Origin of the sequence: uncultured Cocleimonas sp., from assembly GCF_947495625.1 — a bacterium.
GTDB lineage: Bacteria > Pseudomonadota > Gammaproteobacteria > Thiotrichales > Thiotrichaceae > Cocleimonas.
This window is the reverse complement of the sequence record NZ_CANLZW010000022.1, coordinates 1-57,671: the sequence shown is the minus strand read 5'-3', so window position 1 is coordinate 57,671 and position 57,671 is coordinate 1. Positions and strand designations below refer to the sequence as shown.

Annotated in this window: 66 protein-coding genes (1 of these 66 running past the window's edge); 17 read left to right on the top strand and 49 right to left on the bottom strand. The window is 39.1% G+C overall.

The features are described from left to right. Positions 1-405: the 3' portion of a polysaccharide deacetylase family protein gene (locus Q1A31_RS13175; protein WP_299877337.1), read on the top strand. Its footprint begins 510 nt before the window's first position; only the last 405 of its 915 coding nucleotides appear in the window; its start codon lies beyond the left edge, outside the window; it ends in the stop codon at positions 403-405. A gap of 136 nt (positions 406-541) precedes the next feature. On the opposite strand, the gene Q1A31_RS13170 is transcribed toward Q1A31_RS13175, so the two are convergent. From Q1A31_RS13170 to epmB, 8 genes are all read right to left on the bottom strand, one after another. After that, entirely contained in the window at positions 542-1,648 is a 1,107-nt protein-coding gene (locus Q1A31_RS13170; RefSeq protein ID WP_299877334.1) for a glycosyltransferase, read from the bottom strand. A gap of 73 nt (positions 1,649-1,721) precedes the next feature. After that, positions 1,722-2,846: a GNAT family N-acetyltransferase gene (locus Q1A31_RS13165; protein ID WP_299877331.1), complete on the bottom strand. Its 1,125-nt coding sequence runs from the start codon at positions 2,844-2,846 to the stop codon at positions 1,722-1,724. Between the two features lie 155 nt (positions 2,847-3,001). After that, on the bottom strand, positions 3,002-4,690 hold the full coding sequence (locus Q1A31_RS13160) for an EAL domain-containing protein (protein ID WP_299877328.1): 1,689 nt from the start codon (positions 4,688-4,690) through the stop codon (positions 3,002-3,004). 132 nt (positions 4,691-4,822) lie between these two features. Beyond that, complete coding sequence (locus Q1A31_RS13155) at positions 4,823-6,739, bottom strand: nucleoside-diphosphate sugar epimerase/dehydratase (RefSeq protein ID WP_299877325.1); 1,917 nt, start codon at positions 6,737-6,739, stop codon at positions 4,823-4,825. 140 nt (positions 6,740-6,879) lie between these two features. After that, the gene (locus Q1A31_RS13150) at positions 6,880-7,473 is read right to left on the bottom strand and encodes a sugar transferase (protein WP_299877323.1); all 594 of its coding nucleotides are present in this window, start codon (positions 7,471-7,473) and stop codon (positions 6,880-6,882) included. Positions 7,474-7,487: 14 nt separating this feature from the next. Next, positions 7,488-8,654 carry a DegT/DnrJ/EryC1/StrS aminotransferase family protein gene (locus Q1A31_RS13145; protein ID WP_299877320.1) on the bottom strand — a complete coding sequence of 389 codons (1,167 nt, stop codon included), beginning with the start codon at positions 8,652-8,654 and terminating at the stop codon, positions 7,488-7,490. A gap of 86 nt (positions 8,655-8,740) precedes the next feature. Then, positions 8,741-10,480, bottom strand: a complete 1,740-nt coding sequence (locus tag Q1A31_RS13140) for a hypothetical protein (RefSeq protein WP_299877317.1) — start codon at positions 10,478-10,480, stop codon at positions 8,741-8,743. 86 nt (positions 10,481-10,566) lie between these two features. After that, a complete protein-coding gene (gene epmB, locus Q1A31_RS13135) occupies positions 10,567-11,610 on the bottom strand; it encodes an EF-P beta-lysylation protein EpmB (protein WP_299877315.1) in 1,044 nt (347 codons plus the stop codon). Positions 11,611-11,766: 156 nt separating this feature from the next. On the opposite strand from epmB, the gene efp reads away from it, so the two are divergent. The 10 genes from efp to Q1A31_RS13085 all read left to right on the top strand — a co-directional run bounded on the left by efp (position 11,767) and on the right by Q1A31_RS13085 (position 24,478). After that, positions 11,767-12,339, top strand: coding sequence for an elongation factor P (gene efp, locus Q1A31_RS13130; protein WP_131903891.1), 573 nt, complete (start codon positions 11,767-11,769; stop codon positions 12,337-12,339). Between the two features lie 95 nt (positions 12,340-12,434). After that, positions 12,435-13,400, top strand: a complete 966-nt coding sequence (gene epmA / locus Q1A31_RS13125; RefSeq protein ID WP_299877312.1) for an EF-P lysine aminoacylase EpmA — start codon at positions 12,435-12,437, stop codon at positions 13,398-13,400. A 78-nt stretch (positions 13,401-13,478) separates the two neighbouring features. Next, a complete protein-coding gene (yajC, locus tag Q1A31_RS13120; protein ID WP_131903895.1) occupies positions 13,479-13,805 on the top strand; it encodes a preprotein translocase subunit YajC in 327 nt (108 codons plus the stop codon). A 96-nt stretch (positions 13,806-13,901) separates the two neighbouring features. Further along, positions 13,902-15,767, top strand: coding sequence for a protein translocase subunit SecD (gene secD / locus Q1A31_RS13115; RefSeq protein WP_299877306.1), 1,866 nt, complete (start codon positions 13,902-13,904; stop codon positions 15,765-15,767). 12 nt (positions 15,768-15,779) lie between these two features. Further along, the gene (gene secF / locus Q1A31_RS13110) at positions 15,780-16,718 is read left to right on the top strand and encodes a protein translocase subunit SecF (RefSeq protein WP_299877302.1); all 939 of its coding nucleotides are present in this window, start codon (positions 15,780-15,782) and stop codon (positions 16,716-16,718) included. A 314-nt stretch (positions 16,719-17,032) separates the two neighbouring features. Continuing rightward, on the top strand, positions 17,033-18,409 hold the full coding sequence (locus tag Q1A31_RS13105; RefSeq protein WP_299877300.1) for a cache domain-containing protein: 1,377 nt from the start codon (positions 17,033-17,035) through the stop codon (positions 18,407-18,409). Further along, positions 18,406-19,068 (top strand): response regulator transcription factor, encoded by a 663-nt coding sequence (locus Q1A31_RS13100; protein ID WP_299877297.1) that lies wholly within the window; start codon positions 18,406-18,408, stop codon positions 19,066-19,068. Before Q1A31_RS13105 ends, Q1A31_RS13100 begins: the two co-directional genes overlap by 4 nt. Positions 19,069-19,471: 403 nt before the next feature. After that, the gene (locus Q1A31_RS13095) at positions 19,472-20,572 is read left to right on the top strand and encodes a TRAP transporter substrate-binding protein (RefSeq protein WP_299877294.1); all 1,101 of its coding nucleotides are present in this window, start codon (positions 19,472-19,474) and stop codon (positions 20,570-20,572) included. A gap of 196 nt (positions 20,573-20,768) precedes the next feature. Next, positions 20,769-21,806 (top strand): TRAP transporter small permease subunit, encoded by a 1,038-nt coding sequence (locus Q1A31_RS13090; protein WP_299877292.1) that lies wholly within the window; start codon positions 20,769-20,771, stop codon positions 21,804-21,806. After that, positions 21,806-24,478, top strand: a complete 2,673-nt coding sequence (locus Q1A31_RS13085) for a TRAP transporter large permease subunit (RefSeq protein ID WP_299877289.1) — start codon at positions 21,806-21,808, stop codon at positions 24,476-24,478. The genes Q1A31_RS13090 and Q1A31_RS13085 overlap by 1 nt, the downstream gene beginning before the upstream one ends. A gap of 185 nt (positions 24,479-24,663) precedes the next feature. Here the strand turns inward: Q1A31_RS13085 and Q1A31_RS13080 are convergent, their stop codons facing one another. The 5 genes from Q1A31_RS13080 to mrcB all read right to left on the bottom strand — a co-directional run bounded on the left by Q1A31_RS13080 (position 24,664) and on the right by mrcB (position 32,284). Next, the gene (locus Q1A31_RS13080; protein WP_299877286.1) at positions 24,664-25,539 is read right to left on the bottom strand and encodes an MBL fold metallo-hydrolase; all 876 of its coding nucleotides are present in this window, start codon (positions 25,537-25,539) and stop codon (positions 24,664-24,666) included. Positions 25,540-25,808: 269 nt separating this feature from the next. Beyond that, complete coding sequence (gene tsaB / locus Q1A31_RS13075) at positions 25,809-26,588, bottom strand: tRNA (adenosine(37)-N6)-threonylcarbamoyltransferase complex dimerization subunit type 1 TsaB (RefSeq protein WP_299877282.1); 780 nt, start codon at positions 26,586-26,588, stop codon at positions 25,809-25,811. Continuing rightward, entirely contained in the window at positions 26,581-28,572 is a 1,992-nt protein-coding gene (locus tag Q1A31_RS13070; protein WP_299877279.1) for an ATP-dependent DNA helicase, read from the bottom strand. The genes tsaB and Q1A31_RS13070 overlap by 8 nt, the downstream gene beginning before the upstream one ends. Position 28,573: 1 nt before the next feature. Beyond that, a complete protein-coding gene (locus Q1A31_RS13065; RefSeq protein WP_299877276.1) occupies positions 28,574-29,353 on the bottom strand; it encodes a M48 family metallopeptidase in 780 nt (259 codons plus the stop codon). Between the two features lie 216 nt (positions 29,354-29,569). Then, positions 29,570-32,284: a penicillin-binding protein 1B gene (gene mrcB, locus Q1A31_RS13060; RefSeq protein WP_299877273.1), complete on the bottom strand. Its 2,715-nt coding sequence runs from the start codon at positions 32,282-32,284 to the stop codon at positions 29,570-29,572. Between the two features lie 408 nt (positions 32,285-32,692). Here mrcB and Q1A31_RS13055 point away from each other — a divergent pair, with 408 nt between their 5' ends. The 3 genes from Q1A31_RS13055 (at position 32,693) to Q1A31_RS13045 (ending at position 34,537) form a co-directional block, all read left to right on the top strand. Continuing rightward, positions 32,693-33,346: a C40 family peptidase gene (locus tag Q1A31_RS13055; protein WP_299877270.1), complete on the top strand. Its 654-nt coding sequence runs from the start codon at positions 32,693-32,695 to the stop codon at positions 33,344-33,346. Between the two features lie 244 nt (positions 33,347-33,590). Next, positions 33,591-34,022, top strand: a complete 432-nt coding sequence (lysM, locus tag Q1A31_RS13050) for a peptidoglycan-binding protein LysM (RefSeq protein ID WP_299877267.1) — start codon at positions 33,591-33,593, stop codon at positions 34,020-34,022. Between the two features lie 71 nt (positions 34,023-34,093). Next, positions 34,094-34,537: a YidB family protein gene (locus Q1A31_RS13045; RefSeq protein ID WP_299877264.1), complete on the top strand. Its 444-nt coding sequence runs from the start codon at positions 34,094-34,096 to the stop codon at positions 34,535-34,537. 103 nt (positions 34,538-34,640) lie between these two features. Here the strand turns inward: Q1A31_RS13045 and Q1A31_RS13040 are convergent, their stop codons facing one another. After that, positions 34,641-36,320 (bottom strand): 2-isopropylmalate synthase, encoded by a 1,680-nt coding sequence (locus tag Q1A31_RS13040; protein ID WP_299877261.1) that lies wholly within the window; start codon positions 36,318-36,320, stop codon positions 34,641-34,643. Positions 36,321-36,490: 170 nt separating this feature from the next. On the opposite strand from Q1A31_RS13040, the gene Q1A31_RS13035 reads away from it, so the two are divergent. Further along, complete coding sequence (locus Q1A31_RS13035) at positions 36,491-36,976, top strand: Lrp/AsnC family transcriptional regulator (RefSeq protein WP_131903927.1); 486 nt, start codon at positions 36,491-36,493, stop codon at positions 36,974-36,976. 182 nt (positions 36,977-37,158) lie between these two features. On the opposite strand, the gene yeiP is transcribed toward Q1A31_RS13035, so the two are convergent. Next, positions 37,159-37,731, bottom strand: coding sequence for an elongation factor P-like protein YeiP (gene yeiP, locus Q1A31_RS13030; protein ID WP_299877256.1), 573 nt, complete (start codon positions 37,729-37,731; stop codon positions 37,159-37,161). 152 nt (positions 37,732-37,883) lie between these two features. Between yeiP and Q1A31_RS13025 the strand changes: the two genes are divergently transcribed. Further along, entirely contained in the window at positions 37,884-38,846 is a 963-nt protein-coding gene (locus Q1A31_RS13025) for a cadherin-like domain-containing protein (RefSeq protein WP_299877253.1), read from the top strand. Positions 38,847-39,147: 301 nt separating this feature from the next. Here the strand turns inward: Q1A31_RS13025 and Q1A31_RS13020 are convergent, their stop codons facing one another. After that, on the bottom strand, positions 39,148-39,492 hold the full coding sequence (locus Q1A31_RS13020; protein ID WP_299877250.1) for a hypothetical protein: 345 nt from the start codon (positions 39,490-39,492) through the stop codon (positions 39,148-39,150). Positions 39,493-39,636: 144 nt separating this feature from the next. Here Q1A31_RS13020 and Q1A31_RS13015 point away from each other — a divergent pair, with 144 nt between their 5' ends. Next, positions 39,637-40,434 (top strand): helix-turn-helix domain-containing protein, encoded by a 798-nt coding sequence (locus Q1A31_RS13015; protein WP_299877247.1) that lies wholly within the window; start codon positions 39,637-39,639, stop codon positions 40,432-40,434. A 27-nt stretch (positions 40,435-40,461) separates the two neighbouring features. On the opposite strand, the gene Q1A31_RS13010 is transcribed toward Q1A31_RS13015, so the two are convergent. From Q1A31_RS13010 to Q1A31_RS12850, 33 genes are all read right to left on the bottom strand, one after another. Then, the gene (locus Q1A31_RS13010) at positions 40,462-41,457 is read right to left on the bottom strand and encodes an aldo/keto reductase (RefSeq protein ID WP_299877244.1); all 996 of its coding nucleotides are present in this window, start codon (positions 41,455-41,457) and stop codon (positions 40,462-40,464) included. 182 nt (positions 41,458-41,639) lie between these two features. After that, positions 41,640-41,900, bottom strand: a complete 261-nt coding sequence (gene rpsT / locus Q1A31_RS13005; protein WP_299877242.1) for a 30S ribosomal protein S20 — start codon at positions 41,898-41,900, stop codon at positions 41,640-41,642. Between the two features lie 128 nt (positions 41,901-42,028). Next, entirely contained in the window at positions 42,029-43,021 is a 993-nt protein-coding gene (gene bioB / locus Q1A31_RS13000) for a biotin synthase BioB (protein ID WP_299877428.1), read from the bottom strand. A gap of 10 nt (positions 43,022-43,031) precedes the next feature. Next, positions 43,032-43,433 carry a hypothetical protein gene (locus Q1A31_RS12995; protein ID WP_299877239.1) on the bottom strand — a complete coding sequence of 134 codons (402 nt, stop codon included), beginning with the start codon at positions 43,431-43,433 and terminating at the stop codon, positions 43,032-43,034. A 405-nt stretch (positions 43,434-43,838) separates the two neighbouring features. Then, a complete protein-coding gene (rplQ, locus tag Q1A31_RS12990) occupies positions 43,839-44,210 on the bottom strand; it encodes a 50S ribosomal protein L17 (RefSeq protein WP_131907265.1) in 372 nt (123 codons plus the stop codon). 54 nt (positions 44,211-44,264) lie between these two features. Continuing rightward, a complete protein-coding gene (rpoA, locus tag Q1A31_RS12985) occupies positions 44,265-45,266 on the bottom strand; it encodes a DNA-directed RNA polymerase subunit alpha (RefSeq protein WP_131907266.1) in 1,002 nt (333 codons plus the stop codon). Between the two features lie 36 nt (positions 45,267-45,302). Then, positions 45,303-45,923 carry a 30S ribosomal protein S4 gene (gene rpsD, locus Q1A31_RS12980; RefSeq protein WP_299877234.1) on the bottom strand — a complete coding sequence of 207 codons (621 nt, stop codon included), beginning with the start codon at positions 45,921-45,923 and terminating at the stop codon, positions 45,303-45,305. A gap of 13 nt (positions 45,924-45,936) precedes the next feature. After that, entirely contained in the window at positions 45,937-46,323 is a 387-nt protein-coding gene (gene rpsK / locus Q1A31_RS12975; protein ID WP_131907268.1) for a 30S ribosomal protein S11, read from the bottom strand. A gap of 56 nt (positions 46,324-46,379) precedes the next feature. Next, complete coding sequence (rpsM, locus tag Q1A31_RS12970; protein ID WP_299877227.1) at positions 46,380-46,736, bottom strand: 30S ribosomal protein S13; 357 nt, start codon at positions 46,734-46,736, stop codon at positions 46,380-46,382. 75 nt (positions 46,737-46,811) lie between these two features. Continuing rightward, on the bottom strand, positions 46,812-46,925 hold the full coding sequence (gene rpmJ / locus Q1A31_RS12965; RefSeq protein ID WP_131907270.1) for a 50S ribosomal protein L36: 114 nt from the start codon (positions 46,923-46,925) through the stop codon (positions 46,812-46,814). A 38-nt stretch (positions 46,926-46,963) separates the two neighbouring features. Beyond that, positions 46,964-48,295 (bottom strand): preprotein translocase subunit SecY, encoded by a 1,332-nt coding sequence (secY, locus tag Q1A31_RS12960; RefSeq protein WP_299877423.1) that lies wholly within the window; start codon positions 48,293-48,295, stop codon positions 46,964-46,966. Between the two features lie 38 nt (positions 48,296-48,333). Next, the gene (rplO, locus tag Q1A31_RS12955) at positions 48,334-48,768 is read right to left on the bottom strand and encodes a 50S ribosomal protein L15 (RefSeq protein WP_299877223.1); all 435 of its coding nucleotides are present in this window, start codon (positions 48,766-48,768) and stop codon (positions 48,334-48,336) included. Further along, positions 48,769-48,957 (bottom strand): 50S ribosomal protein L30, encoded by a 189-nt coding sequence (gene rpmD, locus Q1A31_RS12950; RefSeq protein ID WP_299877218.1) that lies wholly within the window; start codon positions 48,955-48,957, stop codon positions 48,769-48,771. It lies immediately after the preceding gene. Between the two features lie 2 nt (positions 48,958-48,959). Then, positions 48,960-49,469 carry a 30S ribosomal protein S5 gene (gene rpsE / locus Q1A31_RS12945; protein ID WP_299877215.1) on the bottom strand — a complete coding sequence of 170 codons (510 nt, stop codon included), beginning with the start codon at positions 49,467-49,469 and terminating at the stop codon, positions 48,960-48,962. Positions 49,470-49,480: 11 nt separating this feature from the next. After that, a complete protein-coding gene (rplR, locus tag Q1A31_RS12940) occupies positions 49,481-49,831 on the bottom strand; it encodes a 50S ribosomal protein L18 (protein ID WP_299877212.1) in 351 nt (116 codons plus the stop codon). Between the two features lie 12 nt (positions 49,832-49,843). Next, positions 49,844-50,380: a 50S ribosomal protein L6 gene (gene rplF, locus Q1A31_RS12935; protein WP_299877209.1), complete on the bottom strand. Its 537-nt coding sequence runs from the start codon at positions 50,378-50,380 to the stop codon at positions 49,844-49,846. 13 nt (positions 50,381-50,393) lie between these two features. Continuing rightward, positions 50,394-50,789, bottom strand: a complete 396-nt coding sequence (gene rpsH, locus Q1A31_RS12930) for a 30S ribosomal protein S8 (RefSeq protein WP_299877206.1) — start codon at positions 50,787-50,789, stop codon at positions 50,394-50,396. 12 nt (positions 50,790-50,801) lie between these two features. Further along, the gene (gene rpsN / locus Q1A31_RS12925) at positions 50,802-51,107 is read right to left on the bottom strand and encodes a 30S ribosomal protein S14 (protein WP_299877203.1); all 306 of its coding nucleotides are present in this window, start codon (positions 51,105-51,107) and stop codon (positions 50,802-50,804) included. A 19-nt stretch (positions 51,108-51,126) separates the two neighbouring features. Further along, positions 51,127-51,669 carry a 50S ribosomal protein L5 gene (gene rplE / locus Q1A31_RS12920; RefSeq protein ID WP_299877200.1) on the bottom strand — a complete coding sequence of 181 codons (543 nt, stop codon included), beginning with the start codon at positions 51,667-51,669 and terminating at the stop codon, positions 51,127-51,129. 44 nt (positions 51,670-51,713) lie between these two features. Then, positions 51,714-52,028, bottom strand: coding sequence for a 50S ribosomal protein L24 (gene rplX / locus Q1A31_RS12915; RefSeq protein WP_299877197.1), 315 nt, complete (start codon positions 52,026-52,028; stop codon positions 51,714-51,716). 10 nt (positions 52,029-52,038) lie between these two features. After that, the gene (gene rplN / locus Q1A31_RS12910) at positions 52,039-52,407 is read right to left on the bottom strand and encodes a 50S ribosomal protein L14 (RefSeq protein ID WP_299877195.1); all 369 of its coding nucleotides are present in this window, start codon (positions 52,405-52,407) and stop codon (positions 52,039-52,041) included. A gap of 24 nt (positions 52,408-52,431) precedes the next feature. Further along, complete coding sequence (rpsQ, locus tag Q1A31_RS12905; protein WP_299877192.1) at positions 52,432-52,695, bottom strand: 30S ribosomal protein S17; 264 nt, start codon at positions 52,693-52,695, stop codon at positions 52,432-52,434. A 1-nt stretch (position 52,696) separates the two neighbouring features. Beyond that, the gene (gene rpmC, locus Q1A31_RS12900; RefSeq protein ID WP_131907282.1) at positions 52,697-52,900 is read right to left on the bottom strand and encodes a 50S ribosomal protein L29; all 204 of its coding nucleotides are present in this window, start codon (positions 52,898-52,900) and stop codon (positions 52,697-52,699) included. Continuing rightward, a complete protein-coding gene (gene rplP, locus Q1A31_RS12895; protein ID WP_131907283.1) occupies positions 52,900-53,313 on the bottom strand; it encodes a 50S ribosomal protein L16 in 414 nt (137 codons plus the stop codon). The genes rpmC and rplP overlap by 1 nt, the downstream gene beginning before the upstream one ends. A gap of 9 nt (positions 53,314-53,322) precedes the next feature. After that, positions 53,323-54,012, bottom strand: coding sequence for a 30S ribosomal protein S3 (gene rpsC, locus Q1A31_RS12890; protein ID WP_299877187.1), 690 nt, complete (start codon positions 54,010-54,012; stop codon positions 53,323-53,325). Further along, on the bottom strand, positions 54,012-54,353 hold the full coding sequence (gene rplV / locus Q1A31_RS12885) for a 50S ribosomal protein L22 (protein ID WP_299877184.1): 342 nt from the start codon (positions 54,351-54,353) through the stop codon (positions 54,012-54,014). The genes rpsC and rplV overlap by 1 nt, the downstream gene beginning before the upstream one ends. Before the next feature lie 19 nt (positions 54,354-54,372). Next, positions 54,373-54,645 (bottom strand): 30S ribosomal protein S19, encoded by a 273-nt coding sequence (gene rpsS / locus Q1A31_RS12880; protein ID WP_299877181.1) that lies wholly within the window; start codon positions 54,643-54,645, stop codon positions 54,373-54,375. Between the two features lie 5 nt (positions 54,646-54,650). Continuing rightward, positions 54,651-55,478, bottom strand: a complete 828-nt coding sequence (gene rplB, locus Q1A31_RS12875; protein WP_299877176.1) for a 50S ribosomal protein L2 — start codon at positions 55,476-55,478, stop codon at positions 54,651-54,653. Positions 55,479-55,481: 3 nt separating this feature from the next. Then, on the bottom strand, positions 55,482-55,784 hold the full coding sequence (rplW, locus tag Q1A31_RS12870; RefSeq protein WP_299877173.1) for a 50S ribosomal protein L23: 303 nt from the start codon (positions 55,782-55,784) through the stop codon (positions 55,482-55,484). Further along, the gene (gene rplD / locus Q1A31_RS12865; RefSeq protein ID WP_299877170.1) at positions 55,781-56,386 is read right to left on the bottom strand and encodes a 50S ribosomal protein L4; all 606 of its coding nucleotides are present in this window, start codon (positions 56,384-56,386) and stop codon (positions 55,781-55,783) included. The genes rplW and rplD overlap by 4 nt, the downstream gene beginning before the upstream one ends. A gap of 5 nt (positions 56,387-56,391) precedes the next feature. After that, positions 56,392-57,024, bottom strand: a complete 633-nt coding sequence (rplC, locus tag Q1A31_RS12860; protein WP_299877167.1) for a 50S ribosomal protein L3 — start codon at positions 57,022-57,024, stop codon at positions 56,392-56,394. Between the two features lie 224 nt (positions 57,025-57,248). Next, positions 57,249-57,560, bottom strand: a complete 312-nt coding sequence (gene rpsJ, locus Q1A31_RS12855) for a 30S ribosomal protein S10 (protein WP_131907291.1) — start codon at positions 57,558-57,560, stop codon at positions 57,249-57,251. Between the two features lie 21 nt (positions 57,561-57,581). Beyond that, on the bottom strand, positions 57,582-57,671 hold a 90-nt coding region (locus Q1A31_RS12850; protein ID WP_080442139.1), incomplete at its 5' end, for an elongation factor Tu.

The following is a 57,671-nucleotide window of genomic DNA, read 5'->3' as shown; positions in this document are numbered from 1 at the left end:
ATGAAAATAGGAAATTCTAAACTTCCGTTTTTTGGCGGCGGGTATTTCAGAGTAACACCCTATTTCCTTACCAAACATTTAAGCAAAAAGCTGAATCAAGATCGTGCTGTGTTCTATATGCATCCTTATGAAATTGATACAGAAGAGCTTGCTGCAATTAAAGGCGAAGGTAAACACATACCTTTAAAGTGGAGACTTTCTCAGTTTGTTGGCAGAAATACAGTTGAGAAGAAACTACACAGATTGTTCACTGATTATGAATTTACATCTTTTGAACAAGAATATTACAGCGAGTCATCATCTTCTATTCCACAGAATACCAAGAGTAACTTAGATGATATTGAGCACGATCATTCTGGAATAAGCCATGACAATATCGTTGCTAAAACCTCTTTCTCTTCATAAGACGAAAGAAGCAACTAAACAGACATAAAAAAACACCCATACGGGTGTTTTTTTATGTCTGTTTAGTATGCTAGTAAAATCTCTTTAGAATCTCTAACCGAACTAGGCTTTCTTGGTTATTAAACCAAGCTCTTATTTAACTATTAGCATCGACCATTTTTTGGTATTCCGCTTTGTATTGATCCGCCATCGCAGTTAAAGAGAAATGTTCTTCAGTATGTTCTTTTGAGTTATGTCCCATTTCTTCTCTTTTTTCTGGTGAATCAATTAATTCTTCCAGATGAGTCATTAGAGCTTCTTCGTCTTCTCCAACATAACCTGTTACACCATGTTGAACCACTTCATCATTGCCTGGGATCTTTGTCACTATTGCAGGAATACCTGAAGCCTGCGCTTCTAGTAAAGCTAGAGATAGCCCTTCATAGGCTGAAGTCTGAAAGTAAATATCCAGAGATGGAATCAACTTTAATGCGTCACTTCTATCAAGCATACCCGTGACTTCAACACCTGCTTTATTGAGCATCTCAACATCATCTTTTTCTCCACCACCAATCCAGATAAATTCGACATCGTTTCTTTTCTTATTAACTTTGTCAGCAATAGCGGCAAAAACCCATGGTGCTTTTTGTAAAGAAATTCGACCTACAACTCCAACCTTAACCTTCTCGTTTTTAACAGAATAGTCTTTAGGTGTTAACTGAACAGTATCAATACCGTTGCTTATTCGGATTAAACGCTTTCCACTACCATTGGTTATGTCTTTGCGAATAATTTCATATTCCTCTTTTCCACAGGCCACGATTGTTCCACCTAACCAATAACCAATATGCTCAAAGTATTTATACAGTTTTCGCTTAATAGGTTGTTCAATTAAGGGGTAATGAATCGCATGTGAAGTGTATAGTAATCGCTTATTTTTTCTCAGCATAAATCCTGCAGCTCTGGCTAAAAAACCACCTTTAGAGGAATGCGTATGAATAATATCCGGATTGATACGTTTGATATTTTTAGTGAGGCCTATCAGTGCTTTAACATCCATCACTGGGTCAATTGAGCGGCTCATTTGCACATGAATTAATTCCACACGCGGATCAAACATTTCTCGCCAGTTTGGAGGAGTATGCTCACGTATAGAATGTAGAACCGTTACCTTATAACCGTCTTCTACTAAACGGTTTGACATATCTACTACCCAAATGAAAACACCATGTTCCATTGGCTCTATTACATGTACGATGTGCATAATTGTCTCTTTATATTATTTTTAGTTATTTTGTGACTGTATGTGTCTTATTGTTCAATTTATTTATAGTAACTCAATCGACTTTAAGTATTTTCAACTGGATAAATTTAGCGATATTAAAAAGGGTAAATCGATATTTATGGGGTGACCACCTTAATCGATACATTGGCTCAGTTTCAGCGGCATATTGTTCTTTTTTATAAGAATCACCCGCATCAGAAAACATAAAATCAAAAACCTGATTATTTTTTATCGACTCACCGATTTCATTACATACCAGAATAAATAAAGGAGAATAACGATTTGCATTTTCAGAATAAAATCCACTTTGGTAATAATGAATCACTCCCTTATCGACAAAACAGTAATATGTTGCTAATGGCATCTCATCTAAATACAGTGTTTTGATAAATGCTTTACCTTTAGGCACTAAACATTTTAATGCTTTTAAGTGAAAGTCTCTAAAAATCTTAGAATCAAATATATTTAGTTTTGTTCTATCATTCCAGCGAGAACTATGCATTTTTGACAGAAGATCAAATAGCTCATCAATGGATTGAGAATCTTCAGTGACTTTTGTTGTGACTTCACCATCTCTAGATAAAATGCGACTTTTTTTGGCAAACATTTTTTTCCAGCGCTTACCCATTTTAGACTGATATTGCTCGAAATCTGTCATCCCAGAGACAGTAAAGCGAACACCATAATGCACTTCTTCTTTGATAATTTTTGTGTCCGCAGTTGAAAAACATTTAGCTATTAAAGAATTTTTTAGAAGAAACTCGAAGTCTGCGAAACTCCATTTATTAGAAGCATTCTCTAGGTAATAAGACATTTGATCAACCATCTGATCTTGATAACCATCTGCAACGATAAAATCGTTAAACTGGGTAACTATCATATCCTTCTTCTCTTCACCAGATCCGATAAAACAAAGTGTTTTACCCTGAATCCATGACTTTGGAAATGTAGATACGATATGAAAAGGAGCTAACCCAACCAGATTATCCTGGTCATACAAACAAACAATAAATAATTCTGATTTGAGAGTTTCTTTAAAAACTTCCCACCAGGTATGCATCCAGTCCCAACTAGAGAAGATTGAAGCGGCATTGCAATTATCGTACAAAGTATCCCAGTCTTTTTGAATATCGGAAAAACCAGAATCAGTGTCGATAACACGTATTGATAAACTCATAGACACCCCCCTACTTTAAGGAGGTTTTTTATGGATAATTTTATTTTAAATAGTTGATTCACTTGTATTATTTTAGTTATTAAACTGGAAATGCGCCAACATTCAATTAGTATTAAGTCATATGAAAATAATGTTACCTGTTAATTGTACATTTATTAGCCATGTTTAGTAGAGCTTTCATGACAGAAGGAAGCACCCGATAGGATGAATAGTTTTTTCATATCAATGCTAAACCCACAAGGTGCGATTACTTTGATATCTTTAGATTCAAGTTGTCTAATTACACTGCTCAAACCTATTTCTCTATTTTCATTTCCTTGAATCTGTCTTGTCCAAGGCAACGACAAGGACACCATTTCAGGATGCAATCTCTTTAACAACTGTACGGAATCTTTTGAGACAGCAAAGCCTTCCAAAGCTATTTGGCAATTAAACGCACGAACTTTATTAGCGAAAACTATTGTCGCTTTAGCCTGCTTTTCGCTTACTTGCGAAGGTACCAAAAAAGTAATATGAGATGATTTGATTCCTAATCTTCTTAGTCCTGGAATCAACCACTCCAAAAATTGTTTATCTGCCACTGACACGCCATTCAATCTTACAATCAAATTTGGCTCTACATTTCGTTTCTTAAGTAGAATTTGAAGAAGACGAGTAAGCTTCACTTTATCCCAAAAAATGGAACAGACCTCTTGTGAGCGTGCCCCAGAGAGATCTTGCAGAATATCATCAACACCTTTTCTCTGAGCGATTGGCACCTTCAAAGATAATAAATAATGTGAATCGAATTTATCGAATTTCAATTCATTTTTCTTTAAACGCTTTAAGCTACTAGTAGAGATTACAGCCTCTTTCCGGTTAATAATTCCTTTTAGTAAACTCGCAGGTGTATAGATCTTTTTTTGTTTGGTATTCATAGTCTCAGAATTACCTTCATTATCATTTTTCAATAAAACCTCAAAAGGGTTTGGGGGTTCTCGTTTTTCCTGTTTCTTTTTAATTGCAGTATCTTTGCTAGGTACACTTTCAGATTCTGGGAAATCACTTAAGTTTACTTGATTTGAGTCTTCTACTTCACCCATTACTCGAACCCAGAATTGTAAACATTTTTTACTTTTATAAACTGTTGGTATTAGATAAGTGTTTGCTCTGAAAGTTGCTCCATTCTTCTTTTTCATCGTTAACACTAATGAATGGTTTAGGTCTGGCTTTCTTAGTTGATCATTTTGAAATCCATCAAATAGACGATGCTCATCTTCCGAGATAAAATCTCTAACAGAGAGTGATCTCAATTCTTGAATTGAGTCCAAATGAAAAAGATTGAGGTAAGTTCTATTTGCGTAAAGATGTAGATCTCTTGAAATAAAAGCAATCGCTTCTCTGCTTGAATCTACCAGCCATTGGCAACGTTTTTCAGAAATACCCAGTAGTGTTTTACACTTCCTGAAGTCTGATTTTATAAAGGCTGTTTGAAGGAGAAACTGGAGCTGCAGAATAGTTTCTTTTTTATCTTTGTCGAAGTGAAGCTTTGATATTTGAGTATTATCATAAGGTGTCTTCAATGAAAGAGATTGTGTCTTCTTCGTCAGAATAACGATGATACTGTCAGAGGCATATTGCCAGACAAGATCAGACAAACTCTCCAACGAGAATGGTACATCATCAGATATAAACACAAGACTTGCGCTTCTCAAGCGCTTGAGACTATTGATGATAGCTCTCTTGGAGTTATCTACCTGTTTAAATCTAAAATGGGCTTCCTGCCCTCTTAGAGTACTTACTAGTTCAGAGTATAATGGTTTATTCTGACCAATCAGCACGCATTGTAAATCACCTTTTATCATAAGATGAACAATACGATAGCCCTGTTTTATATACAGCTATTACCGACTATAGTTTAAAGAATAGGGATAGATGGAACATCTTACGATAACGAGCACACAGAAAAATGTGACTCGTTTTTTCTTAACATTCAGTTATACAGGGTAACTTTTCTTAATAGGAATCACTTTACCCTTGTCATCATTGCTGATGGCTGAGTCGTTATTTGCAGTGTTTTCCCAAGGTGTGTAGCCACTTACGATCTTGGTTAGTGATTTTTTAATCTCATCAAGGTTATCGTCAGTTAAGGTATTTTGTAAGTTTTTCAGAAGAACTTCCAACTGGGATTTACTTAAAAACTCTTCATTTGCCTGCATTATGCGACTATGTTTTGTACCACTTACATTATCGCCAATTAGCAACTCTTCATATAATTTCTCACCCGGACGCAAACCAGAATATTTAACTTCGATGTCTCCATCAGGGTTATATTGATCTTTAAGTTGTAGACCAGCCAAGCTAATCATTTTGGTTGCCAGATCAGTGATTTTTACAGATTCACCCATATCCAAAACAAAAACATCACCGCCTTTAGCCATGGCTCCCGCTTGAATAACAAGCTGAACCGCTTCTGGAATTGACATGAAGTAACGCGTTATTTCTTTATGTGTAACAGTGATTGGACCACCATCCGCTATTTGCTGCCTGAATTTAGGCACGACTGACCCTGATGAACCCAGAACATTACCAAATCTGACCATAGAAAAAGTCGTTTCACAATTTTTGCTATTAGCTAATGACTGTAACACCATCTCCGCTATACGTTTGGTACACCCCATCACATTAGTCGGTCTAACAGCTTTATCGGTAGAGATCAAAATAAATGTTTCTACTTTCGATGCCAAAGACTTCTCTGCCAAAGTTTTAGTACCGAATACATTGTTTTTGATTCCAGCTACTGAGTTCTCTTCAACCAATGGCACATGTTTATAAGCAGCAGCGTGATAAACCGTCTGGATTTCATTTCTCGAAAACAACTTATCGAGTAACGTTATATCTCCACTTGAACCTAACACTCTCTCAATTTCCACACTGAAATGCACTGATGACAAAATTTCATTCAGTTCTTGTTCGATTTTATAGAGGGCAAACTCACTCAGCTCGAGCAATACAAGTTTCTTCGGTCTTAAGTTAAGCGCCTGTCGACAAAGTTCAGAACCAATCGAACCTCCCGCTCCCGAAATTAATACCGTTTTACCATGAATATTCGCAGGCAATAACTGCTTATCAGGACTTACCGGCTCCCTACCCAACAAATCATCTATATCGATATCTTTGATATCGGATACTCTAAAATTACCACTCGCGAAATCTTCAATCGCAGGAATAATTCGTACCTTTACCGGAAAGGGTTCTAATCTTTCAATGATAAATTGCCTTTCCTCTCTATCTATCGAAGGCATGGCAATAATTACTTCAGTGTTTTCTGGAGCATTCATCAATGTCGCAGCCGTTTTATCATAACTTTGCACATCAAAACCAAGCATATTCCAGCCTCTTAACGATGCATTATCATCAATGAAACCTTCTACGACATAAGCTGGATCTCCATCTAATAAAGCGGCTAATTTAGTACCTGATTCCCCGGCACCATAAATGTACACACGCTTCCTAGATGTTTTATTATCGTTATTGGTCCCATACAGCCATTGCTGAATCTGTAAACGACTTCCGGCAATGAATGTAAAGGTGCTTAGCCAATACAAAATTACACCAGACTTGGTCAAATCTGCCATACCAGTCACTTTCACCGTAATCGCCCAGATAATGGTCGTTATTAAGGTTGAGAGTAAAATTGCGGATATCGTTTGGTTACGAAAATAACGTAATACCGCTCGGTACAAGCCAAAGTTTATAAAAACAGGAAATGAAATAGCTAACGCTAATGGGAAAATCCACCATTCACCAGCATGTGGGAACATTACCTCATTTTTACCTAATGATAATGAAGCCCAAAGAAGCATGGGTAAGAATAAAGCATCGAGCAAAAGTATGAATAAACGCTTTTGCATTCGTGTTCGCTTTAAAAAGAATTGTTTTACTGCGTTTATCATTTTATGTTTTCAAAAAAACCTCTATAAGTGGGGAGGTGCCTTATAATTATTAGTATTGGATTCAAATCGTTTATTTGAAAGTTAGATTAAAAAAGTATCTAAAAAATTGCGATCACCGTTTTGATGATTAGCTTAAAATCCATCCATAAAGAACGTTCTTTTACATACTCTACGTAATATTTAAGTTTTATCGGCAATACTTTATTTTTATAATCACTTACTGGATCTTCCGATCCACTTAGTAAATCATTTTCGTTTACAAACTCAATTGATGCCTTATCGGTCATGCCAGGTGGTACAGATAACACGATACTCCGTGTTTCTTCTGGATAAAACTCAACATATTCAGGCACTTCAGGCCTGGGACCGACCAAACTCATCTCCCCTTTTAGTACATTGATTAATTGAGGAAGTTCATCCAGTTTGTATTTTCTTAGTACTCTTCCGATAGGCGTGATGCGCGGGTCATCTCCCGTAGTTACTTTGTTGCCCAGTTTTTCAGCATCCAAAACCATGGTTCTAAATTTTAAGACATCAAAATATTTACCATTCTTTCCCACTCTAACTTGCTTAAAAAGTACATTACCACCATCTTTTAACTTGATTACAAGCGCAATTATCAACAAAAAAGGAGCCAGAACTAGCAAACCAGGAATGACAAAAAACAAATCAAATAAACGTTTGCTAAGCATGTTTACACATTCCCTTATTTAGCGACTTTGGCACAAACATTTACCACGGCATCGATAACATTCTGCACATCTTCATCGGTCATTTTAGGATAAATGGGTAAACTCACGGCTCTATTAAATACATCTAAAGCAACGGGATAATCATCCTGTTTGTAGTTGTAACGATCACGCCAGTATGGCTGTAGGTGCAACGGGATGAAGTGAACGCTTGTTCCAATTTTTTCCTCTGCCATGAGTTCAATAAAACGGTTGCGATCGACAGTAATTGATTCCAAATCAAGTTGGAGCACATATAAATGCCAGGCGTGTGTATCTTCAGGTCGCGCAAGATAAGGGGTATTTAAAGGCAAAGAGGCAAAAGCTTGATTGTATTGAGTTGCCATCCATTCACGACGTTGCTGAAACTCGCAAGCTCGTTTCAATTGATGAATTCCCAAAGCCGCAGCAATATCCGTCATATTGTACTTATAACCCGGTTCTACCACTTCATAAAACCACGAAGGTTTATCAGAAGTATATCGGTCGAAGACATCACGATTAATGCCATGTAAACGCATGGTTTTCATACGAGAGAGATATTCTTCGTTTTCGGTGGCAATCATTCCACCTTCACCCGTTGCAATTGTCTTGGTGACATAAAAACTATAAACGGTAATATCTGACAACGAGCCTATAACTTTACCTTTATAAGTCGTGGGAAGCGCATGAGCAGCATCTTCAACGACTTTAACATCAAACTCTTTAGCTAAGGCTAAAATAGCATCCATATCACAGGCTTGCCCTGCAAAATGAACAGGCATGATTGCTTTAACATTATCGTGACCCTCCAAAGCTTCTCTTAAAAGCTCCGGATTCATATTAAATGTTTTGGGATCTATATCGACAAGAATGGGATCAGCACCCAAATATCTAATTACTTCTGCCGTAGCGGTAAAGGTATAAGTCGTTGTAATAACTACATCACCCGGACCTACTCCTACTGCTTCCAAAGCAAGGTGAAGGCCAGATGTTGCAGAATTTACCGCTAGTGCATGTTTTGCGTTAACAAACTCAGCAAAGTCTTTCTCAAACTGGGCCGTTTTAGGCCCCGTTGTTAACCAACCTGATCGTAAAGTATCTACAACCTCATTTATTTCGTCCTCACCAATGAGTGGCAAGGCGAAAGGTAAAAAATCACTCAAAATAATTCATCCTTGAAATTTTATTTTTAATTAAGTAACCCATAGAAGAAGAAAAGTTTATAAAAAAGAAACAAAACTGTTACCTATTATAAAAACTCCCAAACATCTTCGAAAGACTCTAAAGAACCATCCGCTGATTCTTCTTTCTCTAAGACTTCATATTTACAATAGGCAAAATTACCCACTGTATCATCTATTGCAGTAATTCTAACATGCTGTTGACGTGTGCCTAGTGTAATAACAAGCTCATCTTCAGGCTGGAAAATAAAACCAGGGAAAATCAGATTAGCCTCATCCCTTGCGCCATCAATGGTAGGAAGAAGAACGCCTTCTAACGGTAGTTTTTGTGAAATCTCACGGTTTGAGATTTCATCAACCTGAACTACCATTCCATGTAGAGAAAGAATCTCTAGCCCCATTTTAAGGCCTATGTTTTTAAAGGCATCCATCCAGCGTGTTACCGCAACCTGCCATAAACCAGCCGTATCATTCGGGTCTTTAATTGCTACAAGCTCCCCTACACGAGCAGTACTTGCTTCATTTTTCACCTGCTTTAGTCCATAACCACCAGAACTGCTATTTTCTATCTGCCAGCTGTGAATCTGTACTTCACGCTCATCCGCCAAGGCTTCAACATCAATATCAGACCATGGACTAGAGATATTGTCTTCTGCGGCCAGCGCCTCATAGATATTATCATCCTCAACATCTTCATTGATTTGATCCATGAAAGATTCAGGCTCGTTATCACGAATCATCGTAATCACATCCTGCATCTTAATGACCAAAGAAGCTTTCTCTTCGCGAAGAAAGCGTTTATAACGACGATTACGGATAGTTGTTAAAACATACACTAAGCGCTTTGCCAAGCTGTGCGTTAGCATGGGTAATTTATCGTGGACACCCAAATCTGACTCTTCACTTAAGCTCACAAACTGGTCTATGAGTTTAATAACTTTTGATAAATCAAAAATTCTGCTTGTTGGTGAATTCAGTAAATCGCTGACAGGCATTAAGTTTGCCGGCTCATCACTATTCATTAATGCGATATGTGCAAACTTACTCTTAACGTTGTCTGGGTTGGAAATAATAGATACTTCATTAAGCGTTTTAACAAAAAACTCGCGTACTTTGGTGACTTCTCCATGACGCAAAGTGTTGGGAGCAGCCAAGGCAACCAGATTAATTAATTTATATTGCTCTTCAATACTAAAGTTTTCACCGTTTACATCATCTTTATGCGGTATTTCTTTTGTTTCAATTTTGTTTTCGCAGGCAAGCAGATATAAGTGATGAATATCATGCCAGATAGTTTTCTGGTTTTTAGCATACACCCCATAATCATTGACAATGACTGAGCTCATGTACTGAATAGCTCTGCCAATTGAAACCAGTAGTTTCTTTTTAGACACAGAATTTTTAGTTAACATATCAAGCGCTGCTAATTGATACGAACCCGCCAGCTCCATTAATAATGATCTTTTCAGGTCAAATACTTTTTGACTTCTCTCAGGCAAAGGGAATGAACGCGTCTGAAAATGCCTGTCTAAATTTTCTAACGCCATTTTCACATAAGGCAACAAAATTTCTGTCACATCTATTCTAATCTGAGGTGATACAGGCTCTTGATTAAGTTTGGTGATTCCAGCAAATAAACGTCTGGTTGTCTCACCCATATCCATCATTGGTAACTCACCAACCCAGGAACGTGCCTTCGATACAGTACGAATATCGATAGTATCAATTAATTTGGGTTCAGCTTGTGGAGTAGATTTTTTAGTAGTTTCGTTACTATTATTTTTTTTCTTAAACAAAGAGATACTCATGAGACGACCTTAATTATTGTTAGTTTTATCTTTTTAAATGGTATTTAAATCGTTTTTTATTTTTATTATTCTTGATAATACTAACATTATTCAGGATTTTTTTCGATAGGTAGCTTAGACCGTTTGCCGGAAATATCTTCAACCAATCTTGGCACCAAATAACCAGGCAAGTTGTTTCTTAAGCCTTCCATAAGCTTTATCGACCGATCTCTTTCCACTTCAAAATGTGCGGCTCCCTGGATGCGATCTAACTGATGTAGGTAATAGGGCAAAACATGATTCGCCATGAGTTTATGACTCAACTCGGACAAGGTAGCGACATCATCATTCACTTCCTTCAGTAAGACGGATTGATTCAACAAGCTAAAACCATCTTTTCTTAAATCTGATAAAGCACGACTTACATGTTCATCGATTTCGTTAGCATGATTAATGTGAACGACCATAACTTTCTGAATATCTTGAACAGCAGATAGTGCTGTAAACATTTTACGCAAACTTTGATTTATTCTTTCCGGTAAGAATACAGGAACTCTGGTGTGGAACCTTAATGTTTTCACATGTGGTATGGCTGTAATTTCAACACACATTTTCTGCAAGCGATCATCAGACAACATCAAAGGATCACCACCACTAAAAATAACTTCGTGAATACTGTTGTCGCCCTGAATGTAATCTAAGGTGTTCTGCCATTGTTTTTTATCGGGCGATGAATCCGCATAAGGAAATTCTCTCCTAAAGCAATAACGGCAATGCACTGGAAATGCACCGGTTGTTACCAATAGAACTCTTCCCTGATATTTATGGAGTAACCCTGAAGATGCTTCGGCCTGCAAGTCACCAATAGGATCATTCACAAAACCCCGTGTTTCAATATTTTCCTGGTTGATCGGCAACACCTGCTGCAACAGAGGATCATTCCAGTCACCCTTTTGCATTTTTTCGGCATAAGACAATGGAACCAACATTTTAAAGCGACTGTCTGTCTTAACTTTATCTAAATATTCAGCGCGATCCAATCCTAAGAACTCTAATAATTCCAACGGATCTTTGAATGCTTTTTTTAAAACGGTACGCCAATTGGATTCATTGTTTAGCTGGATTCTTTCCAAAGGATGTGAACTTAGCATTGAATGGTTTTCATGGCTTTTCCTCTTGGAAAACTATCGATTAAAAAAATAAGTGAACAATAGCACCAACAAGTTCGATTTTCTCAAAGACTATGCCCTAATTTCACGTTATTATGATCGGCTTATTATTTTTCCAATTTGTAAGGAGTGCCATCGATGGCAACTGTTAGCACAAGTGAGTTTAAAAGTGGTCTGAAGTTCATACTAGACGGAGACCCTTATACCATCGTTGAGAATGAGTTTGTTAAGCCCGGTAAAGGTCAGGCATTTAGCCGAGTAAAGATACGTAATCTTAAAACCGGTAGAGTGGTTGATAAGACATTTAAGTCTGGTGAAAAAGTTGAAGCGGCCGATGTCATGGAAGTCGACATGGAATATTTGTATGAAGATGGAGAGTTCTGGCACTTTATGGAACCAACCAGCTTTGAACAACACGCTGCAGAAGAAACCGCAGTTATGGATGTTAAGCATTGGCTGAAACCACAGGAAAAATACATCGTTACGCTTTGGAATGGTTCACCATTAAGCGCGACACCACCAAATTTCATTGAATTACAAATTACAGAATGCGACCCTGGTGTTGCAGGGAATACCGCCCAAGGCGCAACAAAGCCGGCCACTGTTGAGACTGGCGCTCAAATCAAAGTCCCATTATTCGTAGAAGAAGGCGAAATGGTTAAAATTGATACTAGAACAGGCGAATACCTATCTAGAGCAAAAGACAGTTAAATAGAAATAAACAGTAAGTCACCCCCCTACTTATGGGCAGTTTTTTTATATAATTCTTATAAGTAAGCAGGGTGTGACAATCAGGAAGTAGAGCCTTGGATTGGTCACCTAACACCACACAGCAAACAAGAAAATCTCGCGCCCAAATGTTACATGACATTCGGGCGTTTTTTTTGCAACGAAATATTTTAGAAGTCGAAACGCCGGCATTATCTCAGTTTGGCAATACAGATCCTTTTATTGAATCAATACAATGTATTCAGCATAAATCAGAAAGCTCAGAGCTTCGGTACCTTCACACCTCCCCTGAATACCCAATGAAACGCCTTCTCGCGGCAGACAGTGGTGATATCTATCAAATTTCAAAAGTATGGCGAGCGGGAGAATCTGGCAACAAACACAACCCAGAATTCACCTTACTTGAATGGTACCGTGTAGGTTTTAGTTATCAAAAATTAATGCAAGAGGTAGAAGAACTCCTCAGTATTGTATTGCCTGATTTACCTAAAAAGCCCCAATTTAAAACTTATGAATCGTTATTCCTTGAAAAATTCAACATCAATCCCCATATCGCTACAAATGAACAATTAATTGACTGCGTCAGAGAGCATATCGACCATTTAGATACTGAAGGTATGAATAATCAGTCATTACTAGATGCAATATTGAGTTTTTGCATCGAACCTGAATTCGAAAGCAGTCATTTAACTTTTGTATATGACTACCCGGTTTCACAATCTGCGTTAGCCCAAATCAGGCAAACTGAGCATTATCCAGTTGCCGAACGTTTCGAAGTTTATTTAGGCCAATCAGAATTAGGAAATGGCTACCAGGAAGAAGTAGACAGTAAGCGCAACAAACAAATTCTAAATGATGAAAATCAGGCTCGAAAAGACTTTAATTTAGAGACTGTCAAAAAAGACCACCTATTTTTGGCAGCTGCCGAAAAGGGTATTCCTGCCTCGGCAGGTGTAGCAATAGGTTTAGATCGGGTTTTGATGTGCATTACAGGTGAAAAATCCATACAGAAAGTTATTAACTTTCCGTGGGATAAGGCATAATACACGGCTATTTATTGAACAATTGTTTCTGCTTTAAAGAAACGATTATATTAAGAATTTTAAATTTTGGAGATTACAATGGATTTTTTCATTTCAAACGCAATGGCAGCTGGCGAAGCACCAGCAGGTGGCGGTTTACAACTTGTATTCATGGTTGCCCTGTTCTTCGGCATCATGTATTTCATGATCATTCGCCCACAAGCTAAAAAAGCGAAAGAGCATACTTCTTTACTTGATTCACTCAGCAAAGGTGATGAAGTTGTAACAAGTGGCGGAATCATTGGAAAAATCTCTAAGCTAGGCGACAGTTTCGTCGAGCTAAAAGTATCTGAGACTGGCACTATCACTATTCAACGCCATGCAATCTCAGCGGTACTTCCAAAAGGTACAATGAAAGGCGCTTAAAAAAATACCATTCAACGAATAACAATCCCTCATGTCTTAGTTCTAAGCATGGGGGTTATTTACTTATAACGTTACAAACACACCGGGTTAATAATAATGAACCGCTATCCAATGTGGAAATACATCATAATTATTGTCGTAATGCTGGGAGGTCTTATCCTCGCATTGCCCAATATTTATCCCTCTCAACCTGCAGTTCAGGTTACCTCTAGTTCTCCAGACTTTCCTCTAGATGCTTCCGTTCTTCAGAAAATTAAAGATACGCTCACTGAAAAAGGTATCCCTGTTGAAGACACTCAATCAATAGATAACAGCAAAGCTTTGATCCGTTTTGATACGCCAGATACGCAGCTTGCTGCAGCAGATGCTATCAAAACCAGCCTGGGCAGCAAGTACAATACAGCTTTGAATCTTGCTCCGGCAACTCCTGGCTGGCTTAGAAGCCTCAAACCTATGAATCTTGGTCTGGATTTACGTGGCGGTGTTCACTTCCTGATGGAAGTAGACATGGAATCTGCCATCGATAAATCTCTGACTCGCCACAGTGAAGAATTCAGAACTTTTTTGCGTGAAAAGAAGATCAGCTACCTTGGTGTGAAACGCGTTACAGATCACCTAATCATTCAATTCAAAACAACAGAGCTAAGAGATCAGGCGAGACAGGAAATCAAAGGCGAATATCGTAACGAAATCGACTTTGAAGATGAAGAAACAGCCAAAGGCGCTGCGTTAAAAGCAACACTTACTCAAACTAATATCAATAACACTAAACGCTTTGCGCTACAGCAAAACATCACTACCTTACGTAAGCGTGTGAATGAATTAGGTGTTAGTGAACCAATCATTCAACAACAAGGCCTTGAAAGAATCGTCGTTCAATTACCTGGTGTTCAAGACCCCTCAGTTGCGAAGGAAATTCTTGGAACTACCGCAACACTTGAATTTCGTTTAGTAGACGAGGGTAATGATCCCTACTCTGCACAAGCTTCTGGTCGTATCCCTGTTGGCGATAAATTATTTGTAGAAAGAAACGGCAACCCTATTCTACTAAAAAGCCGGGTAATGCTTACCGGTGATTATATTACTGACGCATCTTCAGGCTTCGATCAACGTGATCAACGCCCTTCTGTTACGATCGTTCTTGATGGCAAAGGCGCTAAGTTATTCGCTAAATCGACAGGTGCTAATGTTCAGAAACTAATGGGTGTGGTTTTCATTGAACATAAAACAGTGGTCACCAAACAAGACGACGGCACTTTCACCAAAAACACCAAAGTCTCTAAAGAAGTTATTAATGTTGCTCGAATTCAAGAACAACTCAGTAAACGCTTCCAGATCACCGGATTAGATACCCCGCAAGAAGCATACAACCTTGCTCTGCTTCTAAGAGCTGGTGCACTTGCAGCACCTGTTTATATTGTAGAAGAACGCACCATTGGCCCAAGCCTTGGTGCTGATAATATCTCTGCAGGCTTTAAATCAGTGGTCATTGGTTTCGTGCTTGTATTGATCTTTATGGCATTCTATTACCGAGTATTTGGTTTGGTAGCCAATCTGGCGTTAACACTCAATCTGATTTTGATTGTTGCGGCATTATCTATGCTCCAGGCTACCCTAACCTTACCGGGTATTGCAGGTATCGTACTAACCGTTGGTATGGCGGTCGATGCGAACGTACTGATTTATGAACGGATAAAGGAAGAGCTGCGTAATGGTTTAACGCCTCAGGCTGCGATTCAATCGGGTTATGAAAAAGCATTCTCTACCATTGCTGATGCAAACATCACCACTCTGATCGCAGCAGTTGTACTCTACGGCATGGGAACAGGACCAATAAAAGGCTTCGCTATAACACTGGCAATTGGTATTGTCTCATCAATGTTTACCGCGATCATGGGCACACGTGCAGTCATTAATTTAATCTACGGCGGTAGTAAACGCCCTAAGAAACTGCACATTTAGGAGCTATCTATTATGAATACAAAAACTAGAAAGATGATCGATTTCACCGGCAAACGTAAAATTGCGATGATTTTATCTGCAATTTTAATGGTCGTTTCAATAGGCTCATTAATTGTTAATGGCTTGAATCTGGGCGTTGATTTCACGGGTGGTACAGTGATTGAAGTGGGCTATAAAGAAGCGGCTGATGTCGATAAAATTCGTCAGTCATTAACCGCCGCTAATTTTGATGCCTCAGTCCAACACTTTGGTACTGCGAAAGATATACTGATTCGAATCGCACCGCACGAAGGTGAAGACCGAGCAAAAATTGGTGATGCGGTTTTTTCAATCCTGAAAAGTACCAATGCTGATGTAGAGTTACGTCGAGTGGAGTTTGTTGGTCCCCAAATAGGTGACGAACTGCGTGATGATGGTGGTACAGCAATGCTTCTGGCTTTGGCAGGTATCTTAATTTACGTTACATTACGTTTTGAGTTCCGCTTTTCTGTTGGAGCAATTATCGCACTGATACATGATGTGGTGATTACGGTGGGCATATTTTCGATCACCCGAATTGAGTTTGACTTAACCATACTCGCCGCAATTCTGGCTATTATTGGTTACTCCCTCAACGATACTATCGTGGTGTTTGACCGAGTCCGGGAAAATTTCCTTAAACTCCGAAAAGCTACAGCAGATGAATCGATTAATATATCTATAAACCAGACACTTTCTCGCACGATAGTAACCTCTTTGACGACTTTACTTGTGCTGTCTGCATTATTCTACTTTGGCGGTAAAATAATCCATGGCTTCTCACTTGCCATGATTATTGGTGTAATTGTCGGTACTTACTCTTCTATATTTGTAGCGAGTAGTTCATTGCTGATGATGGGCATTACCCGTGAAGCCTTATTACCTCCTGAAAAAGAAGGTGATGATCAAGAAGAACTAACAGATATGCCTTAACGCTTATCCTCTAGTTAACATTTACAAAAAAGGCAGGTTAATTATTCCTGCCTTTTTTGTGTCGTTTCAATACAGAATGAAACTGAATAAATACTAATATAAGGTCACCCCCCTACTTTTGAATGATATTTATGCGGCTGCGCCTTCCCTACGGGTAAGCATTAAACAACAATGCTTTTGTCTCGATGAATCTCGGCTCGGTTTTGTTTTTTGAAAACGTAAATAGAATTTATGCTTTGCGAGGGTGTTTTTTATATTGAAGCATAATTAACTAAACTCCATCGAAAATTATTAAATACGCTATAACTATAACTATGTTTGCAGCCTTACCCTATAAATTAAAGATCGCACTACTCACGCTGATCCCCTTGATTATTGCTATTTCAGGGATTGCGGCAGCGACAGTGCATCAAACCAAGTTGCTCGCCAGCACCCAAGCCGAAACCTTTGAACAAGAATTACTAAATACCAAAAAAAGCGAACTCAAAAATTATATGGAGCTCGCTTACACCGCCATTATCAATGTTTACGATAACCCCAATGTCGCTAAAAAACATGCCCAACAGGAAGTCTATGACATTCTTAAAAGCATGGAATATGGCGAGGATGGATACTTTTTTGTTTATGACTATAACGGCATCAATATTGTTCACTCTCGAAAACCAGAATTAGAAGGCAAAAATCTTTTCGAATTTCGAGATGACAACGGCAAACTATTGATTCAAGAATTAATAGAAAAAGCAAAACAAGGTGGTGGTTTCACCCGATATCTTTGGGATAAGCCATCTGGTGGAAAATCAGTTGGAAAGTTGAGCTATTCTATCGGCCTCGAAAAATGGCAATGGATGGTAGGCACTGGTATTTACATAGATGATATCGAAAAAGGTGTGCTTGGGATTAAAGACAAAGCCAATAACACCAATAAAAAGACCCTATTACTTACCTCTATAATAGCGATTATTGCTACTTTACTGACTTCATTAATCGGTTTTTTAATCAACTTATCAGAAGGTAAGCTTGCCACCCAAAAAATGCGCGATCTGACTAATAAAACGGTTAACTTTCAGGAAGATGAGAGAAAACGTGTATCACGTGAGTTGCATGATGGCATCAACCAGTTACTGGTCTCTGTCAGATACAAACTCGATACTGCTAAAAGCAGATTACTAAAACAAAACAATGAACTTTCAAGCACCGCAGATCTTATCGATGAGGCCGATGACATACTAAACACCGGAATTCAGGAAGTACGACGCATATCACGAGACCTAAGACCCAGCCTTTTAGACGATCTCGGATTAAATGCGGCGATAAAGAGTCTAATTTCAGACTTTGAAGAGCGCACCAATATTGTTGTCGAGTTTCGCAATAACACCGCTAATGAAAGATTGCCTCAGGAAATAGAAACCGCCTTTTATAGAATCGTTCAAGAAGCACTGACCAACATAGAGAAACATGCTTTATCGGCTAAACATGTTATTCTCAATATCGACAAAAAACTGAGCTCGATCAACATGAGTATCAGTAATGATGGCATAGGTTTTGACAAACAAACACTGGAACAAACAAACCCGGAAAGAGGACTTGGTTTACGAAATATGGTAGATCGAACTGAATTACTTGAAGGCTTTTTAACCGTTAATTCGTCCATCGATAAGGGCACTACCGTTATTGTACACATACCATTATGAGCACAGCACCTACACCCACTAAAGACACCTTGGATAGTTCAATTACTTGCATCAGCGTCGTTTTAGCGGACGACCATCCGCTTGTTCAAGATGGTATTAAAACGCGTTTTGAAGACATAGATGATATTAACGTGATTGGTGTTGCAGCGACCGGACAAGAACTACTCGATATAGCGTCTGAGCTCCGGCCTGACGTCATTATCACTGATATCAGTATGCCCAATATCAATGGTCTGGAAGCCACTCGCTTATTGTCTCAATCTCACCCTGAAATCAAAATTTTGATCCTGACGATGCATGACAATAAAGAATATATGCAAAATGCTATCGATTCAGGCGCAAAGGGTTACATTTTAAAAGATCAACCGGCTGTTGATATGATTGATGCTGTGAGAAAAATACATGATGGTGGGACACATTTCTGCTCTAGTGCAGCAAATGTTTTAGATAATAATGCTAAAGACACAAGCAAGCTCACCAAACGTGAACAAGCCATTCTAATAGAACTTTTAAACGGTCTGAATAATAAACATGTCGCTGAAAAACTCTCTATCAGCCTTCGCACTGTCGAATGCCATCGTGGCAATATCTACCGAAAATTAGATACACATTCCATGGCGGGTTTAATTCGCTATGCTAAAAAGCATGGTTATATTTAATCGATTCTAGTTTGTTCCTAGTTAAAGCTGAGTAAACCTGTTAATTTTTATTAAATTTAGTCACCCCCCTACTTTTAGGCATTTTTTACTCATTTAATAAAAAACTCACCATGCAAACTTTCGTCCTTGTGCACTAAATTGTGCACAAAATTTTGCTCCAGCCTTTTGTTTCAATTATAAATTGAAGCCATGTCTGCTATGAGTTTTTTACAACGTTTCTAAGAAAAATAAGTAATTTAATTAAACTTTTACGTAATTTTACCGATGCAAAGCTTCCATTCTTAAGCTAGTCTTCTTTGTGTGATTAATCACGCTAAGATGACTCGTTCGAAAAAACTAGAATGAACATTATTCGGCAAGTCTCTATAAAAGAAGATCTAACCCATAACAGAGGATATTTTAGATGGATAGACGTAAAGTACTGAAAGGTGCAGTAGCCGGAGCAGCAACAGCTGCAGCCGCAACAATTGCAGCACCAGCAGTGGCAGCCAGCCATAGCAAAAAAATGAAAATCAACATGGTTTCAACTTGGCCACGTGACTTCCCTGGTTTAGGTACAGGTGCACAACGTTTCGCTGAAAGACTTACCAAAATCAGTGGCGGTAGCATGGAAGTTAAATACTATGCTGCTGGAGAGCGCGTTAAAGCGTTTGACTCGTTTGATGAAGTTGCATCTGGCAACTCTCAGATTTATCACGGTGCCGAGTACTACTGGAAAGGAAAACACCCAGGTTTTGCATACTTCACATCTGTTCCATTCGGATTAACATACACCGAAATGAATGCTTGGATTCGCTTTGGTGGCGGACAAGAGTTATGGGACAAACTTGCTGGAAACTACGGTCTTAAAAGCCTTATGTGTGGAAACACAGGTGTTCAGATGGGTGGTTGGTTCCGTAAGGAAATGAACTCTGCTGAAGACTTCAAAGGCCTTAAAATGCGTATGCCTGGTCTTGGTGGCGACGTACTATCTAAATTAGGCGCTTCTCCAGTAACACTACCTGGTGGTCAAATATACGAGAACTTAGTTTCTGGTGCGATTGATGCTACAGAGTGGGTTGGTCCTTGGAATGACAAGATCATGAAATTCTACGAAGCTGCTAAGTACTACTACTACCCAGGCATGCACGAGCCAGGCGCTATGCTTTGTGTCGGCATGAACAAGAAATGGTGGGATAGCTTAACTGAAGCTCAGCAAGGTATGGTTGAGGCAGCTGCATCTGAAGAAAATGACGTAATGATGGCTGAGTACAATGCTAAGAACGGTGAAGCACTAGCATCACTGATTAAAGAGCATGGCGTAAAACTTCGCGCATTTAGTGATGACATTTATGATAGCTTCGGTGAAGCTTCAGATAAAGTGTTTGAAGATGTTAAAAAACACAGTCCACTAGCTAAAGAAATTCACGAGAGTTTCGAAGCAGCACGTACCAATGTTGGTGCATGGGCCAAGATTTCTGATCAGGCTTATGTTCAGCAACGTAATAGAGTACTGGGTCTCTAGCACTTAGACACTCAAGCAGAAACGGAACCTCATGGTTCCGTTTCTTTTTAAATAATTCATAATTTAATTTCCTTAAGCTACTATCCTTAACCAAGTGAAGCACCACTTAATAAGAATGTTGTTCTTGTTAAGGCTATTCTTGTGTAAAAATGGTGGTTTAAGAAAATTAACTTCATGCGCTAAGGAAAGGACTCCAATGGATTCAGCTTCTAGTTTATCTGATCAACAGACATCTACAGCTACCCGCAAATCATCATCGCGAAATCTAATAAGAATTTTTGCGGGGATATTAGTGGCTACCGTATTACTCTATTTATTGAGCCGCTTTCTTATCTATTGGCACGATTGGCCACCCTTAATTGAAACCCTACACTCATTTATGGGCGGAGAAGCATTAGAATCAGCAAGGCTCTACAAAGGTATCGCCTTACTATTCATTTATATTGTCACATTCGTTTTAATAGCTTTTTCAATCAAACGCACACCTGAAAATAGCCTCTCTTCAGATGCTGAACGATATAAAGAGTTGTCTTATTTTATTGTTAGAGCAGCATTCTGGGCAGTATTCTTTATCGGTCTGGCAGATGCAATAATTTCATTCTTACGCGTTGAAGAAATCCTTATACCTATAGTTGGCGCAGAAATAGCACAAATACTCGATCAATCAACGCAACGCGGGCTTTATGTTCACTATCCGTTATTAGTTCTAGCTATTGTCGTTGCATGGTTCAGCAAATCATTAGGCTTTTACTGGCTAGCTTTTCTGGTAGTTTTAGCTGAGTTCACAATCGTAATTACACGTTTTGTTTTCTCTTATGAGCAAGCTTTCATGGGAGATTTAGTGAGATTCTGGTATGCCGCATTCTTCCTGTTTGCGAGTGCTTACACAATGGTTGAAGGTGGTCATGTTCGTGTCGATGTCCTTTATGCGCGTGTTACTAATAAAAAGAAGGCCTGGGTTAATGCTTTAGGGTCTCTGATCCTTGGATTACCTGTCTGCTGGACGATACTGCACTATGGCTTAGGTAGTCGTCAGAGCAGTTTAATCGCCCCTATATTAAGTTTTGAAACCTCCCCTAGTGGCTATGGTATGTATGTAAAATATTTAATGGCTGCATTTCTAGTTGTATTTGCTGTCTCGATGGCACTCATTTTTATCAGTTATTTTCTAAAGAATTGTGCTTTTCTATTCAAAGAAGCCGATGCAGAGCTACCTAGTGGAGGAGAGCACTAATGGAATTACTCTTTTTAGGTTTATTATTCTTTTTGATGATTTGGGCATTATCATCAGGTTTCCCTGTTGCATTTGCTCTTCCTGGTTCTGCCATAATTTCGGTTGGTTTGGCAGCACTTACCGGATACCTCTTTACAGGTGATCCAAGTGCGTATTTTGCTGAAGGTGGTCCATCTCAATGGCTAAGTGCCGGGGTGACCAACTTCAGAAGCCTCTACTGGATTGTTGAACGAGATACTCTGATTGCGATTCCATTATTCATATTTATGGGAATAATGTTACAACGCTCTAAAATTGCAGAAGATTTACTTGTGGCAATGGCTCAGCTTTTCGGCCCTCTTCCAGGTGGTCTTGGAATATCTGTCGTTTTTGTTGGTGCACTATTGGCAGCAACTACGGGAATTGTAGGGGCGACAGTTATCGCCATGGGTCTGATCTCATTACCCGCAATGCTGCGTAATAATTACTCCAAATCCTTAGCCACTGGAACCATATGTGCATCAGGAACGCTAGGACAAATAATTCCTCCCTCGATTGTATTAATCATACTCGCTGATCAGCTATCAAATGCAGCTGATCAAGCCAGCACCATGAGAAAGACACTGTACAAAGAGGCAACAGGTGAATTTAACATGCCTTCGCACCTAGACGTAGTCTCGGCTAGTGCGGGCGATATGTTCATGGGAGCACTAATACCGGGAATGATCCTTGTGGGCTTGTATATGCTCTACATACTTATTTATGCATGGATAAAACCAGAAGCAGCACCACCTGTTCCCTATGATGGTGAATATGACAGAACCTTTATAGTTAATACTCTACTTGCACTAGTTCCCCCACTAACTTTAATTTTTATTGTTTTGGGATCAATCATTCTTGGGGTAGCTACCGTAAATCAGGCCGGTGCCATAGGTGCGATAGGCGCCATGGTGATGGCGGGATACAGGCTACATGAAGGCAAAAAGGTCACAAGATATATACCCGCATTTATGGCTTTATTTTCACTTTTTGCAATAGGCTTCCTTACAAATATCTATGATTTAAATGTGAGAAGTATCAAAAGTCCTGAGCAGTTCTTTGGCATAAAACTCGCTATTGGGGCGGTTGCTATACTTGTTATAGCTATCGGCTGGAGCGCGTTAAGAGCATTCAAAATCAACGACACACTTAAAAGTGTCATGATTGATACCGCAAAAATGACCTCAATGGTATTTGTTATTCTCATTGGTGCAGCGATGCTTACCTCAGCTTTCCGAGGCTTTGGCGGCGAAGAAATAGTTAAGCATTTCTTAACCACTCTACCAGGCGGATTCTGGACTCAGTTTATCGTAGTAATGCTTGTAATCTTCTTACTCGGATTTTTCCTCGACTTTATCGAAATCGCTGTCGTAGTAGTCCCTATAGTTGCTCCTATTTTATTGGCTAATCCAGAAGCGAATATAACTGCAGTTTGGTTAGGCGTGATGATAGGTTTAAATATCCAAACCTCATTCTTAACCCCTCCCTTCGGCTTTGCCCTATTCTACTTGCGCGGTGTAGCCGATAAAATCGTAAAAACAACGGATATCTACAAAGGTGCTTCTGCCTTTATTCTGTTGCAATTACTCGGATTAGTTATTGTTGGCCTATACCCAAGTCTAGTGAACTACTTGCCAAACCGAACGCATTTGCTATCAGAAACTGCACCACCGCCTTTGAACCCTAAATTACAGCTTTGTCTGGAAGACTATGTTCAAGAGCAATACGCATTGAATAGCGATGAAATTGAAGCAAGCATCAAGAAAGCACAAACATTTGATTTAAGTTATCTTCCAAAGAAACTGAGCACTCAATTTACAGAAAGCACAGAAAATGCACTGAAAGGCTTGGAGCTAGCAGCTGTAATAGCTCAAGAAAAAATAGAATTAGAGAAGTTTTCGGTAACTTACAGACCATTACAACAACAGGTTAGTTATCTTAATTCTGATATGAAGAAACTTGCTAATGAAATTGAAGCCACTCAAAATGAAATTGATGATTTGGCTGAAAACAATCCTGACATTGAGAACCTTAAAGAAAAAATTAGCAGCCTTACGCAAAAGAAAGCAGAACTGGAAGCATCTATTCCAGAACAGTGGATCAAGGAAAATGCTAGTTATAAAAAGCTCGATGATGCACTGAAGAAAACACGTAGACAGTACAATACCAGTGTTGATTCTGCTTATGAACCGCTTCAAGAACTGTCTCAGATTATTCAATCAAAAGACTTGCTTGCAAGTGCTGAGGAAAGCTTTAATTCGCTTGAACAAAGTATCACTTCAAATGATGCTGAAAAAATTGTTGAAGATGTAAAGGCACTTGAAAAGCAATTTAATAAGGTTAAGGGCTCTGGGTCTATTAAAACCAAGCTCGCAAAAACCAGACGTGCCTTTAAGAAAGCTAATGATGAAACAGCGCTCAACGAAGCCCGAAATAAAGCGCTTGTTTTCTATAATGAGGCAAAAGAACTTTATGCTAGTGAAATAACATGGCGCAATAAAGCAGCCACTGAGTTACTGCCTGATTTAGAAGCGTATAAAACAGCACTTTCTAAGAACATTGGATTACGCTTACAAGCTAGGTTTACAGATCCACAGGCTAAAGAAATGGCAGCATGTCTATCGCATCACCGAAACCTATCATTAGAGTTTTGATAATCAACGACTCTCTATAAAAGAAATGGAATAGAAACCCCCCTATTAGTAGGGGGGTGTAAATTTTATATGTTTACTGATTTCGGGCTTTAGAAATGAGCCCAACTTTGAATTTAAGAGAGTTTAATCTGAATATAGCTAATCACTTGATAGCTTTGCTACAGAATAGCTAAGCAGCAGATAACTCAGGCAAAAGCTACTCTGGCTGAGTTTAAGCCTTCCATAACCACATATTCATCACCTTCTTTTGCCATATGCACTTGGCATTTTGAATTTTGTGACTTCACCCACGCTTTACTATCAATCAATATCTGATCTAACTGCTCATCAGTTCTTGAAGGATCATGATGAAATAAGATCAGATTAGAAACTTTTGCATCCACCGCAAGTTGTAAGGTCTGGGATATTAAAGAATGTCCCCAGCCATGTGTTTTTTGTAATTCATCATCCAAATACATAGCATCATGAATCAAATAATCCACACCCTGAAAGAAATCTACCCACTCTTGATAATTCGTATCTGGTTCGTTAGGTGGGAAAAGCTCATTATCCGTTGCATAAGCCATACTACCTTCAGGCATATCCAAACGATAAGCAGAACCACCACCAGGGTGATTCAAGGATTTGGTTTTAACTTGCGTTTTTCCGATCAACAACATGCTATTAATGACGGATAAAACTTTTACTTTAGCCTCTAACCTGTCGCTGGGTACAGGAAAGTGCGGATCAGTCATTTGTGTTAACACAGTATGTGTTTCCTCATCCTGCATGTGTGCCGCGAGTAAGTTAATCGTTTGGTCTGGCTGATAGGCAGGCAGGAAAAAAGGAAAGCCTTGAATATGATCCCAGTGATAATGGCTAAAAAACAAATGAATATCTTCTTTAGAAGATTGTTCCATGAGCTCATCGCCCAATATTTTTATTCCAGTCCCTGCATCTAATACGAAATGAGAACCATCATCTGACCTAACAGAGACACACGCAGTGTTCCCGCCATAGCGAATAGTACTAGGTCCAGGTGTGGCTATTGAGCCTCTCACTCCGTAAAATTTAATTTTCATATACTTTGATTGTTCTAATTAACAAGAAACAAAACTTGCTTAACTATTTATGCTTCTATTTGCGCTTAAAATTAAAAAGGTTCATGGATGTTAGATGGAAATTTGTATGCAAAGGTTCATTTTAATTATAATTATTTATAAACTAGACTATTACAAATCAGTTTACTCACATTAAAAATTAATGTCGATTATGATCTCAAACAATTGTATTTATTGATATTACCCATTCAGGTAAGAATCATAAGGTATTGTAGTACCTATAATTTTTATTATTTCTTTGACTTCTGAGCAACATTATTACGAATATACACTGGTTGCGCATCTTCAATTGCGACTGTTCTTTGTTGTAAAAACTCAATCATCGCTAAGCGAGCAATTTCCGTTGCACTAGGAAAAGCATTCTCGATGATCGTTAAGGTTTGCTCAGAATTTTTAACAGAACCATCCAATGTTTCCAAAGTATATGCATCCCAGGCTGAACCGATACCTAGAAAATGTTTGCCCTCAAAACTGTCAATATACTCCCCTATCTCAACCATTTTTGTGACTTTTTCATCATTTGTGAGAATTAATTCACTTTTTTGGAATTCAAAAGCCCCCCAATAGACTTCATCCATTCGCGCATCAAGCCCCACAATAATCGTTTCACCCGCATAACTTTGTTGGCTTGCCTGCAACGCTGATACAGTCTGAAGTGCTAAGGCAGATAAGGTAGAAACAGGAATCACAGGTTTGTCTATAGAAAGCGCTAACCCTTGAGCGATGCCTGCGGCAATACGTAATCCTGTGAAAGCTCCTGGGCCACGACCAAATGCAATCGCATCAATATCATCCATGGTACACCCCCCTACTTTCAGCACTTTTTCTATCATTGGCAGAATAAGTTTGGTGTGCTCTCGTGGGGCAAGTTTAAATTGAGAGATTATTTTAGGCTCAACATCTTTTAGCTCTGCAGTGTTAACATCTATATCAATTGAATTATCTTCAAAACTAATCAAAGCTGCAGAACAAGCTTCTGTAGCAGTTTCTATTGCAAGTATATTAGGCATCGGCAGTTTTACCTTTATCCAGATCTTCGTCCTTTGACGCTTCAGTCTGGAGTTTTTTAGTTTTTAGATGTTCGAAAAAGCGCTCAACCACTTCAAGTTTACTGGTTCTAGGGACTCTCGGCATACTTTCCAGAAAAGTATTTCCGTAAGATTTAGTACGTAGACGCGGGTCACAGATCATCAGCAAGCCTGTATCGTTATCATCGCGAATAAGACGCCCTACACCCTGTTTAAGTGCAATTACTGCTTGCGGTAGCTGATACTCAAAGAAAGGATTACCGCCGGCCTCACGAATACTCTTGATACGCGCCTCAAGAACCGGATCACCAGGAGATGCAAACGGTAGCTTATCAATGATCACGCAACTTAGCGCTTCTCCTCTGACATCAACACCTTCCCAGAAACTACTGGTTCCCAGCAAAACGGCATTACCCAGTTTACGGAAGTTTTTGATCATCTCACCTTGTGATGAATCACCTTGTACCAGTATTGGGTAATCTATTTCACCTCGCAATAACTCCGCGGCTTCATTGAGCGCTCGGTAACTAGTGAACAACATAAACGTTCTACCACCACTGGCATTAATAACAGGAATAGACGCCTCAACCAGTGCAGGTACGAACTCAACATTTTGCGGCTCAGGAATATTCGGTGGCGCATAAAGCAGCGCGTTATGCCAATAATCAAATGGACTATCGAGCAATAATTCTTTCGGTGATTCCATGCCAATACGTTGTGTAAAATGATCGAAAGATTTACCCACTGCGATGGTCGCTGACGTTAAAATCCACGCACATGGCCAACTTTCTAAATGTTTTTTAAACGTATCGGCAATATCTAACGGTGTTGAAACCAGTGAAAATGATCGTGTATAGGTTTCATACCATTGAACGGTATTGGCTTTTGGATCATTTAAGTTATGTAAACGTTCTACCTGAACTTGAATACGTTCATAGCAAGACTCTAAGCCTTTACTACGCTCAGCTGCGACTTTTAACTGGTCATACAATGAATCAAGAATTTCACCCAAATGTGCAATCTCTTTCTCTATCGCAGGCTTTGATTTTATTTTATACCATGGCTCGCGAAGGCCCGGTTTATCCATCGCTAAACGTAAATCTAATACGCACTTTTCTAACTTTCGTAAATCATCGCGCAAATCTGTCATATCTGCAGCGCCACTAAGAACTTCAGCGAGAGTATCCCGACCTAATTCAATTAATTGACGACTACTCAATGTTTCACTAAAAAACGTAGAAGCAACTTCCGGGAGTTGATGTGCCTCGTCCAGAATCACCGCATTCGCACTCGGCAATAATTCGCCAAAACCTTCTTCTTTTAAGGCTAAATCTGCAAAGAATAAATGATGATTAACGACAACAACATCCGCTTCTTGCGCTTCTCTTCGGGCTTTAACCACAAAACAGCTATCGTAATCCCCACAATCTGTGCCTAGACAATTATCTGCCGTTGAAGTGACGTGCTGCCAGACTTCAGCATCTCTGGGAACGCTATTGAGCTCACCAATATCACCAGAAAAGGTCATGACTTCCCAATCAGCAATTCGTTGCAAATGAGAAATGGTACGGCGATCATCGAATTGACCTTCCGACTGCGCACGCCCTAAGCGATAACGACACAGATAATTTGCACGCCCTTTAAGCAATGCGATTTGGGTATCTGTTTTTAAAGCATTTTTAACGACTGGCAAATCTTTGGCAAAAAGCTGGTCTTGTAAGGTTTTGGTCCCTGTTGAAACGATAATTCGACCGCCAGAAGCTATGGCTGGGACTAAATATGCAAAGGTTTTACCAACACCCGTACCCGCCTCGATAACCGCAGCAGAATGGTTTTGAATCGCTTCACCAACCGCTTCCATCATTTGCTGTTGTTGATCACGCACCTGAAACCCAGGTATGGCGGCTGCTAGCGGCCCATCATCACTAAGCAGTTTTTTCCAGTTATCATCTAAATCAATTCCCATATCAAGGATTTAACTTGATGTAATCAAGCGCTTCTTTAATAACAGTAGCGTTACCAGATTTCTCACCTGCTTTTTTAATTAACGCCCAGTTTTGCGCAATCAAACTATCATCGTTCGAATAACGATTAGATTTTTTAGCCATGGTAATAGCCTGTGTGTAATCATTATCTGAGTAATGCGCCTTAGACAGTAAATGCCATAATTCTGGGTTCTGGGATTCTATGCGCAAACCTCTTTCCAGTTTACTCACTGCTGAGCTATTTTTGCCCATTGCCAAATCTGCACGTGCTCCGATCAATAATGACTTAACTGCAGGAGAGCTATTCGAAGAAGTACCAGAAGTAACTTCTTCCTCTGGCGCAGGATTTTCCACTGTAGAAGTAATACTCAAAGAGTCACTCTCTGGTACAGCCGCATAAGGGTCGATGTCTACCGTAGCTTTCTCCTTAGCCTGTTTCTGCAACAGTTCTTTAGCTTGCATTCTTTCCTCAGCAGTAATCACTCTCGCTTGAGGTTTCAATACTTTTTTAACCGGAGCTTTTTGCACACGCGTCACTTTTTTTGGTTGTGTATAGCGGGGCTTATTGACTTGTTGGCGTTTGATTTCGGGTATTTTAGGTAAGCTTTTAGCTTGAGGTTTAGGTGACTGAAACGAATCGACCACCGAACAACCAGTCACACTCATTAGCAATAACGCCAGTCCTATATATTTTAGTCTGTAAATAAATTGAACAGTAAACTGATAGTTAGATTGATTATTGTATTGAGGATATGTGTTCATGTTGCTTATGCTTTCTCTGGTTTTCATTTTCAGTAAATACAGGTTTTATAAAGCTTGTAAGAGTTATCTTGATCACCCCCCTACTTTGAGGGCTTTTTTATTTCTAATTTTCTTGACGACAAAAAACACGCTATAAGTAGGGGGGTGTACTTAAATAGAATGAATGAGCGCGGAGTATATTACCAGAAGCTCAATAAGCAACCAATATATGACAGCTTATAACTGACCACTCCAAATTGGACCATCATCAACAGGCGCTTTCTGTTTTTGTTTATTGCTCCATTGAATGGCTTTTTTCTTAGCCATTCCATTTCCAGACAAATTCATTTGATCAGTCTGATTTCTATTTTGACGGTTTTGATTATTAGGTGCGTAATTCGCACTATTGTTATCTTGCCATACAGGTGCACCTGGTGAATTATTTGTAGACTCGCTACTAATTTCATACTGTACTTCAGGAACGCATTCACTGATTTCATTAGGCTCTGTTCCGGCAAAGAAAGGCACTGTATGAGATTTCCCACATGATGGATTAAAAATCAGACCTGTAACCGTATCAACCTTCATAAACTTAATACCTTTAGGTCTAACGGGCTTAAATGGTTTGGTCGGAATCTCTTTCATGAAATCAGCCCAAACACGTAAAGCGCCAGCAGCCCCCGTAAAACCCGTAGGCTTATTGTCATCTCGACCTACCCAGACAGACACCACATGCTGGCCCGTAAACCCAGCGTACCAACTATCTACATTTTTATTGGTGGTACCTGTTTTACCTGCAGAATTTTTCCATGCGGGTAAAGCGTGGCTTAAATAACGTGCTGTGCCTTCTTTGGTGACTTTATTCATCGCGTAAGTTAACAAATAAACCGATTCTTCTTTGGCAACCTGTCGAACTTTTAATGGATAACTCTTGAGCGTTTCACCGTATGAATTCATTACACTTCGAATCGCTTTTAGCGGCGTATAACTTCCACCAGCTGCCAATGTTTGATAAATCTGTTGCACTTCCATCGGCGTTAACTGTATAGCGCCCAACAGTAAAGAGGGGTTCTCTGTCACTTCATGATTTAAACCCAGGTTATGCAAGGTACGAATAACCTGCTCCAGACCTAAGGTGATGCCAATACGCACCGTTGGCGTATTTAGGGATTTAACCAAACCTTCTTCAAATGGAACGATGCCTAAATCTTTTCCGCTATAGTTTTTCGGTTTCCAGGTTTTTGTTTTAGACAAGCGCACTGTTACTGGCCCAGCATCAACGGGACTAGCCAAGGTATATTCGCCAGATTCAATTGCAGACAGGTAAACCACCGGCTTAATCAACGAGCCTATTTGACGTGAAGCACTTAAAGCACGGTTATAACCTGCAAAACGTGCATCACGGCCACCCACCACAGCCAATACTTCACTGCCCTGAGCGCTACTAACCACCATCGCACCATTGAGTTTATCTTTCTCCATGCGTTTGGATTTTTCGAGTTGCTCGATACGTTTCTTTAATACTTTTTCAGCGGTGATTTGAACGATAGGATCCATCGAAGTAAAGATCAGCAATCCTTCGGAATTCAAATCTTTCTCGTTGTAATCTCTCTGTAATTGCTTACGCACCAGTTCTAAATAAGAAGGAAAAGGACTTACACTCGGTGGCGCAAAGGTATTCACACCCAAAGGCTTTTTCTTAAGAACAGCGACTTTCTCTTCTTCCAGAACGCCTTCCCTCGCCATCACATCCAACACAAGGTTACGACGTTCCATTGCTCTTTTAGGATGAGATCTTGGGTTGTAAACCGAAGGGCCTTTTGCCAAACCAATTAATAGTGCGACCTGTTCTGTGCTTAATTCACTAATCGGCTTATTGAAATAAAATTGAGACGCTAAACCGAAACCATGTATCGCGCGTTTACCGTTTTGCCCCAGATAAATTTCATTTAAATAGGCTTCGAGGATTTCTTGTTTATCGTAATGCACCTCAAGCAGCATCGCCATGATGGCTTCTTGCGCTTTACGCTTATAACTTTTTTCGCTGGTTAAAAAGAAGTTTTTCACTAACTGTTGTGTCAGCGTACTTGCACCCTGAACTCTTCGACCTGCTTCAGCATTTGCCAACACTGCGCGAACAATAGATTTTGGATTAACACCAAAGTGGTCGTAGAATTTCTTATCTTCAACAGCAACCAGACCTTTTGCCAGTAGCGGTGTGACGTCATCCAGCTTTACCAAAACGCGGTCTTCATTGTGCTGTGGATAGAAATTACCAATTAAAACGGGCTCGAGGCGCATTAGGGTTAATGGCTCATTACTCTCTGTATTCAATAATTTGACGATTTTATCTTTTTTAATTTGAATACTGATTCTGCGTGAAATTTCCTGATCTTGAGCAAACTTAAAACCACGCGTTTGAATAGAAAACAATCCTTTTTTATCTTTGGTGAATTGTCCCGTTCCGACCAGATGAGTCACATAGCTGTAACCCAATAATTGAAGTTCTTTTTGTAGATTTTCCGGCTTTAAACTCTGACCCTCGTAAATTTCCAGCGGTCTTGCAAAAACACGCGCTGGCAATGCCCAACGCTTACCTTCAAACTGCGATCGAACCAGTTCATCCTGTTGTAAAACATAAGCTGCAGTCAATAATGAGCCAATCACAATACCGATCAAAATAGCGATTCTGGATACGCGCCATAAGCCTTTAAATACACCTAAGATAATGCCGAAAACCGTACGTTTTCTGGGTGGAACAGCTTGTTCTGTTAAATCAGCGTCTTCTTCTGCCAACACATCTGGCTCAACATCAACACCATCATGCTCATTGCTGTTTTCAACGTCCACAGAGTTTTCAACGTCCACAGCATCATCTGTGGAATCGGTAACAATATCTGAAACCTCGGAGAGGTTTAATGTATCAAATGGTTTGTCTTTATTGTCTGACAAAGGAAAGCCCCGGAAATATGACTAATAGCTTATGACTGTTTTAAGTAGTTTAAGTTCTAAACTAAACCCTGAAAGCAGTTTTCTAATTAGTGTTGTGGATTCTACAATAATTTACACATCACTGTTTGAGATTATGAGTAAGTTAATTCAATAACAATACTTAAGATTCTCTCAAAAACGCGCTGTTATTGATCATTTATTTATAACTAGGTTTACAAAAATCATCAAAAATTAATAATGATTAGCAAGTTTAGAATCAATTAAGTTCATTTTGATTCAGCATACAGTAACCATTGACCAAGTACTCTTAGCATCTTTAATAGTCTCTAATTCATTTACTGAGACTCATTCTTCCTTTCTTATGTGCATTTTATGTGCACAGAAAAATGATAATAAGAGTAAATAATAATGAAGAAATTAAGCGCACTTTTAAGCTTAATCGTTTTAACCCAATTAATATCAGCCTGCTCTCAGGGTCGATATACCCATTATCAACACCCCCAGCGCAATCAACAGCAGGCAGCCGTGCAACAAGAACAAAATGCACAACAGCGACAAGGGCAACGCTACTCACAACAATCTTCATCTAGAAGACAGGTGCAAAATCCAGCACCACAAGCTTCTCAACAACAAGCTTCACGCCCTCAGTTTTCACAACAAACTCAACAATCGGCCGTCTACAATATTCACCCAGCCAGAAACAGAATGGTACAAATCGCAACAAGTGCCGTAGGAACACGCTATAAGTGGGGGGGTGATTCACCACAAAAAGGATTCGACTGTAGTGGACTCATGACTTATGTACACAAAAACGCATTGGGGATGAATATCCCGAGAACCACGGCAAAGCAAAGAGATCGTAGCCGAACGATTCCCTTTCAACAGTTACAACCTGGTGATATGTTATTTTTTAAAACGGGCTCGAGAACCAACCACGTTGGCGTCTACATAGGCAACCGGAAGTTTGTACATGCACCATCAAGCGGAAAACGCGTCACCGTCGCTTCTATGGATAATGCCTACTGGCACAAACGCTTTGTTAAGTTTGGGTCATTTCTTTAAAACACCAAAAAAACGCTAAATACAGCCATAGGTGTTTAAATTAATGTCACCCCCCTACTTTCAGGCCCTTTTTCGTAACTTCATTTTTATATAGCCAATTGTCTTGCCCAACTATATTACCCAACAAGCATTTATTTCAATCTCCTTGAAATACTTAAATATAACCCTATGATAGCTGTGTAATTTTGATAAATATAAACTATCATTAAAATTTACAAACTAAATAAATCAAAGGAGATTTACAATGGGTCTATTAAGCTTTGCCAAGAATATTGGTAAGAAAATTTTTGGCAGTGAAGATGAAGCACCAGAAAAACTAAAAAAACATATCGAAGAAGATAATCCTGGAATCAGCAACCTGGAAGTAGAAGTTAAAGATGGCGTTGCTACAATCAAGGGCGAGACAGACGACCCTAGCGCTTTGGAAAAAGTAATTTTAATGGCGGGTAATGCATTAGGTATCGAAGAAGTTCGTGCTGATGATGTTGTAGCTCCTGCACAAACTGTTACTGTTGAATACTACGAAGTTAAAAAAGGCGACAGTCTTTGGAAAATTGCTCAAAACGCATACGGAGACGGCAATCGTCATCCTGAGATTTTTGAAGCGAATAAAGAAGTTATTCAAAATCCAGACCTTATATTCCCGGGTCAAATGCTACGTATCCCTCAAGACTAATTGAACCTAAATTCAACAAGTAACACTTATACTTGTTGAAACAAGTATTAATTAATCTAAAGGAAATTATTATGGATATGGGCGATCTTTTAAAAATGGGTGCTTCGGCATTTATGAATAGCCAACGTAGTGGCGATGCAGGAAGTGGTTTAGATGCAGGATCATTAATGTCTGCACTGTCTGGCCTTACAGGCGATAGTGAAGAAGGTGGATTAGACATCGGCTCTTTACTTGGAAAAATGCAAAGTGGTGGAATGGCTGGAATGGCTGCTTCATTCCTGGGTGATGGCGAAAACGAAGAAATGGGCGAAAGCCAAGTTACTGACCTTTTTGGCGCAGATAAAATTTCAGAGTTTGCTTCAAAATTAGGCATGAGCGAGTCAGAAGCTGTCGGTGGTTTGCAAGATGCTATGCCACAGATGATGGATCAGGCAAGCAGTGGCGGATCACTTCTCGATTCAATCGGTGGAATCAGCGGCGCAATTGGCCTCGCTGGTAAATTATTCGGTAAGTAAGTCGAATAACAAGAATAAAAAACCACCCTACCGGGTGGTTTTTTTCGCCTGTAATTTTTAGAACTTAATATCACTACTTAATATCGATACCTTGCCGTTATGTTTAAACAGCCTGCGCTAGTTGTTCTAATTTAACCGCAGAATCCATTGCCGACAATAAAGCCTGTAAACCTGCTTTTGTAATATCTTCATCAATCGCGCAAGCACTATAACTTTCACCTTCAACGTCAATAGCAACTGCTGCGATAGCATCTGAACGCGTTCCTTCAGTCAATGCAAACTCATCAAAGTGAAGCACACGTATATTCATACTAGAACGCCTTTTTACCGCATCTACTAGTGCTTCAAATGCTCCTTTTCCCGTACCTTTAAACGCAGGGGCTTGACCGATATTGAATTCAAGTTCCACATAATCTTCTTTGGTTTTAATCGAGTAATCTCTTAGTGTCCATAAGTCTGTCACTTGAATAAAGTTGTTTTGGAAAATATCATGAATTTTTGCTGGTGTAATTTCTTCGCCGCTTTTATCCACGTGAGCTTGTACTAATACACTCAACTCGCCATGCATCCATTTGGGCAATGTAATACCAAAGTCACGTTCTAATACTAATGCCACGCCACCTTTGCCAGACTGGCTATTGATACGCACCACTTCTTCGTATTCGCGGCCAATATCGCGAGGATCAATCGGCAAGTAGGCGACATTCCAATGTTCGCGTCCATTTTCATTATGGAAGTCGATAGACTTACGAATAGCATCTTGATGACTTCCAGAAAACGCGGTGTAAACCAACTCTCCTGCCCATGCATGACGCGGATGAACAGGCAACTGCGTACAATATTCTACGCACTCCACTATTTCAGCCATATTGCTTAAATCTAATTCGGGGTCGATGCCTTGCGAATACAAATTCATCGCCATAGTCACGATATCCATATTGCCGGTGCGCTCGCCATTACCTAGCAATGTTCCTTCGATACGATCGGCACCAGCCAAAATACCCATTTCTGCTGCAGCGATTCCACAACCACGATCATTATGCGTGTGCAAACTGATTTCAATACTGTCACGTTGTGGAATATTGTTGCAAAACCACTCGATTTGATCGGCAAACACATTCGGCATTGCAGACTCGACCGTTGCAGGTAGATTAATAATCACACGCTGGTCTTTATTATCCTTTTGCCAGACATCAATTACCTGACTACACACATCGACCGCATAATCTAATTCTGTCTGACTAAAACTTTCAGGAGAATACTGAAAGATCCATTGTGTTTCAGGGTATTTTTCAGCATACGACTTCACCAAGCTCGCGCCATTCAACGCGATATCAGTAATGCCTTGCTTGTCGCGTCTGAACACTTGCTCGCGTTGGACAAACGAAGTCGAGTTATAAACGTGCACGATTGCTTGTTTAACGCCTACCAATGCCTCGTAGCTACGCGAAATCAAATCTTCACGCGCTTGAGTTAGCACCTGAATGGTTACGTCATCCGGAATCATATTCTCTTCGATTAGAACCCGTACAAAATCAAAATCTGCCTGCGAAGCCGACGGGAAACCCACTTCAATCTCTTTGAAACCCAATCCAAGCAATAACTTGAACATGCGAGTTTTTTGTTCGACATTCATCGGATTCGGTAAAGCCTGATTGCCATCGCGCAGATCCACACTACACCAGTTTGGTGCTTGTGTTATCGAACGATTCGGCCATGCACGATTAGGCATCTCGATCGGAGCGAATGGTTTATATTTTTTATGGTCGAAGCCAGCTTTCATAACAATTTCCAGTTTAATCCTGATTAATATTGATTAGATTCTATAAGTGGAATGATAAGCAAAAAACCGCGCAATTACTTTGCTAATAATCCATTAATTTACATTAAATTAGCATTTATTATCAATTTTTGTTATTTATTAACAATATTAAACTAGATAAAAGATAAATCATGACATCCAAAATCCAATTAGATGCTTTTGACGTTAAAATCCTTCAGGAATTACAAATTGATGGAGGCTTAAGCAATCAGGAGCTTGCAGAAAAAATCGGACTATCTGCTTCACCCTGTTTACGTCGGGTAAAGATTCTTGAAGAGAATGGCATTATCGAAAAAAGAGTGACATTACTGGATCGTAAGAAGCTAGGGCTGGATATCACTGCAATCATTCAAATTGGAATGGATCGTCATACGCCTAAAAAATTCGAAGTGTTTGAAGCCCAACTCAAAACCTACGAAGAAGTGATCGAGTGTTATCTTATTACTGGTCAGGACGCGGACTACACCATCAAAGTTGTGGTGCCCGACATGGAAGCGTATCAGGAATTTTTACTCAATCACATTACCACTATTCCAGGTGTGAGCAGTGTAACGTCGAGCTTTGTAATGCGGCGCGTGGTCGATACCGGAGCATTACCACTTAAATATGTAAAGTAGAATGATAACTTAAAGTCACCCCCCTACTTTGAATGATATTACGTTTTCGTTCTTTGAAAACGTAAATAGAATTTATGCAGAGCTAGGGGCCATTTTTTATTGATACTTTATTATAGAGCCATTCTTGATGGTTCTACATTTAGGGCATTAGCTTAAATACGGGATATAAAATCAGAGACAAATCACTCATTGTCTCTAGACATGAACTTACCTGTTCCGGTATTCACTTTGATAATTTCACCGGTCTCCAGATATTCTGGCACTTGCACTTCAATTCCCGTGCTTAATGTAGCCGGCTTATTTCGGTTTGTTGCGCTTGCGCCTTTCAGCCTTGGCGCGGTGTCCGTCACTTCTAAAGATACCGTAGATGGCAGAACAACACCGATGATATTGCCTTCGAGCAATAAGGCCGTGATTTCTTCCATACCTTCGGTGATATAACCCACTTGGTCACCCAGATCATCTTTATTCAAGGAGTGTTGTGAATAATCTTCGTTATCCATAAACACATAATTATCACCATCCATATATGAAAATGAAACTTTAACGCGCTGGCAATCGGCTTCTTTGAGCATCTCTTCCGCTTTATGCGACTCATCACGCTTCATGCCCGTCTGTAGATTGTTATAACGGATTTTGTAATAGGTTGATGCACCACGAGAAGATGGGCTTTTGCAGTCTACGCTCTTTACGGCATGTGGAACGCCATCGAATTCTATAATCATTCCACGCTTTAGTTCATTTGCCTTAGGCATAGTCTTCCCCTCGTTGTATTTTTTAAAGCATGGAGTCTAGGTTTTCACCGCAGCAGATGCAAGGCTTGCATGATTATTAAGTACAGACAAATGAACCGTTTATCCCTATTTCCATACCTATTAAGACCCCCAAAAACACAATGGAAGAAATAATGAAATTACGTAAACTACTGTCATACACACTCATCCCTGTTGCTTTATTGCAACTTCAGGCTTGTGGTGGAGGCGGCAGTAGCAGCAGCTCAAACAACAGTGCTAATAACCCTGTTAATACCGCAAACCAACCAAATGACACCACTTCCCCAACGCTATACATGCGCGGTTCGACACCTTTATTGCTAGCATTAGGTGAATCGTTTAATGATCCGGGCGCATTAGCTATCGATGATGTTGACGGCGACATCAGCGATTCAGTCTCAGAATCCAATGATATAAACACCAGTATTGCTGGTTGCTACACGCAAAGCTTTTTTGTTGAAGATGCCGCAGGAAATAGCAGCAGTGATTCACGTATCGTATATGTTGGCACAGATGCACAAAGACACTCGCCAAATACAGTGCCGGATGTCACCCAAGACTCTACTACAACCAATTATTATGACGTAGTTACACTGGATGTTTTGTCAAATGATTACGATGCAGAATGTGATCGTTTGACTGTGGTATCAGTATCTCAACCGGCATTGGGTGAAGCTTATGTAAATAGTGACAACACCATAAGTTTTGATCCACAAGGCAATGTAGCCAGCCATTCGTTTATGTATACCGTTTCAGATCAACACGGCGGCCTTAGCACTGCAGGTGTAACGGTAGCGAGTGTTGATCCTGATGACGGCAATGATAGCTGGCCGGAAGTTACAGCAGATACAGCCACAACAACCCAAGGTGCAACTGTCTTTATCGATTTATTAGGTAATGATTCAGATGCCGACGGTGATGCACTTGTGCTTGATCAAGTAGACAATCCAAGGCACGGCACAATAGTAAAACAAGATGGCGGGGTATTTTATACACCTGATGCTGGCTATATCGGGACTGATTCATTCTATTACGGCGTACATGATAATCACGGGCATAACGGCTCTGCAATCGTAGAAGTTACTATTACGCAGTAAATATATCGAAACATTACAGATTTTAATAACTCTGTTAGCTTAACCTTCACGAATTGAATACCCTAGAATTTAGTATTTACGGGTTAGTCTAGGCGTAACAGTTTTTACCTTCATCTCTTGCTTAGAGATGATCAAAGTGAGAAAAGATGACCAGTAATTTGAATGAGAAATTTCTGGTCATCTTTAAATTGATGACTAAATTGACGTAATCATGAATATTTCACATCTCAATAAATCAAAATGACATTAATGCACTTTAGAGATTTTATTCTGTTTAGACTAGATACTTTTTAAGCCTTTATTATTCATCGTCATTATGGGAGCCCAACAATAAAGCTTTCACATTTCCTTTAGATTTATATGAGTGAAATAACAAATACGCAAAACCAAACATACCCCCCATGAAAATACTCAGAAAGCCGTATATTGAACCTTTCACTTTGGATTCTTCCCGCCAATAAACCCAAGCACAAAGTAACAACAAATGTATCAGGAAATCAGTATTAAACTGAGAACGCCATTCATTACCAAACAGATCACCAAAGAAAACCGCAGGCCAATTGAAGCCAAGCTGAGTTACGGCATATAGAGTGATACTCATAATTAACAGCCAGGATAGCATGAGGAAACCTCTTAAAATTGTCATTGCGTACTCCATTAATTTTTAAATTGATGAATACATTCTTTCATTGACAGGTAATCAAAACAATTACCTCAGAGGTAATTTTATAAAAGTCATTTCGTCATATAATATGAATCACTAGAAACATTCTATTTGTACAAACTAACCATGAATATCGGCGAACAATTACGTTTTTGGCGTAAACACAAAAAACTTAGTCAACTTGATTTAGCCTTAGAGTCCGGCGTAAGCAACAAACACATTAGTTTTATTGAAACGGAACGTAGTAAACCGAGTAAGCAGATGATCCTTACCCTCTGTGATGTACTCAATATACCGATAAGGAATCGCAATGAAATGCTATCTGCCGCGGGTTTTGCAGATCATTACACACGGACTCCTATTGATCATGCAGAAATGTCGAGATTACGACAAACTTTGGAAATTATTTTAGAGAAGCAAGAACCATATCCTTTGACAGTTTTGGATTGGGAGTGGAATATCATTTTAAAAAATAATGCATTCGATCTTATCACTCAAACAATAAGAGCTGAGTTCCCAGAATTTACCTCTTCAATGAATATCGCTGAATTAGTTCTCTCACCCAATGGATTTAAAACTTTCTTACAAAATTGGGAAGAAGTAGCCATCACGACATTAAGACGATTACAACAAGAACAACAAGAGTCTCCTGGACGTCATCACAAAATACTAAACAACCTTAAGAATTATCCCGGTGTTGCAGAATTAGCATTATCTGCAACACTCGAAAGAAAATCCGAGCCTTTTATTTATGTTGATTTTTGTATGGGAAAACAGACATTGAAATTTCTCACAACATTAACCTCGTTTGGCACCCCTATAGATATCACAGCCGCGGAAATTATGATCGAATCGTATTACCCTGCAGATGATTATACGCGCTCATATCTTGAACAAGCATCAGCAGAATCAATCAGTCATTAGTTAAGTGATGCTCATACTTAACAATAATCAATCTCTTTCTGAATCTATGCTTTCCATCAATGCTTTTGAATAACGTTCACCTTTGACAGTTTCATCATTAATCAATTGATCTAACTTCTCAACGATTTCTGTAGGGAGTTGCAGATCACCGGCCCCTGCATTTTCTAACATGTGATCAATGTTGCTGGTTCCTGGAATTGGAATAATGTCCTCACCTTTAGCAAGTAGCCAGGCAAGTGATAATTGCGCCATACTACAGTCGACTTGTTCTGCAATTTCAGCGAAAGGAATAAGTAACTTAGTATTTTCGGCAAAGTTTTTAGGCTCAAAACGAGGACGTGCAATAGTCGCACGAAAATTATCATCACCCAGAGTTGAGACGTCAGTACTCTTACCCGTTAAGAATTGACGCCCCAAAGGAGAAAACGCAACAAAGGTCACACCTAATTCTCGACAGGTATCCAATACTTTTCTCTCAGGGGTTCGTGACCATAATGAATATTCAGATTGCAATGCAGTGATAGGATATTCATTGTGTGCACGCTGGAGACTATCAGAACTGACTTCTGACAACCCGACACTACGAATCTTCCCTTGCTCAACTAAACGCGCTAAAGCGCCTACACTCTCTTCTACGGGGATATTAGGATCTATACGGTGCAAGTAATAAAGATCAATCACATCGGTGTTTAATCGCTTAAGACTGTCTTCACAGGTTTTATAGAGTACTTCCGGCCGACCATTTGTTTCTGTCTGACCTTCTGCATTCTTATAAATGCCACATTTACTTGCCAACGTGAATTCTGAACGACGATGTGAGAGCGCTTTACCAATTTGTTCTTCACTATGACCCATTCCATACATTGCTGCAGTATCAAGGAATGTGTAGCCACTATCTAGCGCTTCGTTGAGTAGCTGGTGAGAATATTCTTCAGTCGGCCTTGGACCGTAACCCATAGAATAATTCATGCACCCCAAACCGAGTGAAGATATTGTGAACGGACCTAATTTTCTTGAATGCATAGTTAATAGTTTCTATTATTTGAAGGAATGGGTAATTCTTATAAGCATTGATATAAGCTTAGTGACTTTAAATCAAATGATTTAAAACAAAAAGTCACCCCCCTACTTTAGAGGCATTTTCTATTAATTTCATGCAAAAAAAAGCCAGCTTGAAAGCTGGCTTTTTTTGGATCTTTCAGATCTTACATTGCTTGAACTTTTGCATTCAAACGGCTTTTAGATCTTGCAGCTTTATTCTTATGAATAATGCCTTTGTTAACGCTAGAGTCGATAGCAGGCACAGCTTCTTTGAAAGCTGCTTGAGCCTTTTCTTTATCACCAGCTTCAATAGCGTATAGAACGTTCTTAACGGTTGTGCGCATACCAGAACGAATGTGTTTATTATGCTGACGTCTGTTTTCTGATTGACGTGCGCGCTTCTTAGCTGATGTAATATTTGGCAATGTACTTCTCCCACATGGGCATTTAAAAACAAGGGACGCATTATGCCGATTTTTATTTACAACTTCAACAGTCTTTTAGGCATAATTTCATTATAAATGAAAATAAATTTACTTAGTGATTAACAACCCTAAGCTAATTGTTTTTCTGGCATGTTTTCTTGTTCACTATTAATCCCTTTTTCAGGATTAATATCTAAGCGAGTAAACAATTGTTGATCGTGGCTTTCTTCTGGATTATCAGTGGTTAACAGTCTGTCACCATAGAACATAGAGTTAGCCCCAGCAAAGAAACACCATGCTTGCATTTCGTCATTCATCTCAGTTCGACCCGCGGATAAACGAACATATGATTTTGGCATAATAATACGAGCAACAGCGATAGTACGAATAAATTCAAATGGATCTAGTTTATCAATACCATCTAAAGGAGTACCTTTAACCTGAACCAGATCATTAATAGGCACAGACTCAGGATGTTGAGGCAGATTAGCAAGTTCTTGCAAAAGTCTTGCGCGATCTCTGCGGGTCTCACCCATTCCTAAAATGCCACCAGAACATACATTGATTCCGGCATTACGAACATGTTCTAAAGTATCTAAACGATCCTGATAGGTACGCGTTGAAATCACGGTGCCGTAAAATTCAGGAGATGTATCGAGATTATGGTTATAGTAATCTAAACCAACCTCTTTTAATTTTTGAGCTTGTTGTTCTTTTAACATACCAAGCGTTACACAAGTCTCCATCCCCATGTCTTTTACTGTTTTGATCATCTCGATGACATGATCAAGACTCTTATCTGTTGGGTTACGCCATGCTGCTCCCATACAAAAACGAGTTGCGCCATTGTTTTTAGCTTCAGTAGCTGCTTCAACGACTTCAGATATAGGCAATAATCTCTCACGCTCTAAACCGGTGTCATTTTTTGAACTTTGTGAGCAATAAGAACAATCTTCAGGACAAGCCCCTGTTTTAATACTTAACAAAGTACTAATCTGAACCTCATTAGGATTGAAACATTCTCTGTGTATCGAGTGAGATTTACACATCAAATCATTAAACGGTAAGTCGAATAATGCTTCTATATCTTCAGTGTTCCAGTTATTACGTACTTCGACCATCATTTATTACCTATGTATTCCTTGTATTATCTTTGTACTCAGTATCTTTCCAATCTTCACGATTGATCTGCATTATCTCTTTAATAGACAAAGGAATCAAAACTAATGCACACAATCCCCACAATAATAGCGCATAACGAATATCTTCAAATAACACCCTTGGTGCAAATGTAAGAATAACCACTAAAAAGCCTGCTAACGCATAAAAATAATATGCACCCTTTTGCGTATAATAACCAACCCTTGGGTTAGGATGATGCCTATATAACGCATAAACAAACATAGATGCACCAAACCAAAATATAAATAATGGAAATGGAATTGCTATGGATAATATATTTCCATAATGAAATAACCGTGCGTTTTTCTTTGACTGTTCAGCGCTAACAGTTTTAGTGTTTGCTAATGGCATTATCGTATACTTGTTAAATTAGAGGCGAACAGTGTAGCTTTTAATCAATACCAGTCAATGACGAAAATCAAACAGCAAGAAGTTATATCTATGGCTAACAACTACCCCAAATAAAGAAACTATAAGACGCTTATGCTTATTACATGGTGGTAGCTATTGTTTTTTATATGTTGACACAGGTTATGAGTACGTTGATGTTCTATCTGATATACCAGAAGAAAGCGTTATAAGTTGCTTGTTAGAATTGGAGAGCTGGTGTGGCATGAAATTCAAACTATTTAACGAACAGTCGCCCAGAAAGAAACTAATACAACTAACTACATTTGGCGAAAAGATTTTACCAATTGAAATAACATAAAAAAAGCCGAGATAAACTCGGCTTTTTTTATGTTTATAAGATACTAATTACTCAGCAGCTTCAGGACGATCAACAAATTCAATGTAAGCCATTGGCGCATTATCACCTGCTCGGTATCCACACTTAATAATGCGAGTGTATCCACCAGGACGCTCTTTATAGCGAGGACCTAATTCATTGAATAAGATACCTACACACTCATCGTCTCGCAATCTTGCAAATGCAGTACGACGGTTGTGAACTGAATCTTCTTTAGCTCGTGTAACTAATGGCTCAGCTACGCGACGCAATTCTTTTGCCTTAGCAACAGTTGTTTTGATAGCTCCATGCTTAATTAGAGCAGTAGATAAGCTCTGCAATGTTGCTTTACGGTGACTACTGTTACGGCTAAGTTGTCTGCCTATTTTATGATGACGCATGTTGTAAACCTTAAATTTTTGTTTCTATTTAGTTAATTATTCGATCAAATCGAATTAACCAACTCTTACATCCTTAGTCTCAATTGAAGCAGGAGGCCAGTTTTCTAAACGAGCGCCAAGCGTCAAACCATGAGATGCAAGGATATCTTTGATTTCTGTTAAAGACTTCTTACCTAAATTAGGTGTTTTTAGAAGTTCTACTTCAGTTTTCTGTACTAGATCACCAATGTAGTAAACCTGTTCAGCTTTAAGACAATTAGCTGATCTTACAGTAAGCTCTAAATCATCAACCGGACGAAGAAGAACAGGATCTATCTCAGGCTCTGGCTCAACTTCTGGCTCTGGCTCGATAATAGTAAGATCAAAGAATACTGCTAATTGCTCATGCAATATAGTTGCTGCATCACTGATTGTTTCTTCAGCATCGATAGAACCATCAGACTGTAGCTCAATAATTAATTTATCAAGGTCAGTTCTATTTTCTACACGAGCACTGTCAACATCGTATGAAACACGCACTACAGGACTAAAAGACGCATCTAATACTAATGTTCCTAAAGGTAGCTCTGGAGAATCCGGACCACGACGAACTGGAGCAGGCTGATAACCTCTTCCTTTCTCGACTTTGATCGTCATCTCTAGTTCTCTATCCGTAGTTAGAGTTGCGATAACAGCATCCGGATCAACAATTTCAACGTCATGATCTAGTTGAATATCACCAGCTGTAATAACACCAGGACCTTGCTTTCTAAGATCAAGTGATACTTCTTCTTTAGTATTCAAACGAAATGCTAACTTCTTCATATTAAGAAGAATATCAACTACATCTTCCTGAACACCATCAAGAGCTGTGTACTCATGATCAACACCCGTGATCTTAACTTCTGTTACAGCACAACCAGGCACAGACGACAAAAGAATTCTACGAAGAGCATTACCCAACGTATGACCGAACCCTCTTTCGAGTGGCTCAAGTACAATCTTCGACGTATGATTACCCAGATCCTTGACCTGGATATTACGTGGCTTCAATAAATCTGTTGTTTTCGACAAAATATAAACCTCAATTTATCTGAGACTAACTATAGAAACTTACTTAGAGTAAAGTTCCACGATTAGCGATTCGTTAATCTCTGCAGGCAATTCTTCACGTTCTGGATTTGCCTTGTAAGTACCTTCAAGCTTTTTCACATCAACTTCAAGCCACTCTGGAATTCCAATTTGATCGGCAACAGAAACAGAATCTTGTATTCTTGTTTGCTTTTTAGATTTCTCTCTCACAGACACAACATCACCAGCTTTAACTTGGTATGAAGGTATGTTAACTGCTTGACCGTTAACTAGTATAGATTTATGACTAACTAATTGACGAGCTTCTGCGCGAGTTGATCCGTAACCCATTCTATAGGTGACGTTATCTAATCTACTTTCTAAAAGCTGTAGAAGATTTTCACCAGTTGAACCCTTTAGGCGAACAGCTTCTTTAAAATAGTTTCTGAATTGCTTTTCAAGCACACCGTATATACGACGTACTTTTTGTTTTTCACGTAACTGTAATCCGTAGTCTGATAAACGCGTACGTCTCTCACCGTGAACACCTGGAACTTTTTCCAAGTTACATTTATTCTCTAGTGCACGTCCACGTCCTTTTAAGTAAAGGTCTGTACCTTCACGACGCATTAACTTACATTTAGGTCCGATATATCTGGCCATTACTTTTCTCCGACTACACTCTACGCTTTTTAGGTGGACGACAACCATTATGAGGAATAGGTGTCACATCAATAATATTTGTAATTTTATAACCGATGTTATTAAGGGCACGAACAGCAGACTCTCGTCCTGGACCTGGTCCTTTCACATGAACATCTAAGTTTTTTAAACCAAATTGCTTAGCAGTTTCACCTGCTGTTTCAGCAGCAACCTGAGCCGCAAAAGGAGTACTTTTACGAGACCCACGGAATCCTGAGCCACCAGCAGTAGCCCAAGCCAAAGCGTTGCCTTGACGATCGGTTATAGTAATGATCGTGTTATTGAAAGAAGCATGCACATGTGCAATTCCATCGCTAACCGACTTTTTAACTTTTTTACGTGATTTGGTGGCTGTTGCCATCTTTAATTACCCACAAAAATAAATATTTTATATAGATCAAAATCTATATCGATTAATTACTTACGAATTGGTTTTCTTGGACCTTTTCGTGTTCTAGCATTAGTTTTAGTACGTTGTCCACGCAGTGGTAATCCACGACGATGACGAACACCTCTAAAACAACCTAGATCCATAAGACTCTTGATATTCATAGAAACTTCGCGTCTCAAATCACCTTCAACAGTGAATTTACCGACAGCACTTCTAATGCGTTCAATTTCGTCTTCAGAAAGTGCACTAATCTTTGTTGCTGGAGCTACTTTAGCTTCAACACATATATTAGCTGCACGTGTTCTACCTATACCGTAAATAGATGTTAATGCTATTACAGTATGCTTATTAACAGGGATATTAATACCCGCGATACGAGCCATCAAAACTCTCCTGACTGCTTGGAAAAGCGGGCAACAATACCCGAATTCACAGTGTTAATCAATAAAAAAAACATATTAACCCTGACGTTGTTTATGACGTGGATCAGTACATATAACACGTACAATACCTTTACGTTTTACAGTACGACAATTACGGCACATTTTTTTAACAGATGCACGAACCTTCATGAGTTAAACCTCTAATTAAATCTTATACCAAGGAACAATTAACTTGTTTTCTTGGGCTTTTTTCCACCAGCTTTAAAGTTTGCTTTTTTCATCAAACCTTCATACTGATGAGACATCATATGCGACTGAACCTGGGCAATGAAGTCCATAACTACAACCACAATAATTAATAGCGAAGTACCACCAAAGTAAAATGGCACATTCCAACCTAAAATCAAAAACTCTGGCAATAAACATACTAAAGTTATGTAGATTGCTCCGACAGATGTAAGACGTGTCATTACACCATCAATATATTTAGCAGTTTCTCTCCCTGGTCTTATTCCCGGAATAAAAGCACCTGCCTTCTTCAAATTATCTGCAGTTTCTCTGGAATTGAAAACCAAAGCAGTATAGAAAAAGGTAAAGAATATTATAGCTAAGGCATAAAACAGAACATACAGTGGTTGCCCTGGTTGAACCATAGTTACAAAATCCTGAAGCCACTCAGCTCCATTAGCATCTGATATCCAACGCCCTAAACTAGAAGGGAATAATATAATACTTGATGCAAATATGGGAGGAATTACACCAGCCATATTTAATTTTAAAGGTAGATGACTTGATTGACCCATAGCCATTTTTCTACCTTGCTGTCTATTTGCATAGTTAACAGTAATTCGTCTTTGCCCTCTTTCAACAAAAACAATAAATGCTGTTACTAAAACTGCTAACGCTAATAATATAATTACGAAAGCTGGAGAAAGCTCACCATTACGAGCTAACTCAAGAGTTCCACCTATTGCTGTAGGTAAACCTGCAACAATACCAGCAAATATAATAAGCGAAATACCATTACCAATACCACGTTCAGTAATTTGCTCACCCAACCACATTAAAAACAAAGTACCAGTTACAAGTGAGACAACGGTGGTAATAGTAAAACCTAAACCAGGATTTAACGCGATTGTTTGACCACCACCTAAATCCTGACCACCAAGAGCCATAGAGATACCAATACTTTGGAAAAGAGCCAAACCAACTGTTCCATATCTTGTGTATTGGGTAATCTTTCTTTTACCAGATTCACCTTCATTTTTTAATTGCTTTAATGTCGGCACAACATGTGTCATTAACTGCACGATAATAGATGCAGATATGTACGGCATGATACCTAAAGCAAAAACACTTAGTCGCTCCAAAGCACCGCCAGAAAACATATTAAAAACTCCTAATATGGTTCCTGAATTCTGGTCAAAAAATGACTGTAACGCTGCTGGATTAACTCCTGGAATCGGAATAAATGTACCAATTCTATATACAATCAAAGCGAAAAAAACAAAGGCAAGCCTTTGTTTGATTTCTGCTATATTGCCAACACCCGAAAGCATTCCTGTAGCGTTTTTTGTTGCCACTTTATTAACCCCTGTTAGTCTTCGACTTTTCCGCCTGCAGCTTCAATAGCTTTTAAAGCACCTTTACTAACTTTAATACCTTTCAACGTAACAGGTTTATTTAGCTCACCAGATAACATAACTTTTACATTAAGTATGCTCTTATTGATAAGGTTAGCTTCTTTTAGTGAATCAAGATCAATTACATCTGCTTCTACAGCAGCTAGTTCATGTAAACGAATTTCAGCAGAAACACGACCTACACGAGATGTAAAACCAACTTTTGGCAAACGTCTCTGAAGTGGCATCTGACCACCTTCAAAACCTACTTTGTGGAATCCACCAGAGCGTGATTTTTGACCTTTATGACCGCGAGCACAAGTCTTACCCCAACCACTACCGATACCACGACCGACACGTTTACGATTAGAAACGCTGCCTTCTCCTGGTTTTAATGTATTAAGTTTCATCTAAACTTCCTCTACATGTAGCATGTAAGAAATTTTATTAATCATTCCACGATTTTCAGGTGTATCAGATACAATTACACTGTTATGCATTTTTCTGATTCCTAAGCCTCGAGCACAAGATTTATGAGCTTTCAATCTACCATTCATACTACGATACATTGTAAGCTTTAGTTCTTTAGTAGCAGCCATTTTTAACCTCTAATCTCTTCTACTGTCTTGCCACGTTTAGCCGCAACTAGTTCTGGTGAATTCATATCAGCCAAACCTTTTATAGTTGCACGAACAACGTTGATAGGATTTCTAGATCCTACACATTTTGCTAAAACGTTTTTAACACCAACAACTTCAAATACAGCACGCATTGCACCACCAGCGATGATACCAGTACCATCAGATGCAGGCTTCATGAAAACATGTGCAGCACCATGTCTAGCATTAACTTCATATTGTAACGTGTCATCAACCAATGCCACATTTACGATGTTCTTGCGTGCTTTTTCCATAGCTTTTTGAATAGCTACAGGAACTTCACGAGCTTTACCGTAACCAAAGCCAATTTTTCCGTTTCCATCACCAACTACTGCCAATGCTGTGAAACCAAAAACACGGCCACCTTTTACAACTTTAGCAACACGATTAACGTGAACTAGTTTTTCCTGAAGGCCATCTGTTGCCTTTTCTGTATTATCTGATCTAGCCATTGTCTTAACCTTTAGAACTGTAATCCTGCTTCACGTGCTGCTTCTGCTAACGCTTTAACACGACCATGATATTTAAAACCTGAACGATCAAACGCTACAGACTCTACACCTTTTTCTTTAGCACGCTCAGCAACTAATTTACCTATTGCTGAAGCTGCAGCTGCGTTACCTGTATAATCAAGATCATCACGCATAACTTTTTCAACTGTCGATGCTGAAGCGATTATTTTGTTATCTTCAGAAATAACCTGTGCGTAGATATGACGAGAACTTCTATAAATAGAAAGACGTGTCGCACCTAACTCGCGCATTTTCATTCTAGAACGTTTGCCACGACGAATTCTGGCTGCTCTTTTACTCATCTTAAAATTACCTTAGGTTTTCTTAGCTTCTTTACGAATAATTCTTTCATCTGCGTACTTAACACCCTTACCTTTGTAAGGCTCTGGTGGGCGGTAAGATCTAATTTCGGCAGCTGTTTGACCAATTACCTGCTTATCAATACCACGTATGATGATTTCTGTCTGACTAGGAGTCTCAACTGTTACACCTTCTGGAATATCATGTACAACAGGGTGTGAAAAACCAAGTGTAAGATTTAACTTATTACCTTGTGCTTGAGCTCTATAACCAACACCAACTAATTCAAGCTTTTTCTCAAAACCTTCGCTAACACCTGTAACCATATTGAAAGTAATTGCTCTCATGGTTCCAGCCATTGCCCAGTGTTTTTTGATGCTTTCGTTCTTTGGCTTAACTAATAGTTGACTACCCTCTTGGATAATTTCAACGTGATTATTCAAAGTATAATCAAACGTACCTTTAGCACCTTTGATATTAATATTCTGACCATCGATTTTTGCTTCAACACCTGAAGGCAAATCAATCGGCATACTTGCTATTCTAGACATAATTTACTACCGCTTATTCAACTATACAAAGAACTTCGCCACCATGACCAACAGCTTTTGCTGCTCGACCACTCATAACACCTTTTGACGTAGAAACAATTGCAACACCTAATCCAGACATAACACTTGGCAAATCTTCTTTGCCTTTAAAAATTCTAAGCCCAGGACGACTAATTCTTTTTAAGGTATTTATTACAGGCTCACCCTGAAAATATTTTAGAACAACAGTAGTAACAGGCTTACCTTCTACTTCAGCTGTTTCATAACCAGCAATATAACCTTCATCTTTTAAAACATCTAAGATTGCTGATTTTTTATTAGAAGCTGAAAATTGAACATCTACCTTATTTGCTCTTTGTCCATTTCTAATACGTGTCAACATATCTGCGATAGGATCACTCATACTCATGATACGTACTCCTTACCAACTAGCTTTGGTCAAACCAGGAAGATCACCTTCCATAGCAGACTCTCTTAATTTATTTCTACAAAGACCAAATTTACTATAAACACCATGTGGTCTACCAGTAATTACACAACGATTACGCTGCCTAACCTTTGAACTATTTCGAGGTAATCTCTGAAGTGAATCAGTTGCTGCCATCACCTCTTCGAAACTACTCATAGGTGAACGGATAATCTCTTTTAATGCAGCTCTTTTCTTAGCATATTTAGCAACTAACTTAGTACGTTTTGCTTCACGCGCTATCATTGATTTCTTAGCCATTATTTAAACTATCCTGTATTTACTTTTTCTTAAATGGGAAGTTGAAAGCTTCTAATAAAGCTCTTCCTTCCTCATCGGTTTTTGCAGTAGTCGTGATTGCAATATCTAAACCACGAAGCTTATCGATTTTATCATAATCTATTTCAGGGAAAATGATTTGTTCATTAAATCCCATACTATAGTTACCACGCCCATCAAAAGACTTTGGATTCATTCCACGGAAATCTCTTACACGAGGAATAGAAATATTAATCAAACGATCCAAGAATTCATACATATGGCTACGACGTAAATTAACTTTACATCCAATCGGCCAATTATCACGAATCTTAAATCCGGCAATAGACTTTCTAGAAATAGTCACTACTGGCTTTTGACCACTAATCTTAGTCATATCAGAAACAGCAAATTCTACTATTTTCTTATCACCAACAGCATCACCTAAACCCATATTTAACGAGATCATAGTGATCTTAGGGACTTCCATTACATTCTTATAAGAAAACTTTTCAGTAAGTTCTTTTACTACCGTTTCCTGATAAAAATCCTGCAATCTAGACATCTTAATACCTTTAAATTCTATTTATTAATCAATTAAATTATTAATTAACTAACAACTTCACCATTAGACTTGAAACAACGTACTTTTTTTCCATCTTCAAGTATTTTAAAACCTACGCGATCTGCTTTGTCAGTTGCTGGATTAACTAACATAACGTTAGACGCATCAACTGGCATTTCCTTTTCAATTATTCCACCAGGTATTCCAGCTTGTGGATTTCCTTTTTGGTGTTTCTTTGCTAGGTTAAGACCTTGTATAAGTAATTTACCATTATCAAGAACTTGAGAAACGTTAGCACGTCTTCCTTTATCTTTACCTGATACTATTACTATTTGGTCGTTTTTAACTATCTTATTCATGAGGTAACCTTTATAAAACTTCAGGAGCCAAAGAAATGATCTTCATGAAATTCTTATCACGAAGCTCACGTGTTACAGGTCCAAAGATTCTAGTACCAATAGGCTCTAGTTTGGCATTAAGCAGCACAGCAGAGTTATTATCAAAACGGATTGTTGAACCATCCTTTCTTCTAACACCTTTAGCAGTTCTCACTACTACAGCAGTGTACACATCACCTTTTTTAACTTTGCCACGTGGAATAGCTTCTTTAATACTTACTTTAATAATATCACCAATACCTGCATATCTACGATGAGAGCCACCAAGTACTTTTATACACTGTACTCTTCTAGCACCACTGTTGTCCGCGATATCTAAATTTGTTTGCATTTGAATCATTGTAATATACCGATATATGCTTTCTTAAGAAGCAGTTTTTTGTAGCACTTTAACTAAAGTCCAAGACTTGGTCTTAGACAGTGGACGACACTCTTTAATTTCTACAGTGTCACCAATATTGCACTCATTATTAGCATCATGCGCATGGTATTTAGTTGATCTGCGAATGAACTTACCGTAAAGAGGATGCTTAACTTTTCTTTCACCCAATACGACAATACTTTTGTCCATTTTATTGCTAACGACTTTACCAGTTACGCTATGCTCAACTTTAGCTGTTTCCGACATACTACTCACCTGCACCTGTTGACTGCATCTCATTCATAATTGTTTTAATTCTAGCAATTTTACGGCGTACTTTTTTCATCTCAGAAGGACGATTAAGTTGACCACTCGCTCTTTGCATTCTTAAAACAAATTGCTCTTTAAGACTTTCTAATAGTTCTGTAGAAAGTTCTTCTGTATTTTTCTTTCGAATTTCATTCGCTTTCATCACATCACCGTCCTAGTGACAAATACTGTCTTAATAGGTAGTTTAGCAGCCGCCAAAGCAAATGCTTCTCTTGCTAGTTCTTCGGAAACACCTTCCATTTCATAAAGCACTCTTCCAGGTTGAATTAAACATACCCAGTACTCTACATTACCCTTACCTTTACCCATTCGAACTTCTAATGGCTTACTTGTAATAGGCTTATCTGGAAAAACACGTATCCAAATCTTACCACCACGTTTGATGTGGCGAGTCATGGCTCGTCTAGCAGCTTCAATCTGTCTAGCCGTTAAACGACCACGACCAACTGCTTTAAGACCATATTCTCCAAAGCTTACTTTACTTCCAACAGTTGCAAGGCCACGATTTCTACCTTTAAACTGTTTACGAAATTTTGTTCTTTTAGGCTGTAACATCTCAGACCTCTATCTCTTCTTTTTGCCAGCAGGGGCAGCAGAATTTGATTGTTTTTGCTCTAGATCGAAAACATCACCTTTATAGATCCAGACCTTAATACCAATAACACCATAAGTTGTATGTGCTTTAGCAGTAGAATAGTCAATATCAGCACGCATCGTGTGTAAAGGCACTCGACCTTCTCGATACCACTCTGTTCTTGCGATATCAGCACCATTCAAACGGCCACCACAACTAATCTTGATTCCCAGCGCACCAAGTCGCATTGCATTACCAACTGCTCTCTTCATGGCGCGGCGGAACATAATACGTCTTTCTAGCTGATTAGCAATACTTTCTGCAACTAATTTTGCATCTAACTCTGGCTTACGTATTTCTTCGATATTTACTTTAACGTTATTTGGATGTAAACCCATCATTTTAGCCGTATCAGTACGTAGGCGCTCTATATCTTCACCCTTCTTACCAATAACAACACCAGGTCTTGCCGTATGAATTGTCACGAAAGCTGACTTAGCTGGACGTTCAATTTGAATACGACTTACTGATGCATGCTTAAGTTTTTTCTCTATAGAAGCTCTTACTTCCAAATCCTTATGCAAAAATTCTGCATACTCTTTACCTTCGGCGTACCATTTAGAACGCCAATCTGCAGCGATACCAAGACGAAACCCAATTGGATGTATTTTCTGTCCCATTATTTAACCTCACCATCGCCAACAAACAAAGTAATATGACTTGTTCGTTTTAAAATTCTATTAGCACGACCTTTAGCACGAGGACGTATACGCTTCATTGTAGGAGCTTGATCAACCATCACTTGAGTGATTGTTAAATCATCTATATCCGCTCCTTCATTATGTTCTGCATTAGCTATTGCCGAATCAAGAATTTTCTTCACCATTGCAGCCGCTTTCTTCTGACTGAAGGATAAAACCTCAAGAGCATTTTCAACAGGCATTCCGCGAACTTGATCCGCTACCAATCTAGCCTTTTGAGGAGAGATTCGTGCGAACTTTAATTTTGCTTTAACTTCCATTATAAAATCCTAACGCCTATTATCTTGACGACTTGTCGGCAACGTGACCACGAAACATTCTAGTAGGAGAAAACTCGCCTAACTTATGACCAACCATATGCTCATTAACTAGTACCGGAACATGTTGACGACCATTATGAATCGCAATAGTCAAACCAACCATATCCGGAACAATCATTGAACGTCTAGACCATGTTTTAATCGGCTTACGGTCTCCAGCATCTACAGCTTTCAATACTTTTGCCATCAAATGATGATCAATAAATGGGCCTTTTTTTAATGAACGTGGCACTTCAATTACCTCTTGTTTCTACGACGTACGATAAGATTATCTGTACGTTTATTTTTACGTGTTTTAAAGCCTTTAGTTGGCGTACCCCAAGGAGAGACAGGATGTCTACCACCAGAAGTCTTACCTTCACCACCACCATGCGGATGATCTACCGGATTCATAACTACACCACGAACCGTTGGTCTAACACCACGATGACGACTTGCACCAGCTTTACCAAGCTTTACCAAGCTATGCTCAGAATTACTAACCTCACCAATTGTCGCACGACAAACAGATAGAACTTTTCTCATCTCACCAGAGCGCAATCTTAATGTTGAGTATCTACCTTCACGAGCAACCAATTGAGCAGATGTACCCGCACTACGAGCAATTTGAGCCCCTTTTCCTGGCTTTAATTCAATACAATGAATTACCGTACCAACAGGGATATCTTTTAGATCCAGAGTGTTTCCTGGTGCGATTGTTGACTCAGAACCTGACATTACAGATCCACCAGCCTTCAAACCTTTAGGAGCTATAATATATCTTCTTTCACCATCAGCATATTTCAAAAGAGCAATATTAGCTGTTCTATTTGGATCATATTCAATAGTTTCTACTTCAGCAGAAATACCATCTTTATTACGCTTAAAATCAATAAGACGGTAATGCTGCTTGTGACCGCCACCAATATGACGCGTAGTGATACGGCCATTATTGTTACGTCCACCAGATTTGCTTTTTTTCTCAAGAAGAGCTTTACAAGGACTCCCCTTATGTAATTCATTATTTATAACTCTAACCTGATGACGACGACCAGGAGAGGTTGGTTTCATTTTCAAGATAGCCATGTCTTAACCCTCAGCTTCAACATTAAGAGTAGAGCCTTCTGCCAATCTGACATAAGCTTTTTTCCAATCTTTTCTAGAACCTTTTCTTTTTCCGAAGTTTTTGCTCTTCCCTTTAACATTCACAGAGCGAACATCAGCAACTTCTACCTCAAAAAGAGTTTCAACAGCAGTCTTTATCTCACCTTTAGTTGCAGTAGTAGCAACCTTAAAAACATGCGTATTTGACTCATTACCAGAAACAGCTTTTTCTGTAACATGAGGACCAAAAAGTACTTGGTATAATCTTTCTTCTGCTTTACTAATCATGATAACCACTCCTGAACTTTTGAAACAGCTGAGGAAGTCATAACCACATGATCATGAGAAACCAAACTTACTGGATTCAACTTAGCAAGCTCAATATATTCGCAGTTAGGGATATTACGAGAAGAAAGACTTACATTATCTTCATTCTCAACTCCCACTAACAATGCATCTGCACTAACTTTCCAACCAGCTAAAGCATCAATCATACTTTTTGTCTTAGGCTCTGCTATTGAGAAATCATCAACAATAATCAATGACTCTGAGCGAACCAATTCAGAAAAAATAGAACGCATAGCAGCTCTATACATTTTCTTATTAAGCTTTTTTGAATGATCTCTAGGTCTTGCTGCGAATGTAGCACCACCGCCGCGCCAGATTGGCCCACGTGATGTCCCCGCTCTTGCTCGACCAGTTCCTTTTTGACGCCATGGCTTAGCACCACCACCACTAACATCAGAACGGGTTTTCTGTGCTTTTGTACCAGCACGACCAGCACTCATATATGCAACGACAGCCTGATGAACCAAGGTCTCATTATATTCACTTGCAAAAACAGAATCATCTAATTCAACTGCTTTGCCTTCTATACTTTTTAATTTCATAAGAACTAAACCTTAACAGCTGGTTTCACAAGCACATTACCGCCACGAGAACCTGGTACCGCACCTTTAACCAACATCAAATTACTTTCCAAATCAATACTTACTACAGTAAGGTTTTGAGTTGTCTGCTTAACCGCACCCATATGACCAGACATTTTCTTGCCTTTAAATACTCGACCCGGAGTTTGGTTTTGACCAATAGAGCCTGGGGTTCTATGATTTATAGAGTTACCGTGAGTAGCATCTTTACCAGCAAAGTTATATCTCTTTAGTACACCAGCAAAACCTTTACCGATTGTAGTACCAGTAACATCTACTTTCTGACCTGCTTCAAATAACTCTAGAGTTAATTCTGAACCAACCTCATAACCCTCGACTGAATCAACACGTGATTCACGAGTCAATATGCCAGACTCAATAGATGCTTTTGCAAAATGCCCAGAACCAGGCTTATTTACCTTTGAAGCTTTTTTAACACCCGCCGTTAACTGAACAGCATTATAACCATCAGTCTCAACTGTCTTAAGTTGAGAGATTCGGTTTGGTGTCATTTGCAAAACCGTCACAGGTGTTGCACTACCATCTTCATTGTATATCCGGGTCATTCCTACTTTAGAACCCAGTAGACTGATTGCCATTTGGCCACCTCATTAAAACTTTAAACTGATGCTTGTATCTAAACAACATCAGAAGATATTTTTTGGAAAAAATCGGCCCGATACAAAAAAGTATCGAGCCGAAGAAAGCCGCGCATTATGCCAGATAAATCTAGTATAGGGAACTCTAAAAACTATTTTTAATTATATTTTTTAAACTATAAAAGAAAGACAGCAAAAGAATCTAGAGAATCCCCTTTAATACACTATAAAAGCTTGATTTGTACATCTACACCAGTTGCAAGATCCAGCTTCATCAAAGCATCAACCGTACGATCAGTTGGCTCAACTATATCCATTAGACGTTTATGCGTTCTAATTTCATATTGATCTCTAGCATCTTTATTAACATGCGGAGAAACAAGAATTGTAAATCTTTCTTTTCTTGTTGGAAGCGGAATAGGACCCTTTACACGAGCACCAGTACGTTTCGCAGTTTCTACTATTTCTCCAGCAGAACGATCAATTAACTTATGATCGAACGACTTAAGACGGATTCGGATTTTTTGACCTGACATATTTATATACTCAATTAAGTATTATTCGATAATTTTTGCAACAACACCAGCACCAACAGTACGTCCACCTTCGCGTATTGCGAAACGCAGACCTTCATCCATTGCTATCGG

Coding starts and splice junctions, on each gene's coding strand:
- rplN (WP_299877195.1), bottom strand. CDS start 52,407: ATGATTCAAATGCAAACAAATTTAGATATCGCGGACAACAGTGGTGCT.
- rpsE (WP_299877215.1), bottom strand. CDS start 49,469: ATGGCTAGATCAGATAATACAGAAAAGGCAACAGATGGCCTTCAGGAA.
- Q1A31_RS13040 (WP_299877261.1), bottom strand. CDS start 36,320: ATGAAAGCTGGCTTCGACCATAAAAAATATAAACCATTCGCTCCGATC.
- Q1A31_RS13105 (WP_299877300.1), top strand. CDS start 17,033: ATGTTTGCAGCCTTACCCTATAAATTAAAGATCGCACTACTCACGCTG.
- Q1A31_RS13035 (WP_131903927.1), top strand. CDS start 36,491: ATGACATCCAAAATCCAATTAGATGCTTTTGACGTTAAAATCCTTCAG.
- Q1A31_RS13140 (WP_299877317.1), bottom strand. CDS start 10,480: ATGAGTATCTCTTTGTTTAAGAAAAAAAATAATAGTAACGAAACTACT.
- secY (WP_299877423.1), bottom strand. CDS start 48,295: ATGCTTTCGGGTGTTGGCAATATAGCAGAAATCAAACAAAGGCTTGCC.
- rpsM (WP_299877227.1), bottom strand. CDS start 46,736: ATGGCTCGTATCGCGGGTATTAATATCCCTGTTAATAAGCATACTGTA.
- epmB (WP_299877315.1), bottom strand. CDS start 11,610: ATGCTAAGTTCACATCCTTTGGAAAGAATCCAGCTAAACAATGAATCC.
- rplR (WP_299877212.1), bottom strand. CDS start 49,831: ATGAGTAAAAGAGCAGCCAGAATTCGTCGTGGCAAACGTTCTAGAATG.
- rplD (WP_299877170.1), bottom strand. CDS start 56,386: ATGAAATTAAAAAGTATAGAAGGCAAAGCAGTTGAATTAGATGATTCT.
- yajC (WP_131903895.1), top strand. CDS start 13,479: ATGGATTTTTTCATTTCAAACGCAATGGCAGCTGGCGAAGCACCAGCA.
- Q1A31_RS13025 (WP_299877253.1), top strand. CDS start 37,884: ATGAAATTACGTAAACTACTGTCATACACACTCATCCCTGTTGCTTTA.
- Q1A31_RS13150 (WP_299877323.1), bottom strand. CDS start 7,473: ATGCTTAGCAAACGTTTATTTGATTTGTTTTTTGTCATTCCTGGTTTG.
- rpmD (WP_299877218.1), bottom strand. CDS start 48,957: ATGGCTGCTACTAAAGAACTAAAGCTTACAATGTATCGTAGTATGAAT.
- rplO (WP_299877223.1), bottom strand. CDS start 48,768: ATGAAACTTAATACATTAAAACCAGGAGAAGGCAGCGTTTCTAATCGT.
- rplV (WP_299877184.1), bottom strand. CDS start 54,353: ATGGAAGTTAAAGCAAAATTAAAGTTCGCACGAATCTCTCCTCAAAAG.
- rpsN (WP_299877203.1), bottom strand. CDS start 51,107: ATGGCTAAGAAATCAATGATAGCGCGTGAAGCAAAACGTACTAAGTTA.
- tsaB (WP_299877282.1), bottom strand. CDS start 26,588: ATGCCTAATATACTTGCAATAGAAACTGCTACAGAAGCTTGTTCTGCA.
- Q1A31_RS13160 (WP_299877328.1), bottom strand. CDS start 4,690: ATGATAAAAGGTGATTTACAATGCGTGCTGATTGGTCAGAATAAACCA.
- rplQ (WP_131907265.1), bottom strand. CDS start 44,210: ATGCGTCATCATAAAATAGGCAGACAACTTAGCCGTAACAGTAGTCAC.
- Q1A31_RS13080 (WP_299877286.1), bottom strand. CDS start 25,539: ATGAAAATTAAATTTTACGGAGTGAGAGGCTCAATAGCCACACCTGGA.
- rpsH (WP_299877206.1), bottom strand. CDS start 50,789: ATGAGTATGAGTGATCCTATCGCAGATATGTTGACACGTATTAGAAAT.
- rplB (WP_299877176.1), bottom strand. CDS start 55,478: ATGGCTATCTTGAAAATGAAACCAACCTCTCCTGGTCGTCGTCATCAG.
- rplP (WP_131907283.1), bottom strand. CDS start 53,313: ATGTTACAGCCTAAAAGAACAAAATTTCGTAAACAGTTTAAAGGTAGA.
- Q1A31_RS13065 (WP_299877276.1), bottom strand. CDS start 29,353: ATGAACACATATCCTCAATACAATAATCAATCTAACTATCAGTTTACT.
- rplC (WP_299877167.1), bottom strand. CDS start 57,024: ATGGCAATCAGTCTACTGGGTTCTAAAGTAGGAATGACCCGGATATAC.
- Q1A31_RS13085 (WP_299877289.1), top strand. CDS start 21,806: ATGGAATTACTCTTTTTAGGTTTATTATTCTTTTTGATGATTTGGGCA.
- Q1A31_RS13070 (WP_299877279.1), bottom strand. CDS start 28,572: ATGGGAATTGATTTAGATGATAACTGGAAAAAACTGCTTAGTGATGAT.
- rpsD (WP_299877234.1), bottom strand. CDS start 45,923: ATGGCCAGATATATCGGACCTAAATGTAAGTTAATGCGTCGTGAAGGT.
- rplX (WP_299877197.1), bottom strand. CDS start 52,028: ATGAATAAGATAGTTAAAAACGACCAAATAGTAATAGTATCAGGTAAA.
- rpmC (WP_131907282.1), bottom strand. CDS start 52,900: ATGAAAGCGAATGAAATTCGAAAGAAAAATACAGAAGAACTTTCTACA.
- Q1A31_RS13165 (WP_299877331.1), bottom strand. CDS start 2,846: ATGAGTTTATCAATACGTGTTATCGACACTGATTCTGGTTTTTCCGAT.
- Q1A31_RS13100 (WP_299877297.1), top strand. CDS start 18,406: ATGAGCACAGCACCTACACCCACTAAAGACACCTTGGATAGTTCAATT.
- rplF (WP_299877209.1), bottom strand. CDS start 50,380: ATGTCTAGAATAGCAAGTATGCCGATTGATTTGCCTTCAGGTGTTGAA.
- Q1A31_RS13010 (WP_299877244.1), bottom strand. CDS start 41,457: ATGCATTCAAGAAAATTAGGTCCGTTCACAATATCTTCACTCGGTTTG.
- yeiP (WP_299877256.1), bottom strand. CDS start 37,731: ATGCCTAAGGCAAATGAACTAAAGCGTGGAATGATTATAGAATTCGAT.
- Q1A31_RS13015 (WP_299877247.1), top strand. CDS start 39,637: ATGAATATCGGCGAACAATTACGTTTTTGGCGTAAACACAAAAAACTT.
- rpsC (WP_299877187.1), bottom strand. CDS start 54,012: ATGGGACAGAAAATACATCCAATTGGGTTTCGTCTTGGTATCGCTGCA.
- Q1A31_RS12995 (WP_299877239.1), bottom strand. CDS start 43,433: ATGCCATTAGCAAACACTAAAACTGTTAGCGCTGAACAGTCAAAGAAA.
- rpsQ (WP_299877192.1), bottom strand. CDS start 52,695: ATGTCGGAAACAGCTAAAGTTGAGCATAGCGTAACTGGTAAAGTCGTT.
- rplW (WP_299877173.1), bottom strand. CDS start 55,784: ATGATTAGTAAAGCAGAAGAAAGATTATACCAAGTACTTTTTGGTCCT.
- Q1A31_RS13155 (WP_299877325.1), bottom strand. CDS start 6,739: ATGCAAAAGCGTTTATTCATACTTTTGCTCGATGCTTTATTCTTACCC.
- Q1A31_RS13045 (WP_299877264.1), top strand. CDS start 34,094: ATGGATATGGGCGATCTTTTAAAAATGGGTGCTTCGGCATTTATGAAT.
- rplE (WP_299877200.1), bottom strand. CDS start 51,669: ATGTCTAGATTGCAGGATTTTTATCAGGAAACGGTAGTAAAAGAACTT.
- Q1A31_RS13170 (WP_299877334.1), bottom strand. CDS start 1,648: ATGCACATCGTACATGTAATAGAGCCAATGGAACATGGTGTTTTCATT.
- Q1A31_RS13090 (WP_299877292.1), top strand. CDS start 20,769: ATGGATTCAGCTTCTAGTTTATCTGATCAACAGACATCTACAGCTACC.
- Q1A31_RS13095 (WP_299877294.1), top strand. CDS start 19,472: ATGGATAGACGTAAAGTACTGAAAGGTGCAGTAGCCGGAGCAGCAACA.
- rpsK (WP_131907268.1), bottom strand. CDS start 46,323: ATGGCAACAGCCACCAAATCACGTAAAAAAGTTAAAAAGTCGGTTAGC.
- bioB (WP_299877428.1), bottom strand. CDS start 43,021: ATGGTCGAAGTACGTAATAACTGGAACACTGAAGATATAGAAGCATTA.
- lysM (WP_299877267.1), top strand. CDS start 33,591: ATGGGTCTATTAAGCTTTGCCAAGAATATTGGTAAGAAAATTTTTGGC.
- rpmJ (WP_131907270.1), bottom strand. CDS start 46,925: ATGAAGGTTCGTGCATCTGTTAAAAAAATGTGCCGTAATTGTCGTACT.
- efp (WP_131903891.1), top strand. CDS start 11,767: ATGGCAACTGTTAGCACAAGTGAGTTTAAAAGTGGTCTGAAGTTCATA.
- Q1A31_RS13020 (WP_299877250.1), bottom strand. CDS start 39,492: ATGACAATTTTAAGAGGTTTCCTCATGCTATCCTGGCTGTTAATTATG.
- secD (WP_299877306.1), top strand. CDS start 13,902: ATGAACCGCTATCCAATGTGGAAATACATCATAATTATTGTCGTAATG.
- secF (WP_299877302.1), top strand. CDS start 15,780: ATGAATACAAAAACTAGAAAGATGATCGATTTCACCGGCAAACGTAAA.
- rpsJ (WP_131907291.1), bottom strand. CDS start 57,560: ATGTCAGGTCAAAAAATCCGAATCCGTCTTAAGTCGTTCGATCATAAG.
- Q1A31_RS13055 (WP_299877270.1), top strand. CDS start 32,693: ATGAAGAAATTAAGCGCACTTTTAAGCTTAATCGTTTTAACCCAATTA.